Annotated in this window: 57 protein-coding genes and 3 tRNA genes (2 of these 60 cut by a window edge); 21 read left to right on the forward strand and 39 right to left on the reverse strand. The window is 65.0% G+C overall.

The annotated features are described in order from the left end of the window. A protein-coding gene (gene purL, locus NMQ16_RS01325; protein WP_257078683.1) for a phosphoribosylformylglycinamidine synthase crosses the window boundary here: on the reverse strand, window positions 1-685 show its 5' end (the start). 3314 nt of this gene lie to the left of the window's left edge; only the first 685 of its 3999 coding nucleotides appear in the window; its start codon is at window positions 683-685; its stop codon lies off the left edge, out of view. 539 nt (window positions 686-1224) lie between these two features. On the opposite strand from purL, the gene NMQ16_RS01330 reads away from it, so the two are divergent. Genes NMQ16_RS01330 through NMQ16_RS01340 form a run of 3 tightly spaced genes read left to right on the forward strand, consistent with a single transcriptional unit; the run spans window position 1225 to window position 3742 of the window. Continuing rightward, the gene (locus NMQ16_RS01330; RefSeq protein WP_257078684.1) at window positions 1225-2106 is read left to right on the forward strand and encodes a tetratricopeptide repeat protein; all 882 of its coding nucleotides are present in this window, start codon (window positions 1225-1227) and stop codon (window positions 2104-2106) included. Then, on the forward strand, window positions 2106-2630 hold the full coding sequence (locus tag NMQ16_RS01335; protein WP_257078685.1) for a DNA-deoxyinosine glycosylase: 525 nt from the start codon (window positions 2106-2108) through the stop codon (window positions 2628-2630). Before NMQ16_RS01330 ends, NMQ16_RS01335 begins: the two co-directional genes overlap by 1 nt. Window positions 2631-2659: 29 nt before the next feature. Then, entirely contained in the window at window positions 2660-3742 is a 1083-nt protein-coding gene (locus tag NMQ16_RS01340) for a calcium/sodium antiporter (RefSeq protein ID WP_257078686.1), read from the forward strand. 64 nt (window positions 3743-3806) lie between these two features. On the opposite strand, the gene NMQ16_RS01345 is transcribed toward NMQ16_RS01340, so the two are convergent. The 20 genes from NMQ16_RS01345 to rpoE all read right to left on the reverse strand — a co-directional run bounded on the left by NMQ16_RS01345 (window position 3807) and on the right by rpoE (window position 18546). Next, window positions 3807-3882, reverse strand: a tRNA-Gly gene (locus NMQ16_RS01345). Window positions 3883-3920: 38 nt separating this feature from the next. Next, window positions 3921-3994, reverse strand: a tRNA-Cys gene (locus NMQ16_RS01350). Between the two features lie 68 nt (window positions 3995-4062). Further along, a tRNA-Gly gene (locus NMQ16_RS01355) sits at window positions 4063-4138 on the reverse strand. Between the two features lie 82 nt (window positions 4139-4220). Beyond that, window positions 4221-4793 carry a CDP-diacylglycerol--glycerol-3-phosphate 3-phosphatidyltransferase gene (gene pgsA / locus NMQ16_RS01360; protein ID WP_257078687.1) on the reverse strand — a complete coding sequence of 191 codons (573 nt, stop codon included), beginning with the start codon at window positions 4791-4793 and terminating at the stop codon, window positions 4221-4223. A 4-nt stretch (window positions 4794-4797) separates the two neighbouring features. Continuing rightward, window positions 4798-6579 carry an excinuclease ABC subunit UvrC gene (gene uvrC, locus NMQ16_RS01365; protein WP_257078688.1) on the reverse strand — a complete coding sequence of 594 codons (1782 nt, stop codon included), beginning with the start codon at window positions 6577-6579 and terminating at the stop codon, window positions 4798-4800. A 33-nt stretch (window positions 6580-6612) separates the two neighbouring features. Further along, window positions 6613-7647, reverse strand: coding sequence for a beta-N-acetylhexosaminidase (nagZ, locus tag NMQ16_RS01370; RefSeq protein WP_257078689.1), 1035 nt, complete (start codon window positions 7645-7647; stop codon window positions 6613-6615). Continuing rightward, a complete protein-coding gene (acpS, locus tag NMQ16_RS01375) occupies window positions 7644-8033 on the reverse strand; it encodes a holo-ACP synthase (RefSeq protein ID WP_257078690.1) in 390 nt (129 codons plus the stop codon). Before acpS ends, nagZ begins: the two co-directional genes overlap by 4 nt. Beyond that, window positions 8030-8785, reverse strand: coding sequence for a pyridoxine 5'-phosphate synthase (locus NMQ16_RS01380; protein ID WP_257078691.1), 756 nt, complete (start codon window positions 8783-8785; stop codon window positions 8030-8032). Before NMQ16_RS01380 ends, acpS begins: the two co-directional genes overlap by 4 nt. A 3-nt stretch (window positions 8786-8788) precedes the next feature. Next, window positions 8789-9523: a DNA repair protein RecO gene (gene recO, locus NMQ16_RS01385; protein ID WP_257078692.1), complete on the reverse strand. Its 735-nt coding sequence runs from the start codon at window positions 9521-9523 to the stop codon at window positions 8789-8791. Between the two features lie 58 nt (window positions 9524-9581). Next, entirely contained in the window at window positions 9582-10544 is a 963-nt protein-coding gene (gene era, locus NMQ16_RS01390; protein WP_257078693.1) for a GTPase Era, read from the reverse strand. Then, complete coding sequence (rnc, locus tag NMQ16_RS01395; RefSeq protein ID WP_257078694.1) at window positions 10541-11218, reverse strand: ribonuclease III; 678 nt, start codon at window positions 11216-11218, stop codon at window positions 10541-10543. The genes era and rnc overlap by 4 nt, the downstream gene beginning before the upstream one ends. 4 nt (window positions 11219-11222) lie before the next feature. Further along, window positions 11223-11588 carry a DUF4845 domain-containing protein gene (locus NMQ16_RS01400; protein WP_257078695.1) on the reverse strand — a complete coding sequence of 122 codons (366 nt, stop codon included), beginning with the start codon at window positions 11586-11588 and terminating at the stop codon, window positions 11223-11225. A 26-nt stretch (window positions 11589-11614) separates the two neighbouring features. After that, window positions 11615-12427 carry a signal peptidase I gene (gene lepB / locus NMQ16_RS01405; RefSeq protein ID WP_257078696.1) on the reverse strand — a complete coding sequence of 271 codons (813 nt, stop codon included), beginning with the start codon at window positions 12425-12427 and terminating at the stop codon, window positions 11615-11617. Window positions 12428-12445: 18 nt separating this feature from the next. Continuing rightward, window positions 12446-14239, reverse strand: coding sequence for a translation elongation factor 4 (lepA, locus tag NMQ16_RS01410; protein ID WP_257078697.1), 1794 nt, complete (start codon window positions 14237-14239; stop codon window positions 12446-12448). 73 nt (window positions 14240-14312) lie between these two features. After that, window positions 14313-14576 (reverse strand): glutaredoxin family protein, encoded by a 264-nt coding sequence (locus tag NMQ16_RS01415; protein WP_257078698.1) that lies wholly within the window; start codon window positions 14574-14576, stop codon window positions 14313-14315. Then, window positions 14573-16027, reverse strand: coding sequence for a DegQ family serine endoprotease (locus NMQ16_RS01420; protein WP_257078699.1), 1455 nt, complete (start codon window positions 16025-16027; stop codon window positions 14573-14575). The genes NMQ16_RS01415 and NMQ16_RS01420 overlap by 4 nt, the downstream gene beginning before the upstream one ends. After that, window positions 16024-16452, reverse strand: a complete 429-nt coding sequence (locus NMQ16_RS01425; RefSeq protein WP_257078700.1) for a SoxR reducing system RseC family protein — start codon at window positions 16450-16452, stop codon at window positions 16024-16026. The genes NMQ16_RS01420 and NMQ16_RS01425 overlap by 4 nt, the downstream gene beginning before the upstream one ends. Next, window positions 16452-17420: a MucB/RseB C-terminal domain-containing protein gene (locus NMQ16_RS01430; RefSeq protein ID WP_257078701.1), complete on the reverse strand. Its 969-nt coding sequence runs from the start codon at window positions 17418-17420 to the stop codon at window positions 16452-16454. The genes NMQ16_RS01425 and NMQ16_RS01430 overlap by 1 nt, the downstream gene beginning before the upstream one ends. After that, complete coding sequence (locus NMQ16_RS01435) at window positions 17417-17941, reverse strand: sigma-E factor negative regulatory protein (protein ID WP_257078702.1); 525 nt, start codon at window positions 17939-17941, stop codon at window positions 17417-17419. The genes NMQ16_RS01430 and NMQ16_RS01435 overlap by 4 nt, the downstream gene beginning before the upstream one ends. A gap of 5 nt (window positions 17942-17946) precedes the next feature. Continuing rightward, complete coding sequence (rpoE, locus tag NMQ16_RS01440) at window positions 17947-18546, reverse strand: RNA polymerase sigma factor RpoE (protein WP_069040772.1); 600 nt, start codon at window positions 18544-18546, stop codon at window positions 17947-17949. Between the two features lie 252 nt (window positions 18547-18798). Between rpoE and nadB the strand changes: the two genes are divergently transcribed. Continuing rightward, window positions 18799-20415: an L-aspartate oxidase gene (nadB, locus tag NMQ16_RS01445; protein WP_257078703.1), complete on the forward strand. Its 1617-nt coding sequence runs from the start codon at window positions 18799-18801 to the stop codon at window positions 20413-20415. Window positions 20416-20801: 386 nt separating this feature from the next. On the opposite strand, the gene fabF is transcribed toward nadB, so the two are convergent. The 8 genes from fabF to NMQ16_RS01485 all read right to left on the reverse strand — a co-directional run bounded on the left by fabF (window position 20802) and on the right by NMQ16_RS01485 (window position 27065). Next, the gene (gene fabF / locus NMQ16_RS01450; protein ID WP_257078704.1) at window positions 20802-22040 is read right to left on the reverse strand and encodes a beta-ketoacyl-ACP synthase II; all 1239 of its coding nucleotides are present in this window, start codon (window positions 22038-22040) and stop codon (window positions 20802-20804) included. A gap of 23 nt (window positions 22041-22063) precedes the next feature. Next, window positions 22064-22309, reverse strand: a complete 246-nt coding sequence (gene acpP / locus NMQ16_RS01455) for an acyl carrier protein (protein WP_069040177.1) — start codon at window positions 22307-22309, stop codon at window positions 22064-22066. Window positions 22310-22441: 132 nt separating this feature from the next. Then, window positions 22442-23191 (reverse strand): 3-oxoacyl-ACP reductase FabG, encoded by a 750-nt coding sequence (gene fabG, locus NMQ16_RS01460; RefSeq protein WP_373457195.1) that lies wholly within the window; start codon window positions 23189-23191, stop codon window positions 22442-22444. Then, entirely contained in the window at window positions 23188-24126 is a 939-nt protein-coding gene (fabD, locus tag NMQ16_RS01465; RefSeq protein WP_257078706.1) for an ACP S-malonyltransferase, read from the reverse strand. The genes fabG and fabD overlap by 4 nt, the downstream gene beginning before the upstream one ends. A gap of 13 nt (window positions 24127-24139) precedes the next feature. Further along, window positions 24140-25102 carry a beta-ketoacyl-ACP synthase III gene (locus NMQ16_RS01470; protein ID WP_257078707.1) on the reverse strand — a complete coding sequence of 321 codons (963 nt, stop codon included), beginning with the start codon at window positions 25100-25102 and terminating at the stop codon, window positions 24140-24142. Next, on the reverse strand, window positions 25099-26112 hold the full coding sequence (gene plsX, locus NMQ16_RS01475) for a phosphate acyltransferase PlsX (protein WP_069040174.1): 1014 nt from the start codon (window positions 26110-26112) through the stop codon (window positions 25099-25101). The genes NMQ16_RS01470 and plsX overlap by 4 nt, the downstream gene beginning before the upstream one ends. Before the next feature lie 76 nt (window positions 26113-26188). Further along, window positions 26189-26368 (reverse strand): 50S ribosomal protein L32, encoded by a 180-nt coding sequence (gene rpmF / locus NMQ16_RS01480; RefSeq protein ID WP_019917801.1) that lies wholly within the window; start codon window positions 26366-26368, stop codon window positions 26189-26191. Window positions 26369-26525: 157 nt separating this feature from the next. Further along, window positions 26526-27065, reverse strand: a complete 540-nt coding sequence (locus NMQ16_RS01485) for a DUF177 domain-containing protein (RefSeq protein WP_257078708.1) — start codon at window positions 27063-27065, stop codon at window positions 26526-26528. A gap of 159 nt (window positions 27066-27224) precedes the next feature. On the opposite strand from NMQ16_RS01485, the gene NMQ16_RS01490 reads away from it, so the two are divergent. Continuing rightward, complete coding sequence (locus NMQ16_RS01490; RefSeq protein WP_306441604.1) at window positions 27225-27815, forward strand: nucleoside triphosphate pyrophosphatase; 591 nt, start codon at window positions 27225-27227, stop codon at window positions 27813-27815. Then, complete coding sequence (locus tag NMQ16_RS01495) at window positions 27812-28540, forward strand: SAM-dependent methyltransferase (RefSeq protein ID WP_257078709.1); 729 nt, start codon at window positions 27812-27814, stop codon at window positions 28538-28540. Before NMQ16_RS01490 ends, NMQ16_RS01495 begins: the two co-directional genes overlap by 4 nt. A gap of 24 nt (window positions 28541-28564) precedes the next feature. Here the strand turns inward: NMQ16_RS01495 and NMQ16_RS01500 are convergent, their stop codons facing one another. The 4 genes from NMQ16_RS01500 to NMQ16_RS01515 are packed head-to-tail and all read right to left on the reverse strand — an operon-like array spanning window position 28565 to window position 31541. After that, the gene (locus tag NMQ16_RS01500) at window positions 28565-29530 is read right to left on the reverse strand and encodes a S49 family peptidase (RefSeq protein WP_257078710.1); all 966 of its coding nucleotides are present in this window, start codon (window positions 29528-29530) and stop codon (window positions 28565-28567) included. 22 nt (window positions 29531-29552) lie between these two features. Next, complete coding sequence (locus NMQ16_RS01505; RefSeq protein ID WP_257078711.1) at window positions 29553-29891, reverse strand: Rieske 2Fe-2S domain-containing protein; 339 nt, start codon at window positions 29889-29891, stop codon at window positions 29553-29555. Continuing rightward, entirely contained in the window at window positions 29879-30535 is a 657-nt protein-coding gene (locus NMQ16_RS01510) for an HAD family hydrolase (protein WP_257078712.1), read from the reverse strand. The genes NMQ16_RS01505 and NMQ16_RS01510 overlap by 13 nt, the downstream gene beginning before the upstream one ends. A gap of 7 nt (window positions 30536-30542) precedes the next feature. Then, on the reverse strand, window positions 30543-31541 hold the full coding sequence (locus NMQ16_RS01515; RefSeq protein WP_257078713.1) for an RluA family pseudouridine synthase: 999 nt from the start codon (window positions 31539-31541) through the stop codon (window positions 30543-30545). Window positions 31542-31919: 378 nt separating this feature from the next. Here NMQ16_RS01515 and NMQ16_RS01520 point away from each other — a divergent pair, with 378 nt between their 5' ends. Both NMQ16_RS01520 and NMQ16_RS01525 read left to right on the forward strand, forming a co-directional pair. Beyond that, a complete protein-coding gene (locus tag NMQ16_RS01520) occupies window positions 31920-34844 on the forward strand; it encodes an Rne/Rng family ribonuclease (protein WP_257078714.1) in 2925 nt (974 codons plus the stop codon). Window positions 34845-35002: 158 nt separating this feature from the next. After that, a complete protein-coding gene (locus NMQ16_RS01525; RefSeq protein WP_257078715.1) occupies window positions 35003-35518 on the forward strand; it encodes an SRPBCC family protein in 516 nt (171 codons plus the stop codon). Between the two features lie 43 nt (window positions 35519-35561). Here NMQ16_RS01525 and NMQ16_RS01530 read toward each other — a convergent pair whose 3' ends face one another. Together NMQ16_RS01530 and ttcA are read right to left on the reverse strand one after the other, a co-directional pair. Then, window positions 35562-36032 (reverse strand): low molecular weight protein-tyrosine-phosphatase, encoded by a 471-nt coding sequence (locus NMQ16_RS01530; RefSeq protein WP_257078716.1) that lies wholly within the window; start codon window positions 36030-36032, stop codon window positions 35562-35564. Window positions 36033-36075: 43 nt separating this feature from the next. Then, window positions 36076-37026: a tRNA 2-thiocytidine(32) synthetase TtcA gene (ttcA, locus tag NMQ16_RS01535; protein ID WP_257078717.1), complete on the reverse strand. Its 951-nt coding sequence runs from the start codon at window positions 37024-37026 to the stop codon at window positions 36076-36078. A 171-nt stretch (window positions 37027-37197) separates the two neighbouring features. Between ttcA and NMQ16_RS01540 the strand changes: the two genes are divergently transcribed. The 6 genes from NMQ16_RS01540 (at window position 37198) to NMQ16_RS01565 (ending at window position 42646) form a co-directional block, all read left to right on the forward strand. Next, window positions 37198-38130: an exopolyphosphatase gene (locus NMQ16_RS01540; protein WP_257078718.1), complete on the forward strand. Its 933-nt coding sequence runs from the start codon at window positions 37198-37200 to the stop codon at window positions 38128-38130. Between the two features lie 128 nt (window positions 38131-38258). Then, window positions 38259-38705, forward strand: coding sequence for a DUF4864 domain-containing protein (locus NMQ16_RS01545; RefSeq protein ID WP_257078719.1), 447 nt, complete (start codon window positions 38259-38261; stop codon window positions 38703-38705). 74 nt (window positions 38706-38779) lie between these two features. Beyond that, window positions 38780-39505, forward strand: a complete 726-nt coding sequence (locus tag NMQ16_RS01550) for a hypothetical protein (RefSeq protein ID WP_257078720.1) — start codon at window positions 38780-38782, stop codon at window positions 39503-39505. Window position 39506: 1 nt separating this feature from the next. Beyond that, window positions 39507-40676, forward strand: coding sequence for a M48 family metallopeptidase (locus NMQ16_RS01555; RefSeq protein WP_257078721.1), 1170 nt, complete (start codon window positions 39507-39509; stop codon window positions 40674-40676). Then, window positions 40673-41251, forward strand: coding sequence for a hypothetical protein (locus NMQ16_RS01560; RefSeq protein WP_257078722.1), 579 nt, complete (start codon window positions 40673-40675; stop codon window positions 41249-41251). Before NMQ16_RS01555 ends, NMQ16_RS01560 begins: the two co-directional genes overlap by 4 nt. Before the next feature lie 87 nt (window positions 41252-41338). Then, window positions 41339-42646, forward strand: coding sequence for a diguanylate cyclase domain-containing protein (locus NMQ16_RS01565; RefSeq protein ID WP_257078723.1), 1308 nt, complete (start codon window positions 41339-41341; stop codon window positions 42644-42646). Between the two features lie 15 nt (window positions 42647-42661). Here NMQ16_RS01565 and NMQ16_RS01570 read toward each other — a convergent pair whose 3' ends face one another. The 3 genes from NMQ16_RS01570 to NMQ16_RS01580 form a co-directional block, all read right to left on the reverse strand. Next, entirely contained in the window at window positions 42662-43573 is a 912-nt protein-coding gene (locus NMQ16_RS01570) for a sensor domain-containing diguanylate cyclase (RefSeq protein ID WP_257078724.1), read from the reverse strand. Next, window positions 43570-44400 carry an EAL domain-containing protein gene (locus NMQ16_RS01575; protein WP_257078725.1) on the reverse strand — a complete coding sequence of 277 codons (831 nt, stop codon included), beginning with the start codon at window positions 44398-44400 and terminating at the stop codon, window positions 43570-43572. Before NMQ16_RS01575 ends, NMQ16_RS01570 begins: the two co-directional genes overlap by 4 nt. A 92-nt stretch (window positions 44401-44492) precedes the next feature. Next, window positions 44493-45497: a LysR family transcriptional regulator gene (locus NMQ16_RS01580; RefSeq protein WP_257078726.1), complete on the reverse strand. Its 1005-nt coding sequence runs from the start codon at window positions 45495-45497 to the stop codon at window positions 44493-44495. A 151-nt stretch (window positions 45498-45648) separates the two neighbouring features. On the opposite strand from NMQ16_RS01580, the gene NMQ16_RS01585 reads away from it, so the two are divergent. From NMQ16_RS01585 to NMQ16_RS01615, 7 genes are all read left to right on the forward strand, one after another. Then, window positions 45649-46497 (forward strand): alpha/beta hydrolase, encoded by an 849-nt coding sequence (locus NMQ16_RS01585; RefSeq protein ID WP_257078727.1) that lies wholly within the window; start codon window positions 45649-45651, stop codon window positions 46495-46497. Between the two features lie 42 nt (window positions 46498-46539). Beyond that, complete coding sequence (locus NMQ16_RS01590) at window positions 46540-47754, forward strand: efflux RND transporter periplasmic adaptor subunit (protein WP_257078728.1); 1215 nt, start codon at window positions 46540-46542, stop codon at window positions 47752-47754. Between the two features lie 4 nt (window positions 47755-47758). Then, complete coding sequence (locus NMQ16_RS01595; RefSeq protein ID WP_257078729.1) at window positions 47759-50950, forward strand: efflux RND transporter permease subunit; 3192 nt, start codon at window positions 47759-47761, stop codon at window positions 50948-50950. Between the two features lie 18 nt (window positions 50951-50968). After that, a complete protein-coding gene (locus NMQ16_RS01600) occupies window positions 50969-52477 on the forward strand; it encodes an efflux transporter outer membrane subunit (protein ID WP_257078730.1) in 1509 nt (502 codons plus the stop codon). 11 nt (window positions 52478-52488) lie between these two features. Further along, window positions 52489-53226, forward strand: a complete 738-nt coding sequence (locus tag NMQ16_RS01605) for an SDR family oxidoreductase (RefSeq protein WP_257078731.1) — start codon at window positions 52489-52491, stop codon at window positions 53224-53226. A 112-nt stretch (window positions 53227-53338) separates the two neighbouring features. Beyond that, complete coding sequence (locus NMQ16_RS01610) at window positions 53339-53869, forward strand: DUF1993 family protein (RefSeq protein WP_257078732.1); 531 nt, start codon at window positions 53339-53341, stop codon at window positions 53867-53869. 71 nt (window positions 53870-53940) lie between these two features. Further along, window positions 53941-54759, forward strand: coding sequence for a M90 family metallopeptidase (locus tag NMQ16_RS01615; RefSeq protein WP_257078733.1), 819 nt, complete (start codon window positions 53941-53943; stop codon window positions 54757-54759). 15 nt (window positions 54760-54774) lie between these two features. On the opposite strand, the gene NMQ16_RS01620 is transcribed toward NMQ16_RS01615, so the two are convergent. Beyond that, window positions 54775-55267, reverse strand: partial view of a HisA/HisF-related TIM barrel protein gene (locus tag NMQ16_RS01620; RefSeq protein ID WP_257078734.1) — the 3' portion only. 242 nt of this gene lie beyond the right edge of the window; only the last 493 of its 735 coding nucleotides appear in the window; its start codon lies beyond the right edge, outside the window — the gene reads right to left on this strand; it ends in the stop codon at window positions 54775-54777.

Genomic DNA, 55267 nt, shown 5'->3' on the forward strand with positions numbered 1-55267 from the left:
GCCGGCAGTGCTCCGAGTTGGCCTGCGCGAACATTATCAGCTCGACGTCGGTCGGATCGCGGCCGAGCTTCGAATACGCCGAGAACAGATAGTCGATCTCGTCGTCGGACAGCGCCAGACCGAGCGCACTGTTGGCCTGCACCAGCGCGGCGCGGCCCTGCTCCCTGCCACCGTCTCCGAGCGACACGCTGACCAGCGGGCGCGGCGGCACATGGCTGAACAGCGCATCGGCTTCGTCCAGGCTGCCCAGCACCGATTCGGTCATGCGGTCGTGCAGCTTCGACGACAGCGCCGCACGCTCGGCCGCGTCGAGCGACGCCGTGCCCAGCAGGCCTCGCGACAGCTCGATCTCGTACAGTACGCCGCGCTCGATGCGCAGTACGCTCGTCAGCCCGCAATTGTGCGCAATGTCGGTCGCCTTCGACGACCAGGGCGATATCGTGCCCAGCCTTGGCGTCACCAGCAGCGCACCCGCAGCCGGCATGGCTGCCGGTTCGGCCGCCAGCAGCGCGTGCAGCTGCGCCAGTTCGCCGGCACCCGGTGCCGCACTGCATTCGACGAAGAAGTGCTGCGTCGCGCGCACTTCACGCACCTTGCCGACCGTCGAGCGACAGTCATCAGCCAGGCGCGCCAGACGCGCCTCGGAAAATGCAGGGGTACCGCGGAGCTTCAGAATGAGGGTCATGAGGGGAAACTGGAGGAATGGACGCCGGACACCGCCACGCGGATCCGAATTCGCGATTATATATAGGGGGCACCGGTCACCGCAGTCGGATCGTTGCGCGGGCGTTTTGTTCGCAATTCGCCGGTCGCTCATCCAGCGCATGCCCTGACGGACAGACCGCTGGCACCCGCAGCCCTCGTGGCGCGGGATTGCGGCGGAAAATAAGGCGGCGTTGGCCGTGCAAGCGGCGTGAGGCGACGGCATGTGGGAGCTTGGGCTTGTGGGAGCTTGGGCTGTGGGAGCGGCGGCCTCGCCGCGATCCGCACGCTGCAATGTGACCATCGCGGCACGATCGCGGCGAGGCCGCCGCTCCCACAAGGTCCGCTCCCACATAGCCTCTCCCTCAAGGCCTTTCCCGAAGCGTCCGCCCCTCAGCTTACGCATATCCCCGGCGCAACATCGCCCCCCCCGCCCGGGCTTGATGTTTGTATGCTCCATCGCATCTGAAGGTATGGGCTGCAGACTGCAGTCCGGATCGACGATTTTCACGAGGAATGAACATGCATCCCGACGCCCCCGACGCGGCAGGTGGCGACGTAATCGAAGTCACCCTGACCAATTTCCAGCGCGATGTGATCGACACGTCACAGCGCATGCCGGTGCTGGTTGATTTCTGGGCGCCCTGGTGTCAGCCCTGTCAGGCGCTGACGCCGCGGCTCGAAGCGCTGGTCGCCAGTTACGCCGGCCGGGTGCGGCTGGCCAAGATCAACTCGGACGACAACCCGGAGCTGGCGCGCCGCTTCGGCGTGCGCGGTATTCCGAATGTAAAGGCCTTCGTCGGCGGCGTGATGGTCGATGAATTCACTGGCGTGCTGCCGGATCGCGAACTGCGCGAATTCATCGACGCCCTGCTGCCGTCGCCGGCCGAACCGACCTGCGACGAGGCGCGCGCCGCGCTGCTGCGTGGTGATGCAGACACGGCGCTGGCGCTGAACGAGGCCGCGCTCGACCTCGATCCGCTGTTCGAACCGGCCATGCTGGGCCGGGTAGAGGCGCTGATCGCACAGGCAAAGCTGGACGAAGCTCAGGCCGCACTCGATGCGCTTCCGGGCGACATGACAGACCGCGCGCGCGTCGGCACGCTGTACGCGCGCATCGCCGTCGCGCGGCGCCAGCCGGGCGACGCCGACCACGACTACGCGGCGCGCATTGCACGCAACCCGGATGACCTTGCGGCACGCCTCGAATGGTCGGCGCTGCACGCGGCGGAAGAGGACTGGGAGGGCGCGATGAAGCAGGCGCTCGAAGTGGTCAGACGCGACCGGGATTTCGGCGACGATGCCGGCCGGCGCACGCTGATCGATCTGTTCGACCTGCTCGGCAGCGACCACCCGCTGGTGCGCCACTACCGCCGCGAACTGGCGGCCGTGCTGAACAAGTGATGGCGGAGGGCACGCGCATCCGCTGCTTCGCCCCGGTGGCCGATCCGGCGACCGCGCGCGTCCTCATCCTGGGCTCGATGCCCGGTGCGGCATCGCTTGACGCCAACCAGTACTACGCCCATCCGCGCAACCAGTTCTGGTCCATCATGGGTGCCCTGTTTGGCGCCCACCCCGCACTGCCCTACACCGAACGGCTGGCGATGCTGACCGGCGCCGGCCTCGCGCTGTGGGACGTGCTTTCGAGCTGCGAGCGACGCGGCAGCCTGGATTCGGCGATCGATCTGCGCTCGGCCCAGGCAAACGATTTCGCCGCGTTTCTTGGGCGCCACACCGGCATCCGGCGCGTACTGTTCAATGGCGCGCTGGCCGAAGCCTGCTTCCGGCGCGACGTGATGCCGCACGTCCGCCCGCTCGACATGCTGAGACTGCCGTCGACCAGCCCGGCCCACGCCGGCCTGTCGGCAGCCGACAAGCTGCTGGCCTGGCGGACCGCCCTGCAACCCTCAGCCATGGACGTGGTCTGAGCCGCCTTGAATTCTATGGATACGACTACATGACTTTCCTGCTGTTCGGCCTCGGCCTTGTCGCGTTGATCGCAGGCGCCGAGCTGCTGGTGCGCGGCGCCTCGAAACTGGCGCTGTCCTTCGGCCTTTCGCCGCTGGTGGTCGGACTCACCATCGTCGCCTTCGGCACCAGTTCGCCGGAACTGGCGGTGTCGGTGCAGTCGGCCTGGAACGGCAAGACCGACATGGCGGTCGCCAATGTTGTCGGCAGCAACATCTTCAACGTGCTGTTCATCCTCGGTCTGTCGGCGATGATCACGCCGCTGCTGGTCGACAAGCAGCTCATCCGCCAGGAAGTGCCGATCATGATCGGCGTATCACTGTTGTTCGCCGCACTGACGCTGGATGGCGGCGTATCCTTTTCTGACGGCGCGATTTTCGTCGCGCTGATGATCGGCTACACCACATTCCTGATCATCCAGAGCCGCCGGCAGACCAAGGCGCTCAACGACGAGTATGCGGACAGCGTCGGAGAGAAAAGTACCGGCTGGGATGCAACGCTGCCGGTGCAGCTCGTGCTTATCGTGGCAGGACTGGGCCTGCTGGTCCTTGGATCGAACCTGCTGGTCGAAGCAGCCATCGTGTTTGCGCGGCAGCTCGGCCTTAGCGAAGCGGTGATCGGGCTGACCATCATCGCAGCCGGCACTTCGCTACCGGAGGTGGCGGCGTCGGTCACCGCGGCACTGCGTGGTCAGCGCGACATCGCGGTCGGCAATGTCGTCGGCAGCTGCACCTTCAACATCCTGTGCGCGCTGGGCGTGTCGTCACTGGTGGCACCGAGCGCGCTCACATTGCCAGCCTCCATGCTGGCTTTCGACATCCCGGTGATGACCGCTGTCGCCATCGCCTGCCTGCCCATCTTCATGACCGGCAACCTGATCGCCCGCTGGGAAGGCGCGCTGTTCTTCGCCTACTACGTCGCCTACACGCTCTATCTCATCATGGCCGCCAAGGACCACGACGCACTCGGCGACTACGCCTTCGTGATGCAGACCATCGCGCTGCCGCTGACCGCAATCACGCTGGTCATCATCGTGGTGCGGCATCTGCGCGGGCGCAGGACGGGCGTGTAGCAAAGGGGTCGGAACGGAACCAACAAACAAAAACAGGAAGCTCAGCTTCCTGTTTTTGTTTGTCTGGAGCGGGAAACGAGACTCGAACTCGCGACCTCAACCTTGGCAAGGTTGCGCTCTACCAACTGAGCTATTCCCGCGGTGCGGATGACCCGGGCGGGTTATCCGACAGATGTACTGGAGGCGAGGGTCGGAATCGAACCGGCGTCCACGGCTTTGCAGGCCGCTGCATGACCACTCTGCCACCTCGCCGGTGGTGCCGCCATCTGACTGGCTGCAAACAACAAGGGGGAAGCAGGACTTCCCCCATTTGAATATCTTGGAGCGGGAAACGAGACTCGAACTCGCGACCTCAACCTTGGCAAGGTTGCGCTCTACCAACTGAGCTATTCCCGCAAGACAGGCGCGCATTATAGGTCTGGCAGAAAACCTGTCAAGACATGCGGCGAACAATTTCGCCGGCTCGGCAAGACTCGATCTAGAGCGCCTTGCGCGCGCGCAGTTCGGGCCAGGCTCGGCGCATGTAATACACCATCGAATACACCGTAAGCACCGCAGCGATCCAGATCAGCCAGCGGCCGATGGGGGCAATGTCGATGCCGAGCAGTGGTTCGTAATAGAGCAGCATCGGGATGGCCGTCATCTGCGCGGTCGTCTTCACCTTGCCTATCATCGACACTGCGACGCTGCGCGAAGCACCGACCTTGGCCATCCATTCACGCAGCGCCGAGATGGTGATTTCTCGCCCGATGATGACGAACGCAACGATCGTGTCGACACGCTGCAACTGCACCAGCATGATCAATGCCGCGGCCACCATGAGCTTGTCGGCCACCGGATCGAGGAAGGCACCGAAGGCGGAGGTCTGGTTCAGCGTGCGTGCGAGGTAGCCGTCGAGCCAGTCGGTCACCGCGGCGATGATGAACACCAGCGTTGCGGTGAGGTTCTTGTCGGCCATCACCAGCGTGCGCTCGGGCAGGAAGAACACACCGACGAACAGGGGAATCAGCAGGATGCGCGCCCAGGTGAGCGCGGTCGGTACGGTGAACATGGAGTCAGTTTAACTGCCGCTGTATCTGTTCGGCCAGTTTGCGACTGATGCCTTCCACGCGACACAGGTCTTCGACCGTGGCATTGCGCACGCCGCTCAGTCCGCCAAAGGTTGTCAGCAGCCGTTTGCGGCGCGCCGGACCGATGCCCGGAATGTCTTCCAGCGTCGAGGTGAGGCGCTTCTTTTCGCGCCGCGCACGGTGGCCGGCGATGGCAAAACGGTGTGCTTCGTCGCGAATTTCGGCAATCAGGTGCAGCGCCGGATGCTCCGGCCCGAGCACCAGCCCCGCCTCGACGCCAGGACGGATGAGCTCTTCTGCACCCATCTTGCGCTCCACGCCCTTGGCCACGCCGACCAGCGGCAGATCGAGCCCGAGTTCGGCCATCACCTCGACTGCGATGCCCAACTGCCCCTTGCCGCCATCGATCAGCACCAGATCAGGCCGCACACCTTCGCCGGTGACCACCTTCTCGTAGCGGCGCGTCAGCACCTGTCGCATCGCGGCGTAGTCGTCGCCGGGCGTGACGCCTTCGATGTTGTAGCGACGGTATTCGCTGTTGCGCATCGCCCCGTTTGCCCACACAACGCAGGACGCCACCGTGGCTTCGCCCATCGTGTGGCTGATATCGAAGCATTCGATGCGCTCGGGGGCCACGTCCAGCTCCAGCGCCTCGACCAGCGCGCGCACGCGGTGCGTCGCGCGCGCGCCGGCGTCGAGCTTCACGCGCAGCGCGATCTCGGCGTTCTTCAGGGCCATGTCAGCCCAGGCGCGCTCGCGCTCGTTGCGCGCCAGTGCCAGCGCCGTGTCGGGAATGGGCGCTTCGGCATCGTCTTCCGGCAGCACACTCACGATGACGCGACCCGGCGGCGGCTGGGCGGCGAAGTGCTGGGCGAGGAAGGCACAGAGCATGTCGGCTTCGCTGCCCTGCCCGGCGGCCGGGAAATGCGCGTGGTCGCCCAGGTGGCGACCGCCGCGCACCATCGCGTGATTGACGCAGGCGGTGCCGTCACGTTCGACCGCGACCACGATGTCGATATCCTCGTCGCGCGCGCTGTCGGCGTACTGCTTGTGCAGCACACGGCTCAGCGCCTTGATCTGGTCGCGCACCTGGGCCGCCTTTTCGAACGCAAGCGCCTCGGCGGCCGCATTCATCTGGTCGGACAACCGGTCGATCACCTCGCTGTGCCGCCCGCTCAGAAACAGGCTGGTCAGCCGCACATCCTCGTCGTAATCGGCCTTCGACACCTTGCCGACACAGGGTGCGGAGCAACGGTGGATCTGGTGCAGCAGGCAGGGCCGCGAGCGGTTGGCGAACACGCTGTTCTCGCAGGTGCGCAGCAGGAAGGCGCGCTGCACCAGCTGTATCGTTTCGCGCACCGCCCACACGCTGGGCAGCGGCCCGAAGTAGCGCGCATCGCGTCCCACCGTGCCGCGGAAGAAGGCGATGCGCGGGAAGGCATCCTGCGTGAGCTTGATGTAGGGGTAGGACTTGTCGTCCCGGAACAGGATGTTGTACTTCGGCCGCAGGCTCTTGATGAGGTTGTTCTCGAGGATGAGCGCTTCGGCCTCGGAGCGTACGACCGTGGTGTCCACCCGCTGCACCTGCGACACCATCATGCCGATGCGCGGGCTCGACGCGGTGCGCTGGAAATACGACGACACGCGCCGCTTCAGGTTTTTCGCCTTGCCGACGTAGAGCACTTCTTCGTCGGCACCGATCATGCGATACACGCCGGGCGCCTCGCTCAGCGTCTGCAGATAGGTCTTGGCGTCGAACACGCTCATCGGGCCGGCATGCTGGACTGTACGGCCGGCCGGTCAGGCGGTGAGCCGCTGCACCTGATCGAGCGCATCGCGATAGCGTGTGTCCTGCGCGAGCTGCGTACGGTCGCCGAACGGCTGCTTCGGCAGCAGCGACGCCACGCGTGCGCTGCGCTCGGCGTCGGGCGCCGGATGCCAGCCGTCAATGAGCCGGATCGCCTGATCACGCGCATTGCACACCAGCACCATGTCGCAGCCGGCGTCCCACGCCGCTTCCGCGCGCGCGACAACGTCACCGACGACCGATGCACCTTCCATCGACAGGTCATCACTGAACACCACGCCGTCGAATTCGAGCCGGCCGCGCAGGATGTCCTGCACCCACTTGCGCGAGAAGCCCGCCGGCAGCGCATCGACCGCCGGGTAGATGACGTGCGCCGGCATCACGGCATCGATCTGCCGGCCCAGTTGCAGATAGGGCTGGATGTCGGTGCGCCAGATCGTGTCGAATTCGCGTTCGTCGACCGGGATGGCGACATGCGAATCCGCGGCGACGAAGCCGTGACCGGGAAAGTGCTTGCCGACCGACTTCATGCCGGCCGCGCGCAGGCCCTCGGCGAGCGCGCCGGCCAGTGCGGCGACGATGGCCGGATCGCCGTGAAACGCACGGTCGCCGATGACGGCGCTGGCACCGAAATCGAGATCGAGCACCGGCGTGAACGACAGATCGACGCCGAGCGCACGCAGTTCGGCGGCCAGCACGAATCCGGCGGCGCGCGCTTCGCCCAACGCTGCGGTGGCATCGACTTCGTACCGTGTGCCCAGCGTGCGCATCGCCGGCAGATGGGTGAAGCCATCGCTGCGGAAACGCTGTACGCGACCGCCCTCGTGGTCGACCGCGATCAGCAGCGGCGGTGTGCGCACGGCGTGGATGGCTTCGGTCAGCGCCGCGAGCTGGCGCGCATCGGCGAAGTTGCGGGCAAACAGGATCAGCCCGCCGACCGAAGGATGCGCGAGCAGTTCGCGGTCTTCGGCGTCGAGTTCGAAGCCGGCCACGTCGAGCATGACCGGACCGGGTGGCGTATGCCTCATGCCGGGGTCTCCGTGCGCTCGACCACGACGAAGGCCAGCGCGTACGCGACCTCGTCCGACAGCGACAGATGCGGATGCAGGCTGCGCTGGTCCAGCCACTGCGTCAGCAACTCGTCAAACAGGAACACCGGCTTGCCGAGGTCATCATGCGTCACGGCGATGGAGCGCAGCAGCACCGGCGCACGCACCCCGGTCCCGAGCGCCTTGCCGAGAGCTTCCTTGGCCGCGAAACGCTTGGCGAGAAAACGTGCCGGTTCGCGTGCGCGCTCGAACTCGACCATTTCGGACACAGCCAGAATGCGCCGTGCCAGCGCCTCGCCATTGCGCGTGACCAGCCGTTCCAGCCGCGCGATGCTGCACAGATCAGTGCCTACACCGAAAATCATGCCGCCCTCCCCGCCGCCTCTCGCATAAGTTGCTTCATTTCGCGCACCGCCTCGCGCAGGCCGACGAACACCGAACGGCTGACGATGGCATGGCCGATATGCAGTTCGCGCACGCCCGGCAGTTCGGCCACCGGCTGCACATTGGCGTAGTTCAATGCGTGACCGGCGTTGAAACGCATGCCCAGATCGCGGATCGCCTTGCCGGCGGCGCGCACCTTGTCCAGTTCAACCGCCACCGGCTGCGATTCGCGATCGCGGCCGAAACCGTGGAAGGCGTGTGCGTAGGGGCCGGTATGTACCTCGCACACCTGGGCACCGATGCGCGCTGCCGCTTCGATCTGCGGCAGTTCGGCGTCGATGAATACGCTGGTGACGATGCCGGCGTCGCGCAGGCGGCCGACCACGCCATGCAGCCGCTCTTCCTGCGACACGATATCCAGTCCGCCTTCGGTGGTCACCTCGTGCCGCCCTTCCGGCACCAGCATGGCCATTTCCGGCTTCAGCCCGCATGCGATGCCGACCATTTCATCGATGGCCGCCATTTCGAGATTGAGCTTGATGTGCACCAGATCGCGCAGCCGGCGCACGTCGTCGTCCTGGATGTGACGACGGTCTTCGCGCAGATGCACGGTGATGCCGTCGGCACCGCCCAGATGCGCCTCCACTGCAGCCCACACCGGATCCGGCTCGTAGGTGCGGCGCGCCTGGCGCAATGTGGCAACGTGGTCGATATTGACGCCGAGTTCGATCATGAGTCAGAGATCCTGTAATTCGATGAATACACGCCGGGTACGCAGTTCCTGCCCCTGCAGATAGTGGGCGATCAGCGTGCGCATCAATGTTCTGGCCAGACGCGCGACCTGCGGATCGCCGTAATCGTCACCGCTGATCGCCAGCGCCTGCGCGCCCGTGAGGCCGACGACATGCGGCGCTTGCGCGTCGCCTGCCACAAGGCCCTGATCGGGCACGTAATGGTAGGAGGCATCTCCAGCCAGCGCGGTGCCGTGCGCGTCGACGTCAAGCGTCAGACCGTAACCCAGTTCCTGCAGCAGCGACTTCTCGAAGCTGCGCAACAACACCTGATGACCGGCCGTTTCGCCCGGTGCCAGCGCCAGCTTCTGCAACGTGTCGGCATAGCGGTCGAACAGCGCCGGGTGCGCGTCCTCGCGTGCCAGCAGGCGCTGCAGCAATTCGTTCAGATAGTAGCCCAGCAGCAGCCGCGGTCCGGACAGCATCGGCCATGCGCGCTGCCATTCGGCGCGCGCCAGCGTGCGCAACTCGCCCTGACCGAACCAGCCCAGTTCGAGCGGCTGGAATTCCACCAGCACTCCGCGCAGCGCGGCACGCGGTCGCTTGGCGCCACGTGCCACCAGACCGATGCGGCCGAAATCGCGGCTGAACACGTCGACCACCAGGCTGGTTTCGCGGTAGGGATGGGCCTGCAGCAGGAAGGCGGGCTGGCCGTCCACCCGCTGCTTGCCCGAACTCACCTGAACGCCTTCCGGCAGCGCGCGCTGCACCACCGCGCGGAAGGCACCGGCGCTACGCTCACGGCTCGAAACCCAGACTTTTCAGGGCGCGCTCGTCGTCGGCCCAGCCGCTGCGTACCTTCACGTGCAGTTCGAGGAACACCTTGGAGTCGAACACCTTTTCCATGTCATGCCGCGCCGCGCTGCCGACGGTCTTGAGGACCTCGCCACTGCGGCCGATCACGATGCCCTTGTGCGCCTCGCGGCCGACGATGACGGCCGCGGCGATGCGGCGCAGATTGCCTTCCGCCTCGAAGCGTTCGATCTCGACCGCCAGACCGTAAGGCAGTTCGTCGCCCAGTTGCCGGAACAGCTTCTCGCGGATGTACTCGGCGGCGAGAAAGCGTTCGCTGCGATCAGTGAAGTCGTCGGCGTCGAACATGGCCTGGCCTTCAGGCAGCAGTTCGCCGGCCACCTTCATCAGCGCATCGAGCCCGTCGCCACGCTGGGCGCTGACCGGCAGGATGGCGTGGAAGTCGTGCAGCTTCGCAATGCGTTCGACGAAGGGCAGCAGCTTTGCGCGATCACCCGCCTTGTCGGTCTTGTTCAGCAGCAGCAGCACCGGCCGGTCTTTCGGCAGCAGCGCAATCACTTCCTGATCGGCTTCGGTCAGCTTGCCTGCTTCGATGACGAACACGATCACGTCGACGTCGGCCAGCGCCTGTGTCACCGAGCGGTTCATCACGCGGTTGAGCGCATTGCGGTGTTTCGTCTGGAAACCGGGCGTATCGACGAACACGAACTGACGGGCGTCACGGGTCAGCACGCCGTGTATGCGGTGCCGCGTGGTCTGTGCCTTGGCCGAGGTGATACTCACTTTCTGGCCGATCAGACGGTTCATCAGCGTCGATTTGCCGACATTGGGTCGGCCGACAATGGCAATGAAGCCACAGTGGGTGATCGGCGGAGTGGCCGGTTGCGCGGTCGGCAATGCATCGGGCGGCGTGTCCGGCAATTCGCTGTCCGCAATGGAATCGTTCATGTCTGTCCCTGCAGTTGTTCGAGCGCGCGCGATGCGGCGGCCTGTTCGGCGGTGCGCCGGTTGCTGCCTTCGCCTTCGGTCGCGAGGCCCAGCGCCTCGACGCGGCAGCGCGCGCGGAAGGCCTGGGCATGTGCCGCACCCGTCACGGCGCTGATTTCATAGACCGGAAGCGGCTTGTGTCGTGCCTGCAGCCATTCCTGCAGTGCGGTTTTCGGGTCGCGCGAATCGAGGTCAGGGTTCAGACCGGTCAGACGCGCGCCGAACAGCCGCTCGACCGTCTGCCGCGCCGCGCCATACCCGGCTTCGATGAACACTGCGCCGATCAGCGCTTCGAGTGCGTCGGCGAGGATGGATGGCCGGGAGCGGCCACCGGTCTTCACCTCGCCCTCTCCAAGCCTCAGTGCGCTGCCGAGATCGAGTTCGCACGCCATGTCGGCCAGCGTGTCCTGCTTGACCAGATTGGCACGCAGACGGGACAGCACGCCTTCCGGAAGCTCCGGGAAGCGCTCGCACAGCAGATCGGACGCGATGCAGTCGAGCACCGCGTCGCCGAGGAACTCGAACCGTTCGTTGTGCGTAGCGGAAAAACTGCGATGGGTCAGCGCCTGGGTCAGCAAGTGCTTCGATTCGAAGACGTGGCCGAGCCCCTGCTCGATCTGCCCGGCGGAGGTCACGACGTCAGTTCGGCCCGGTGGCCGACCCTTCGAATTCGAACAGGATGCTTACAGGGCCGAACATGTGCACCTTGCGGTCATAGGCAAACGAGACCTCGACGCCGTTCGAGTCCTTGATGATGTCGAGATCCGCCGGCGTGACGCTGGACATCTCGTCCATGATGGATCGCTTGGCGAAGGCGTTGCGGTAGTCAGCCACCGTGCCGTTCTTGATCTCGCCGTTTTTCACGATGGCATTCACGTTCTTCAGGATGGTGTAGTACTCGATGACCGCCGGAATCGTCTTCATGCCGAGCACCAGAACGATGCCGATGACGCCGGCAACGAACAGGAATCCCACCAGACTCAGACCGGATTGCTTGCGCAGCATCTGTTGCTCCTCATGATGCGATCAAACTACCTGAAGCTGCCGATACGGCCGAAATCGATGCCTTTCGGCGGCAGGATGGTGTCCGCGTGGAACCAGATGAAAAAAGCCTTGCCCACGATGTTCTTGTCCGGCACGAAACCCCAGATGCGGCTGTCGGCACTCTGGTCACGATTGTCTCCCAGCACCAGATAGTGGCCAGCCGGCACTTCGCAGCGCACACCCTCGCGATTGTAGACGCAGTTTTCGCGCCCCGGAAAATCGAGTGCGGTCGGAATGTCGGCCCGCGCATCGCGGTCGTTCAGGATGTGGTGCTGCACGTCACCCAGGGTTTCGCTGAAGCGACTGGAGTAGTAGGCGCGCTCGCTGTGGAAATAGTCTTCCGCAGGTTGCAGCGGGACTTCGACACCGTTGATGGTCAGCCGCTTGTTCTGATAGGCCACAGTATCGCCGGGCAGGCCGACCACGCGCTTTATGTAATCGACAGACGGATCAGCCGGGTAGCGGAACACCATCACATCCCCGCGCTGCGGATCATTCATCGGAATGATCTTGTCGTGCAGCACCGGCAGACGCACGCCGTAGGTGAATTTGTTCACCAGGATGAAATCTCCTATCAGCAGCGTCGGAATCATCGATCCGGACGGTATGCGGAACGGCTCGACGACAAAACTTCGCAGCCCGAACACGACGATGATGACGGGGAAGAAGCTTGCGCCGTATTCAACCCACCAGGGGTCCGGCGCACCGGCCGGCCGCTTGCGCGCGAACACCATGCGGTCCAGGCCCCACAGGATGCCGGTCACCACGCAAAGCACGAAAAGGATGAGTGCGAAATTCAAGATTCGGATCCAGTCTTTTTATTTGTCGTCGACGCGCAGTACGGCGAGGAACGCCTCCTGCGGTATTTCGACGTTGCCTACCTGTTTCATGCGTTTCTTGCCGGCCTTCTGCTTTTCGAGCAGCTTCTTCTTGCGTGAAATATCGCCGCCGTAGCACTTGGCCAGCACGTTCTTGCGCAACGCCTTGATCGTTTCGCGCGCAATGATGTGCACCCCGATCGCCGCCTGCACGGGCACGTCGAACATCTGGCGCGGAATCAGCTCGCGCATCTTGGCCGCCACTTCGCGGCCGCGGTATTGCGCGTTGGCCCGGTGCACGATGACTGACAGGGCATCGACCTTTTCGCCGGCGACCATGATGTCGAGCTTCACCACGTCCGCTGCGCGGTATTCCTTGAATTCGTAGTCTAGCGAAGCGTAACCGCGCGACACCGATTTGAGCTTGTCGAAGAAATCGAACACCACCTCGGCCATCGGCAGGTCGTAGGTGAGCTGCACCTGACGGCCGTGATACAGCATGTTCACCTGCTGCCCGCGCTTCTGCTCGCACAGCGTGATCACCGCACCCAGATATTCCTGCGGCAGGAAGATGACCGCCTTGATGATGGGCTCGCGGATCTCCGACATCTTCGATACTTCGGGCAGCTTGGCCGGATTCTCGACCATGACGATGCTGCCGTCGTTCATCAGCACCTCGTACACCACGGTCGGCGCCGTGGTGATGAGATCCATGTCGAATTCGCGTTCCAGCCGCTCCTGCACGATTTCCATGTGCAGCATGCCGAGAAAGCCGCAGCGGAAACCGAAACCCAGTGCCTGCGACACTTCCGGCTCGTACTGCAGAGATGCATCATTCAGCTTGAGCTTCTCGAGCGACTCGCGCAGTTGGTCGTACTCGCTGGCTTCCACCGGGTACAGTCCGGCAAACACCTGCGGCTTGATTTCCTTGAAGCCGGGGAGCGGCTCGGGCGCACGGTGATCCGCCAGCGTGATGGTGTCGCCGACCTTGGCTGCCTTCAGTTCCTTCAGGCCGCAGATGACGAAACCGACCTCACCCGCCGACAGGCTTTCGCGCGACAGGGACTTGGGCGTGAACACGCCGACCTGATCGACCTGGTACTGCGCCCCGGTCGACATGAACAACATCCGGTCCTTGGGTTTCAATGCACCATCGACCACGCGCACCAGCATGACGACGCCGACGTAGTTGTCGAACCAGGAATCGATGATCAGAGCCTTCAGCGGCCCCGCCGGATCACCCTTGGGCGGCGGGATGCGCACGACGATCATTTCGAGGATGTCGTCGATGCCCAGGCCGGTCTTGGCGGAACACTGGATCGCATCGGTTGCATCGATGCCGATGACGTCCTCGATCTCCTGGCGCGCATTCTCAGGATCCGCCTGCGGCAGATCGATCTTGTTCAGCACCGGCACCACTTCCACGCCCAGGTCAAGCGCGGTGTAGCAGTTGGCGACCGTCTGCGCCTCGACGCCCTGCGACGCATCGACCACCAGCAGCGCGCCTTCGCAGGCGGACAGCGAACGGCTCACTTCATAGGAGAAGTCGACATGGCCCGGGGTGTCGATCAGGTTGAACTGATAGATCTGACCGTCGTTGGCCTTGTAACGCAGGGCCGCGGTCTGCGCCTTGATCGTGATGCCGCGTTCGCGCTCCAGATCCATCGAATCAAGGACCTGCGCCTCCATTTCGCGGTCGGACAGGCCGCCGCAGCGCTGGATCAGACGGTCGGCCAGCGTGGACTTGCCGTGGTCGATGTGGGCAATGATGGAAAAGTTTCGGATGTGCTGCATCGTCAGATTGGAAACAGGAATGAAAAAGGGTGCCCTTGGCGGCACCCTTGTCTGGTCAGCCGGACCGACGAGATCAAGCCCGCGATTCTAGCAGATAGGCCTGCACCGCCTGCGGATCAAGCCGGTGACGGCACAGTTCGCGCTCGCCGGCGCACAGCACCGGGATGTGTTCGCCATAGGAGGCTTCGAATTCCGGGTGCTCGTCGATGTCGACTTCGCGCACTTCGACGCCAAGCGGCGCGATCATCGGTGTCAGCTGCTCGAGCAGATCGTCGCACAGATGACACCAGCGACGCAGATAGAGCGTCAGCGCCGGCGCATGTGGCGGCAGATTCACTTCTCCGCGTCCTGACCGTTCGGCACGCGCAGTGTCAGGAAGGTCTGGTTGGTGCCCCGCCGGACCAGAACGGTCAGGCCGATCTTCGGTTCCATGCCGGACAGGATGCTGTTGAACTGGTCCAGCGTGGACACGGGCGTCTGCTTGCCACGCGCAATGACGGCAAGGATGACGTCGCCGATGCGCAGGTCCGACCGGACGCCGCCAGTGATGTTTTCCACCCGCAGGCCACCTTCGATCTGCATGCCGCGCCGCTGCTGCGGCGTCACTTCGGACAGCACCAGACCCAGGCGGTTGGACTGCGGTGCCGCTTCCGGAGCACCGCCGCCACGGCGGCTGCGTCGCGGATCGGCCTGATCGTCGTTCAGTTCGGCTACCGTGACCGCGATGTCGCTCGTGGCGCCATTGCGCCACACCTGGGCGATCGACGATGCGCCCGGCTTGGTACCGCCGACCAGTCGCGGCAGATCTCCCGATCCTTCCACCGGTTTGCCGTCGAAACGCAGGATGACATCCCCCGGCACGATACCGGCGACTTCGGCCGGGCCACGCGGTTCGACAGAACTGACCAGCGCGCCTTCCGGCCGCTTCATGCCGAAGGAATCCGCGAGTTCCTTTGTCACCTCCTGGATCACGACGCCGATGCGCCCGCGCTGCACGCGCCCGTTGGTACGCAGTTGCGACTGGATGTCCATCGCGACGTCGATCGGGATCGCAAACGACAGCCCCATGAAACCACCGTTGCGGCTGTATATCTGGGAGTTGATGCCGACCACTTCGCCGCGCAGGTTGAAAAGCGGACCGCCGGAATTGCCCGGGTTGATCGCCACATCGGTCTGGATGAACGGCACGAAATTTTCCTGCGGCAGCGAGCGCCCCTTGGCCGACACGATGCCGGCCGTGACCGAACTTTCGAAGCCGAACGGCGAACCGATGGCCACCACCCACTCGCCGACGCGCAGCTTGGCTGCGTCGCCGAATTTCACCATTGGCAGACCCGTAGCGTCGATCTTCAGCACCGCAATGTCGGTGCGCTTGTCGGCGCCAACCACACGCGCCTTGAATTCGCGCTTGTCGCTGAGCTTGACGGTGATTTCCTCCGCTTCATCAACGACATGCGCATTGGTCAGCAGGTAGCCGTCGGCCGACACGATGAAGCCCGATCCCAGCGAGCGCGCATCCGGTGATCCCGGGCCGCCAGGTTGCTGCGGCACAAAGCGACGGAAGAAATCGTACATCGGGTCATTTTCGTCCATGCCGGGCGGCATCTGCGGCATGGCGCGCGTGCTGACCTTCTGCGTCGTGCTGATGTTCACGACCGCCTGCCCCTGCCGCTCGACCAGCTCGGAAAAATCCGGCAACTGGCGCGGTGCGGGTGGCTGCGTCGGCGCCGCAGCCGTGACAAACGTCGTGACGAAACTCAGGAACAACGCGGCAATGAATGCTTTCATGATTCCGGACGGGTTCGGGTTTGCGGAACGGCACGGATCGCCGGCAGCAGCTCGGCACGCGGTTGCACACGTCGAAGCCACAACACGGATGCTGCAAGGCCGGTAACGGCACCGGCTGCAACCGCCAGATCCGAACTACCGACGACGACGCGCGCAAGCAGCGCACCGGCGAACATAGCGGCGAGACCGACGCCATAGGTCATCAGCGCGGCGACCAGCGGGGCATTTTGCGGAACCGAAACCTCGACACGGTCGCCTTCTGCAACCGCGTGCGATATCGGAATCACGTAGGTGGTCGGACGGGCTGAACAGGCCTGAGCGCAGCCACCGACATCGTTGCAGCGGCCGCAGCCGCTGCTGCGCACGACGTCCACCCAGGCAAGGCGACCGGCGACGCGTCGCACCCGACCCTGCCGGATGTCCATCAGCGCTTCTGCTCCACGCCCTCGACCATGCGCAGCAAGCTGTGCGGTGGCACTTCGCCGAGTGCGGTGACGATGAAGTTGCCCACCCGGCGCTTGAACACGTTCACCGCGCCGTGCTTCATCGGTCCGATGAAGTTGCCGTCTTCCTTGCGGAACGGTTCGATGAACACCGATATCGCAGCGAGGCCGTCAGAAAACACCATGTGCACCATGTCCGGACGGTCCGGGCCGAGCGAGCGGCGCATGCCGGCAATCTGCCGGAACCCCGGCACCGGTGCGCTGGCCACCCAGCCGACATCCACATTCTGACCTGTGGTCGTGCTGGCGGAATGTACCGCCCAGCCCTCCGACATCGCCGCCATGCGCGATCGGACATCCTCGCGGCTGAGCGGAAGCCCTATTTCAAGTTGTGCGAAAGCAAACTGCTCGATCGCCTCGCCGCGTTCATTGACCATGCGCGCCTTGAGCAGCAGGCCAGTCTGCGCCTCGATCCAGAACACGTATCCAAAACGGAAACCATCCTTGGGTTCAAGCAACACTGAATGCGTCTCGAACCCTGCTACCCGGCCGGGCGCTCCGCGCTTGATTGCGTAAAACTCGCTCAGCGCGTTGATCGATTCCGGAAGCAGCGACGGGAAAGTCTTGCGCGAACCCCGCCGGTCTTCGATGACGATCTTTTCTTTCGGCAGGTAGCAGCGCACCTCGTCGTTGATGCGCACGACCTCCCGCGGACTGCCGTCGAGTACCTCGAGACGTTCGATGGAACTGCCGTCCGCGTCGACATAATGCGCAATGCGGGACGTTTCGACGTTGGCACCGCTTTGGTATACGAAGGTGCCTGCGTAGGACATGTTCTGCGAGGCGGTGACCGCCCGGCTCAACATGGAAAGCGCTTCAGCCTGGCTCTGCGCCCAAGCGACCGGCCCGCCGATCAGGGCAGCCAGCAAGCAGACTGCGCGGAAGATCATCGACGGTCGTCGGCCGAAACATCCGAAACACCGCGTGCGTAGAGCGCAACGCCCTGCATGCTCCCGGTAGGCGAGTAGCCGTGGTGTGCGACAACATAGGCACGCAAAGGTGCGTCATTGCTGACAACGGCAGCCCGTACCTGCGGCGTGTAACCCACCGCCGGGGTGGTGGCCGCCATCTGCACCGGAGCACCGGCCGGCATCAGGTCGAGCCCCAGCCAGGACACGAGTGCGACGCCGGAAACGGCGGCGGCTGCGGACATCCACATGCGCCTGGGGCTGGCCGCCGCCGATCGACGCATGACTGGAGCCAGCACCGTCGGCTCGTCGTCAAGTCTACTCATGACCGACGCCGTGAACGTCGCGCCAAGTCCGATGTCTCCACGCAGGGCGTCTCCGACTGCAACCTGCAACGCAAATTCGTCGCGCAGGTCACCGTCTGCATGCAGGCGATCGAGCACCTGCTGGGCCTGTCGTTCTTCGAGTTCGTTGTCGATCAACGCGCTCAGATTTTCTTTCATGGGTCTTACCACCTCTTGTCAGGTGCCGTGTCGAGCAACGGCCGCAGTTTTTCCGATATCGCCTCGCGAGCGCGGAAAATACGCGAACGCACGGTCCCGATAGGGCAGTCCATCACGGTCGCAATTTCTTCGTATGCCATGCCTTCGAGTTCGCGCAGCATGATCGCGGTGCGCAATTCCTCCGGCAAAGCGTCCATCGCAGCATTCACTGTTTCGCCGATCTGCTTGGTCAGCAGCAGACGTTCCGGTGTGTTGATGTCGCGCAGATTATCGCTGTCGTCAAAGTTTTCAGCTTCTTCCGAATCGAATTCAGTGCTTGTCGGCGCACGTCGCCCCTGCGATACGAGATAGTTCTTCGCAGTATTCACGCCGATCCGGTACAGCCACGTGTAGAACGCGCTTTCGCCGCGAAACGACGGCAGTGCGCGGTAAGCCTTGATGAAGGCTTCCTGCGCGACGTCCTCCACCTCGGCCGGGTCACGTATGAGTCTGGAAAGCAGTCGGCCGAGCTTCCGCTGGTACTTGGTGACAAGCAGGCCGAAGGCCTGCTTGTCACCACGCTGCGCCCGCTCGACCAGCAACTGGTCAACTTCTCGCTCGCTCATCTGTGCGGTTGCTTTGCCCGGATCTTTCACCGGTACGGCATTTGAACTGGCGCGCAGTATATCCGAGCGCTCAGGCCTGAGTACTGCTTGAAGGGGAGTAAGGGTCGCGTCCATGCTGCAACAGACCGGGGCGTCCCCACAAAGTTCATCCGGTCAATGACGGGCAATGCAAAAGTTTGCGGTCGAGCGCAGAAAAGCTTGCCGGGCGGCGCGCTGCGATATAGTGCGCGCTTTATCGAACGGCTCTTTCCCGTGTTGAATTTCGACGCGCTGGTACTTGGAAGCGGACTCGCCGGGCAGGCGCTTGCACTCCGCCTTGCCGAGGCAGGGCAGCGCGTTGCGCTGATCACGAAGAAACAGGTCGAGGACTCGGCTTCGAGCTGGGCCCAGGGCGGCATCGCGGCCGTGTTGGACAGCGCCGATTCGGTCGATCACCACCTGCGCGATACGCTGGTCGCCGGCGCCGGCCTGTGTGACGAGGAGGCCACCCGCTTCGTCGTCGAGCACGGCCGTGAAGCGATCGAATGGCTGATCGCGCGCGGCGTGCCATTCACGCGTGATGCGCAGGGCGAACTGGGTTATCACCTCACACGCGAGGGCGGTCACAGTCACCGCCGCATCGTGCACGTCGATGACGCAACGGGGTCGGCGATCCAGACCACGCTGACCGGCCAGGTGCGCAGTCACCCCAACATCCACATCTTCGAACGCCATCTTGCCGTCGATCTGATCGTCGGATGGAAGATCGGTCGCCCTGAAATCGGCTGCGCCGGCGCCTACATCCTCGACATCGAAACCGGTGACGTCATCACCTTCGCGGCGCCGGTCGTCGTGCTCGCCACGGGCGGCGCAGGCAAGGTCTATCTCTACACGACCAATCCGGACACTGCGACCGGCGACGGCATTGCGATGGCGTGGCGCGCGGGTTGCCGCGTCGGCAACATGGAATTCATCCAGTTCCACCCGACCTGCCTCTATCACCCGCATGCAAAATCCTTCCTGATCACCGAAGCGATGCGTGGCGAAGGCGGCCTGCTGCGCCTGCCGGATGGCGAGCGCTTCATGCCGGCGCACGACGAGCGTGCCGAACTGGCACCGCGCGACGTCGTGGCACGGGCCATAGACTACGAAATGAAGAAGCGCGGCCTGGACTGCGTGTATCTCGACGTGTCGCACAAGCCGGCCGATTTCCTGGTCAGTCACTTTCCGAACATTCACGCCCGCTGTCTCGAACTGGGCATCGACATTACACGGCAGCCGATTCCGGTCGTGCCGGCAGCTCACTACACCTGCGGCGGGGTGAAGGTCGACCAGCGCGCCCGCACCGACGTCGATGGCCTGTACGCAATCGGTGAAACCACATACACCGGACTGCATGGTGCCAACCGGCTGGCCAGCAATTCGCTGCTCGAATGCCTGGTGTACGCCACCGCAGCGACGCGGGACATCCTTTCGCGCAAACGGGTCGCGCCGGCGATACTGCCGCCATGGGACGAAAGCCGCGTGACTGACGCCGACGAGCAGGTGGTGATCGCTCACAACTGGGACGAGCTGCGTCGCTTCATGTGGGACTACGTGGGCATCGTGCGCACCAACAAGCGGCTCGAACGCGCGCTGCACCGAATCCGCCTGCTTGAGCGTGAAATCGACGAGTACTACGCCCATTTCCGGATCAGCAACGACCTGATCGAGCTGCGCAACCTCGTGCTCACCGCGCATCTGATCGTGCGCAGTGCCATCCAGCGGCACGAAAGCCGCGGACTGCATTTCAGTCTCGATTACCCGGAAACCAGCGCGATCGCCAGCCCGACCATCCTGCGTCCGCGTCGTGTGCGTCATCAGGAAGTGTTGCACGCAGCCAGCGCCTGAGGCACCGGAAGTCGTCCGAAGCGGCGAACTGGTCGCCGAACAGCATCAGCGTGCAGCCTGCGCCCTCATCCGCGCGCAGGCGCAGCGATACCCACCGGCAGCCCATTCGCCCTGTCACGGGGCGACCTGTTGCGATCAATCCGTCGGCTCGGCAGACCGACATCTGTCCCGCTTCGCTCAACCGGATGACTGTCCAGGCGGCGCGCCGACGCGCGAACAAGGTCAGCGCGAGTGCAGCTGCGGCGACCGGTGCATGCGCTGGCTGCAGCAAAACCGACACGATCAGCGCAACGGCGCAAACGAAAAGGGCCGCGTTGCAGCAACGCGACCCCTGAAGTTCGATGCGGGCAAAAGCGGCTGGACCGTCGTTGCCCACAACGATGGCCCTACAGCTGCCTGAACACCAGCGTGGCGTTGGTCCCGCCGAAGCCGAACGCGTTCGACATCGCAGCGCGGATGCGCAAGTCGCGCGGCACCAGCGGCACATAATCGAGATCGCACAGCGGATCCTGATCCCGCAGGTTCGCGGTGGGCGGCGCAATCTGGTGATGCAGCGCCAGCACCGTCACCACCGCCTCGATGCCGGCCGCTGCGCCGAGCGCATGACCGGTCATCGACTTGGTCGAACTGACGCACAGCTTCTTCGCGTGCTCGCCGAAGCAGCGCTTCACGGCTACCGTCTCGGCAATATCGCCGAGCGGCGTCGAGGTGCCATGAGCGTTGATGTAATCGATGCCGTCGACTTCGATGCCGGCGTTGCGCAGCGAATTGTGCATGCTGCGCGATGCGCCTTCACCGTCCTCGCGCGGTGCCGTGATGTGGTGGGCGTCCGCGCTCATGCCGTAACCGGCGAGTTCGCAATAGATACGCGCACCGCGCGCCCTTGCATGCTCGTATTCCTCAAGCACGAGCACCCCGGCACCTTCGCCGAGCACAAAACCGTCGCGTCCGGTGTCCCACGGCCGGCTGGCGGCTTCGGGGTCGTCGTTGCGACCCGACAAGGCCTTGGCCGCCGCGAAACCTGCGACGCCGAGCGGGCAGATGGTCGATTCGGCGCCACCGGCAATCATCACGTCCGCATCGCCATACTCGATGATGCGCATGGCTTCACCGATGGAATGGTTGGCGGTCGCACAGGCGCTGACGGTTGCAAAGTTCGGGCCCTTGAAACCGTAGTTGATCGAAATGATGCCGGAGATCATGTTGATGATCGAACCCGGCACAAAAAACGGCGACACCTTGCGCGCCCCGCCTGCCAGCATGACGTTGTGCGTTTCCTCGATCATCGGCAGGCCGCCGATGCCCGAACCCACGCATACGCCGATACGTTCGGCGTTGTCGGGTGATGCCGTCAGCCCGGCGTCGCGGATCGCATCCATCGAGGCAGCGATGCCGTAATGGATGAAGGTGTCGAAGCGACGCGCTTCCTTCGGGGACAGATAGTTGGCGACGTCGAAATCGCGAACTTCACCTGCGATCTGTACCGGCAGTGCGGACGGATCGAAGCGCGTGATGCGCCTGATGCCGGACTTTGCTGCCAGGATGTTCTCCCAGGCTTGCCCTACGGTGTTGCCGACCGGGGAAATGATTCCCAAGCCGGTCACGACAATTCTTTTACGTGCCAAAACGTGCTCCGTCCGATGAACGATCAGGCCTTGCCGGCGAGATGGCCATTCACGTAGTCGATGGCCTGCTGCACCGAAGTGATCTTTTCCGCTTCTTCGTCCGGGATTTCGCACTCGAATTCTTCTTCGAGGGCCATCACCAGTTCGACCGTATCGAGCGAATCGGCGCCCAGATCATCGACGAACGACGATTCGTTCTTGATTTCGGCTTCGTTCACGCCAAGTTGTTCGGCGACGATCTTCTTGACGCGTTGTTCGATGTTTTCCATTGCGAAACTCCTTCCCTGTGTAAGCCCTGACGAGTCCGTCAGGGCACTAAAAAAAGTGGCGCGAGTGTAACAGAAAGCCTGCCCCGCTTCGCCGGCAACGACCGGCCGGCAACACCGCCGACCGCGTTGGCGTCAATGCATGAACATGCCGCCGTTGACGTGCAGTGTGCTGCCGGTCACGTAAGCGGCCTGCGGTGAAGCGAGAAACACGACGGCGCCCGCGACTTCATCCGTCGTACCCAAGCGGCCGAGCGGTATCTGCCCAAGCAGGGCATCGCGTGCCGTATCGCCCAGTGCATGGGTCATGTCGGTCGCGATGAAGCCAGGCGCCACGCAATTGACGGTTATGTTGCGCGAACCCAGCTCGCGTGCCAGCGCCATGCTCATACCGGCCACGCCGGCCTTGGCAGCGGCGTAATTGGCTTGACCGGGATTGCCGGTTTCGCCCACCACTGACGTGATGTTGATGATGCGGCCATTGCGTGCCTTCATCATGCCGCGCATCACGGCGCGCGACATCGTGAATACCGCTTTCAGATTGGTGTCGATGACGGCCTGCCATTCGTCGTCCTTCATCCGCATCGCGAGGTTGTCGCGCGTGATGCCGGCGTTGTTGACGAGCACCGTGACGGCACCGAACGCCTGTTCGATACCGGACATCGCGGTAGCGATGTCCTCGCTGCGGGTGACGTCGAGCACGATGCCGCGCCCCTTGATGCCGGCACCATCAAGCGCCTGCTGGATCCCTGCCGCACCGGCTTCGGTGGTGGCCGTACCGATCACGGTTGCACCTGCGGCGCCGAGTGCCAGCGCGATCGCGCGACCGATGCCGCGGCTGGCTCCGGTGACCAGCGCTATCTGTCCGTCAAGTACGCCCATCATCGTGCTCCGATCTGTTGTGCCAGCTGTTCCAGCGACGCCGCGTCAGCCAGCGCCACACCGGTGAGTTCGCGGTTGATGCGCTTGGTCAGTCCGGCAAGCACCTTGCCCGGCCCGCATTCCGCCACGGTGACTGCGCCGAGCTCGGCCATGCGCTGGATGACCTCGACCCAGCGCACCGGCGCAGCAGCCTGACGCACCAGTGCATCGCGGATGGCATCAGGGTCATCAGGCGAAGCAACGTCGACGTTGTTGATCAGGGTGATCGCCGGGCGGGCGAACACCACCTCCGGCAGCGCTTCGGCAAGGCGTGCTGCAGCCGGCTGCATCAGGGCGCAATGGAATGGCGCGCTGACGGGAAGCGCCACGGTGCGCTTGGCTCCACGCTCCGACAGCAGCGCCATGGCGCGCGTCACCGCCTCGGCATGACCCGCAATCACTGTCTGCTCAGGCGAATTGAAATTCACGGCGCTGACGATCTGCCCCTGCGCGGCATCGTCGCAGCAGGCCTGTACCGCCGCTGCGTCCAGTCCGAGTACAGCGGCCATGGCGCCGGTTCCTGCCGGCACGGCGTCCTGCATCGCCTGAGCGCGCAGACGGACCAGCGGCACCGCGTCAGCCAGCTCAAGCACTCCGGCCGCCACCAGCGCGGCATATTCGCCCAGACTGTGGCCCGCAACCATGTCGGGACGACGACCGGTACGTGCCATCCAGCTGCGATACACGGCAACGCCGGCGGTCAGCATCAAGGGCTGGGTGTTGGTCGTGAGCGCAAGGCGTTCCGCCGGACCTTCGCACACCATCGACCACAGATCTTCGCCCAGCGCGGCGGACGCCTCGTCGAAAGTGAGTCGGAGCACGGGGTCGTCGCCGTAGGCGGCCATCATGCCGACCGACTGCGAACCCTGCCCGGGAAATACGAATGCGAGTTTCTGCATGTTCGAAAGACCTTCAGAAGCGAAGCAGCGCGCCGCCCCAGGTGAAACCACCGCCGACGCCTTCCAGCATCACGAGCTGACCACGCCGGATGCGACCGTCGCGCACCGCCAGATCGAGCGCGAGCGGAACCGACGCGGCCGAGGTGTTGCCGTGGTCGGCAACGGTGACCACCACCTTGTCCATCGGCAGATCGAGCCGGCGCGCGGTGGATTGCAGAATGCGCACGTTCGCCTGGTGCGGCACCAGCCAGTCGAGGGCAGTCATCGGCAGTTTCGCTGCGTCCATCAGCTCGATTGCCGTGTCCCCGAGCACGCGTACTGCAAACTTGAACACGGCCTGTCCATCCATCTGCAGCAGAGGCGTACCGGACACCTTGCCGCCGCACACCGTCCCCGGCACCGACAGGATGTCGTGGTAGTGGCCATCGGCATGCAGCACCGACGACAGGATGCCCGGCTCGTCCGATGCCTCGAGCACAACCGCGCCGGCGCCGTCGCCGAACAGCACGCAGGTACCGCGGTCGTCCCAGTTCAGAATGCGCGAAAAGACTTCCGAACCCACCACCAGAGCGCACTTGTGCGAGCCGGAGCGGATGAATTTTTCGGCAATCGTCAGCGCGTAGACGAATCCTGCGCAGACGGCCTGGACGTCGAAAGCAACTGCGGTGCGGTTCTCGAGTCGGTTCTGCAGCAGGCAGGCAGTACTCGGAAAGACCTGATCCGGCGTCGAGGTCGCGACGATGATCAGGTCGATGTCCTGCGCCAGACGACCCGCCGCCTCGAGCGCCCGGCGACAGGCATGCAGTGCAAGATCGCTGGATTTTTCGTCGTCGGCGGCAAAGTGGCGGCGCCGGATGCCGGTGCGTTCGGCAATCCATTCGTCCGACGTCTCGATGCCACGCGCAACGAGATCGTCGTTGGACACCGGCGATCCCGGCAGATACGAGCCGGTGCCGGTGATACGGCAGAAGGTCATGCAGCCACCTCGGTACGTGTCATGCAAAGGGTAATGCGGGCGATCAGATCGTTGCGCACGGCATCCGCCGCACGCGCCACCGCCTCTTCGAATCCGTAGGCATCGCTCGACCCATGACTCTTGACGACGACGCCACGCAGTCCGAGCAACGTGGCGCCATTGTAACGACGATGATCAACCCGGTTGCGGAACGCCTGGATCACCGGCCGGGCAGCCAGATACATGAGCTTGCGCAACGGTCCCCGACTGAATTCCTCGCGCAGGAAGGTCGCAATCATCTGCGCCAGACCTTCCGACGTCTTCAGCGCCACGTTGCCGACAAAGCCATCGCACACAACGACGTCCGTCGTGCCCTTGTAGATGTCGTTGCCTTCCACGTTGCCATAGAAATTCAGATCGCTGGCGCGCAACAACTCGGCCGCGCCCTTGACCGCATCGTTGCCCTTTATGGCCTCTTCGCCGATGTTGAGCAGGCCGACGCTGGGCCGCTCACGCGACTCGAGTGCCGACACCAGCATGGCGCCCATCAGCCCGAACTGGAAAAGGTGCTCGGACGTGCAATCGACGTTGGCACCCAGATCAAGGACATAGGTATGTCCCTTCATCGTCGGGAGAATGGACGCGATCGCAGGACGGTCTATGCCGGGAAGCGTTTTCAGAACGAACTTCGCAATCGCCATCAGCGCGCCGGTATTGCCGGCGGAGACGGCGGCCTGCACGCGCCCGGACTTGACCAGGTCTATCGCGACCCGCATCGACGAATCCTTCTTGCCGCGCATCGCTTGCGCCGGCGGCTCGTCCATGCCGATCACTTCGGTGGCGTGCACGACAGAAAGCCTGGGTTCGTTCTCAGCCCCCAGGCGTTTCAACTCCGCGTTCAGAACGTCCTGCAGCCCGACCAGCAGCACGCTGCAGGCGGGATCACGCCGGATGTAGGAAACGGCCGCCGGCACGGTGACCGACGGGCCGTGGTCCCCGCCCATGCAATCAATGGCGAGGGTGTAGCTCATGCGATGCATCCAGTCCAGTCACGATGGCCGAAACTTGCCGACATCGGGCTGTGTGCCGGAAAGTCGGAACAGGGGATCACTCGCCCTTGGTCTTGAGCACCTTCTTGCCGCGGTAGAAACCGCTCGGGGAAATGTGGTGGCGCAGGTGCACCTCGCCGGTCGTCGATTCGACTGCCGTTGCCGGTGCCGTCAGGAAATCGTGCGCGCGATGCATGCCGCGCTTCGACGGGGACTTCTTGTTTTGCTGGACTGCCATGGAACCACTCCTACCGGCGAACCGGATGAATAAAACGTGATGGATCGCCGCTGCTTTCCCGGCCGGTCGGCGGCTGCCGAACGGTCGGGGTTCGCATGCGCGCCGACCCTGCTTGTTGCACACCACCGGTGCCATCGAGCGCCGGCACCTACGACTTTTACTGCTTTCCCTGCTTCAATCTGCCCAACTCGGCGAACGGCGAGGGCTTGGCGGCATCGGCATCAGCGCCCGCTCCGGGCGGGCTGCACTGATCATGCAGCGCGATGGCGGGCAGCGACAGCAAGACTTCGTCCTCGATCAGCGTTCGCACGTCCAGCAAACCTTCCAGCTCCAGCGCCTCGTAAGTGTCGTCATCGAGGTCCTGATCGCCCCACTCTTCACCCGCCTGAACAAGTCGGAAGCGCGAACGGCTGCGCACACCCACTGCGACATCTTCGAGGCAACGCTGGCATTGCAACATCAATGATCCGGCAAGTGCCAGCTCAAGCCAGCACGCACCTTCGGCATCAACCTGCCCGGCAATCGACCAGTCTATCCGCGCCGGAACCGCCGAGCACTCCTGCGCTACACGTTCAAGCAATGCAACATCCGTACTGCCATCGAGGACACCGGACGTCCGTGCAAACTGAATTGCGTCAAGCTGCCGAGGCATGCCGCCACCCTTCCCGGGTGCCTGCTGACGGTCGCTTTCTTCCATGCCAGTCACCGGTACCTTTACCGCACCCTGCTTTGAGGCAAACCACCTGTCGGTGGGCTCGCAGGGCGCATCCGGGCGAAGAATCAAACCCAAAATGATACTATCCGGCACGCAATACTGTCAAAGCGTTCCGCAACAACGCGCCGACCCGCCCCGCCCATGTCCGACATCCTGCCCCCGCTTGTTCTGGGTTCCTCCTCGCGCTATCGACGCGAATTGCTGGAACGCCTGCGCCTGCCCTTCACGACGGCCTCGCCGGACATCGACGAATCCTGCCTCGGTGATGAAACGCCGCGTGCGCAGGCGATCCGGCTTGCGCGCCGCAAGGCACAGGCGATCGCCCTCCGCCATCCGGACAGCTGCATCATCGGCTCCGACCAGGTCGCCTGGAGCGGCACCCGTCGCTACGGCAAGCCCGGTACGCGCGATGCGGCGATCGCCCAGTTGCTCGAACTGAGCGGCGCAAAAGTGACCTTCGACACTGCGCTCTGCGTCATCGACCCGCGCAGTGGAACGCTGCATGAAGCGGTCGTCCCGACGGACGTCGTCTTCCGGACGCTGTCGGAAACGGAAATCGAACGCTATGTCGATCTTGATGACCCGGTCGACTGTGCCGGCGCCGCAAAATCCGAATCCTTGGGCATCGCGCTGCTGGAAAGACTCAGCGGAGACGATCCGACCGCGCTGGTCGGCCTCCCGCTGATCGAGTTGAGCCGCATGCTGCGCCGCCTCGGATATCCGCTGCCATGAACGCACCGCCGCAGGGTGTGCTCTACATGTTGCCCAGCGCACTCGACAGCCGCGCCTTGTGGCACGCCGATACACCTGCTGCAGTGCGCGAGTGCGCGCACCGCCTCGACTACTTTCTGGTCGAAAGCGCCAAATCGGCGCGGGCGACCTTGAAGCGACTCGAGCACCCGACGCCGCTGCGCGAGCTGGACATCGTCGAATTGCCACCCGAGCGCGGTGGCGCTCCGCTGCGTGCGCTGCTTGAACCGGTACGCGCGGGACGCAGCGCGGGTGTCATTTCGGATGCCGGCTGTCCGGGCGTCGCCGACCCGGGCGCACTGGCGGCACGCGCCGCACACGCCATGGGTATCGAAGTGGTGCCGCTGGTCGGCCCGTCGTCCATCCTTCTCGGACTGATGGCCTCAGGGTTGAACGGCCAGTCGTTTGCGTTTCACGGCTATCTGCCGGTGGATGATGCAGAGCGGGCGCGGGCGCTGACCGCCCTCGAAAAGACGTCGGCGCAACTGCGCCAGACCCAGCTGTTCATTGAAACGCCCTACCGCAACCTGAAAATGTTCGAAACCCTGCGCGCGCATTGTCGCGGCGACACCTTGCTGTGCATCGCCAGCGCGTTGACGGCACCTGATCAATACGTACGCACACTCACGGTGGCGCAGTGGAAGACGGCAGATGTGGCGCGCATCGACCGCCGCCCCACCCTGTTCCTGATGCTGGCCGGCGCTTGACCCGCTGACCGGTCGCCGCGAACCTCAGCGCAGACCGATGCGCGAAAAGGCGCCCGCTACACTTTCCCCGACATCGGCGCCGAACTGCTTGGCGAAACGTTCCGCCAGATTCTGCCGCTGCGTGAAATCGACGATGTCTGCCGCCTTGACGACCTCGCGCGCGACAAATTCAACGCTGCCAAGATCATCCGCAAGCCCGAGTTCGATGCTGCGGGTACCGCTCCACATCAGGCCGGAGAACATGTCCGGCGATTCCTTCAACCGATCGCCGCGTCCCTTGCGCACGACATCGATGAACTGCTGATGCACGTCGCCGAGCAGTTCCCGGGCGTGCACGCGATGCCCTTCGTCCTGTGGCGAAAACGGATCGAGGAAGCCCTTGTTCTCGCCCGCGGTCAGCAGGCGACGCTCGACGCCGAGCTTGTCCATCAGACCGGTAAAGCCGAAGCCTTCCATCAGCACGCCGATGGAGCCGACGATGCTCGCCTTGTCTACATAGATACGGTCAGCCGCAACGGCAACGTAGTAGCCGCCGGAGGCGCAGATGTCCTCGACCACCGCATACAGCGGCACATTCGGGTACATGGCCCGCAGGCGATTCATTTCGTCGTTGATGATGCCGCTCTGCACCGGGCTGCCGCCCGGGCTGTTGATGCGCAGGATGACACCCTGGGTGTTCTTGTCCTCGAATGCCGACTGCAGCGATGCCATCACGCTCTCGGCGCTGGCTTCGGCCCCGGGTGCGATGACCCCGCTCAGTTCGACCAGCGCGGTGTGCTTGCGGTGTTCCGCCTGACTGAAAAGGGAACTCCAGTCGACCAGGGCGAAAAGCAGCACGCCCAGGTAGGCGAAGCCGACCAGCTTGAAGAAGATCCCCCAGCGACGCTTGCGCCGCTGCTCGACCACCGATTCAAGCGCCAGACGCTCGATCAGTTTTCGTTCCCAGACAGGTTCTGCACTGGGGTCACGCTGCTTTTCCGGTTCGGACATTTTTAGCCAATAAAACAGATATTTACGCGGGTCGCCATATCATTCCGCCAGATTCTTCCAGCGTTACCGGCTCGAGACGGCTGCCGCGACAGGGTCCGCCGACGCAGTGCCCGGATTCAGGTGCATAGATCGCGCCGTGAGTGGAACACATCAAGTATAACTTTGTGTCGTCGAAGAACTCGCCGTGATTCCAGTCAAGCTCTATCGGCACATGGGCGCAGCGATTGATGTAGCCATGCACCTGCCCGCGAAATCTGACCGCGAATGCGGCTACGGCCTTGCCGCGCTGCTCGACCTCGAAGCGCACGCCGGGCCCGCCATCGACCAGTTCGGCCGACTCGCACACCGCTATGCGTGACATGCCAGCCACGCCGTCAGTTCATCGACGCTCGCACAATGTGCCTTCGGACGCACCGCCAGCAGTTCGTGCAGCGGATGAGCACCATAGGTCACCGCAACCGACTCGCAACCGGCGTGCCGCGCCATCAGCAGGTCGTGCGTCGTGTCGCCGATCACCAGCGTACGCGCCGGATCGAAGGACAGTTCATCCATCAGCTCGAGCACCATGTCCGGCGCCGGCTTGGATACCGATTCGTCGGCGCAGCGCGTCGCGGCAAACCGGCTGCCCAGTCCGGTGTGTCCGAGCGCACGGTCCAGCCCCGCCCGGCTCTTGCCGGTGGCGACCGCCAGGGTATGTCCGCGCATACCCAGACCGTCCAGCAGCGCGGGCACGCCATCGAACAGCGTCAATTCATGGTCGCGAGAAAGGTAGTGATGGCGGTAGCGCCCCGCCAGTTCCTGGTGGCGCGACGACGGCAATTCGGGCACCACTCGGGCAAGTGCGTCGACCAGGCCGAGCCCGATCACCGAACGCGCGGTGCGGTCGTCCGGCATATCCAGCCCGAGATCTTCGCAGGCACGCTGTATGGCGTGGACGATGGCGGCGGCGGAATCGAGCAGCGTGCCGTCCCAGTCGAAAACGATGAGGTCAAACTGTGCGGGCATGAGGATGTCAGTCGGGGTTTTCGGTCTGTTGAGTCGGATCGGCGTCTTTCCGTTCGAATTCGCGCATCTGCTGCTGATCGATGCGGCGAACGAAGCCGGCCAGATCGGCCGGCAGTGGCGCCGCAAGTTCCACCGGGTCGCCGGTCAGCGGATGTTTGAGCGCCAGACTGTGGGCATGCAGGAACATGCGCGGCAGGCCTTCCTTGCGCAAGGCCTTGTTCAGGGCGAAATCACCGTACTTTTCGTCGCCGACGATGGGAAAGCCACTGGCCGACAGGTGTACGCGTATCTGGTGCGTACGACCGGTCTTGATCCTGACGTCGAGCAGGCTGTAGCCCGGCCAGCGCACTTCGAGCCGGACGATGGAGTGGGCCGCCTTGCCTTCGCTGTCCACCGACACCCTACGCTCGCCGGATTCGGTCAGGTATTTGGTCAGTGCGAGCTTGATGTGCTGCTGCGGATTCATCCAGCGTCCGCTGACCAGGGCGAAATAGTGCTTTTCCATGCCGCCATCGCGGAACGCATCGTGCAGCGCCGTGAGCGCCGACCGCTTCTTCGCGATCAGCAGGATGCCGGACGTCTCGCGATCCAGCCGGTGCGCCAGTTCGAGCAGCCGTGCCTCAGGTCGGGCACGGCGCAGGCTCTCGATGACACCGAAACTGACGCCACTGCCGCCGTGCACTGCCATGCCTGCCGGCTTGTTCAGCGCAAGGAAGGCATCGTCTTCGTAGAGGATGTCGAAATCGCGCGACGGCACCGGCGCGGGTGCGCCCGGCTCGGCCAGACGCATCGGCGGGATACGCACCTCGTCACTTTCCGCCAGACGGTAGGTCTGATCGACCCGCTTGCTGTTGACCCGCACTTCGCCCGAACGCAGCACGCGATAGACGTGACTTTTCGGTACGCCCTTGCAGATGCGGATCAGGAAATTGTCGATGCGCTGGCCCGCTTCCTCGATGTCCACGACATGCCGCACTACTTTCGGAGCTTTACCCAACTCCTTCATTTCAAATATACTGCGTTGCGTTTTCGGTCTGATTGCGAGTTAGGCGCAGTCCGGAGCACATCCAGCCCGAAGTGGTGGACGCCGGTAACAATGTGTTCGGTGAAGTGCTTCATGCGGTCTTTCTTGGACAGACGAAAACCGGATCACGGGTTAATCCCGCTCACCCCAAGTAGCGAGTGTACTGAGTAGCGCGAGTACCGTACAGGCAGAATCCCCCAGGCAGCTGCGAGACCGCGGCTGCATTGAGAGTTGGCAAACCCCTCCACGTCCCCGTCCCGTCCTCATCGAGATAGAACCCGATTGCCGCCGAAACGATAGACGTTATTCATTTGACGAGCGGTTTGTCCTGCCCGTGTGCGGTGCGCGCGGGAGAAGTTGATGAAACGAATGCTCTTCAACGCGACGCAGGCAGAAGAACTGCGCGTTGCGATTGTTGATGGACAGAAACTTGTAGACCTCGACATCGAGTCATCCAGCAAGGAACAGCGAAAAAGCAATATATACAAGGCGGTCATCACCCGGATCGAACCCAGTCTCGAAGCCTGCTTCGTTGACTATGGTGCGGATCGCCATGGCTTCCTGCCGTTCAAGGAAGTCTCCAAGGTCTATTTCAAGGCTGATCTGGAGCCAGGCCGTGCCCGCATCCAAGACGCGCTGCACGTCGGCCAGGAACTGATCGTCCAGATCGACAAGGATGAACGCGGCAGCAAGGGCGCCGCGCTGACCACCTTCATTTCGCTGGCTGGCCGCTACCTGGTGCTGATGCCGAACAATCCGCGTGGCGGCGGCGTGTCGCGCCGGGTCGAGGGTGACGATCGCGCCGAGCTGCGCGAAACGATGGATCAGCTCGAAGTGCCCGCCGGCATGAGCCTGATCGCTCGCACCGCCGGCATCGGCCGCAACGCCGAAGAGCTGCAGTGGGACCTGAACTACCTGCTGCAGTTGTGGACCGCGATCGAAGGCGCAGCGCAATCGCAGACCGGCGCCTTCCTGATCTACCAGGAAGGCAGTCTCGTGATTCGCGCGATCCGCGATTACTTCCAGCCCGACATCGGCGAAATCCTGATCGACACCGACGAGGTGTACGACCAGGCCTACACCTTCATGGAACACGTGATGCCCGGCAACGTGGCGCGCGTGAAGCGCTACCGCGACGACGTGCCGCTGTTCTCGCGCTTCCAGATCGAGCACCAGATCGAATCCGCCTACTCGCGCCAGGTCACCCTGCCGTCGGGCGGTGCCATCGTGATCGACCACACCGAAGCGCTGGTGGCGGTGGACGTGAACTCCGGCCGCTCGACCAAGGGCAGCGACATCGAAGAAACCGCACTGCGCACCAACTGCGAAGCGGCCGACGAAATCGCCCGCCAGCTGCGCCTGCGCGATCTGGGCGGCCTGATCGTCATCGACTTCATCGACATGGAAAACCCGCGCGCCCAGCGCGAGGTGGAAACCCGTCTGCGCGACGCGCTGCATCACGACCGCGCCCGCGTACAGATGGGCAAGATCAGCCGCTTCGGCCTGCTCGAACTGTCACGCCAGCGGCTGCGTCCGGCGCTGGCCGAAACCAGCTACATCCCTTGCCCGCGCTGCAGCGGCACCGGCCACATCCGGTCCACCGAATCCGCCGCACTGCACATCCTGCGCATCCTCGAAGAAGAGGCGATGAAGGAAAACACCGGCGCCGTGCATACCCAGGTCCCGGTCGATGTCGCCACCTTCCTGCTGAACGAAAAGCGCGCCGACATCAACGCCATCGAGCTGCGTCACAAGGTCAACATCGTGTTGATCCCGAACAAGCACCTCGAAACGCCGGCGCACGAAATCATCCGTCTGCGCCACGACCAGCTGAATCTCGAAGGCATCGTCGCACCGTCCTACCAGATGGCCGTGAATCCGCTGGCCGAAAGCTATCAGCCGCCGTCGACCATTCCGGCCGACGAACGCCCGAAGCGCATGGAAGCGGCGATCAAGCACCTCACGCCGGACCAGCCGGCGCCGATGGTGGCCGACCCGGTACCGACCGCGCCGGTCGCCGCTGCGCCTGTTGCGCCACCGGCAGCCGCACCGCGTGGCCTGTTCGGCATGATCGCGTCGTGGTTCCGCGGTGCCGATCCGGCGCCTGCGCCCGTCGCAGTGCCGGTAGCCGAGCCGAAGCCGGCCGGAAATCGCGAGCGCAGTCCGCGCTCCGGCGATTCGGGCGGCCGCAGCCGCGGCCGACGGGAAGGTCGTGAGGGCCGCGAACCGCGCGAAGGTCGCGAGCCGTCGAATCGCGCAGAGGGCCGCAGCGACGGTCGCGGAGAAGCACGTCCGGAAGGCAGCCGCAGTGAGGGTCAGCGCAAGCCCCGTGAGCCGCGCACGCAGGATCAGGACAGCAACGTCGCCCAGGCCGAACGCGCCCCGCGCGAGCCGAAGCCGCCGCGCGAACCGCGCGAGCCGCGTGAACCGCGCGCCCAGCGTGAGCGGGCCGCCAACGATGCGCGCGAGCAGCAGCAGGTCGATCTGCCGCTGGGAGCCGATTCGACACAGCCGGAAAACGGCGTCCCCACTGATGGCGTCGAGGGTGCAGCACCGCGCAGCCGCCGCCGCCGCGGTGGTCGCCGCGAACGTGGAGAACGCCGTCCCGAAGGCGCTGAAGCCGGTGCCATCGGTGATGTCGCCGCCGTCGAGGGAGAGATCGAGGGCGTGACGACCGCTGCCAACGAAGCACCGGTCGATCTGACGGAGGCGCAGGCACCGCTGGCGCTGGCGGCCACCGAGCCCGTCGTCGAAGCACCCGTGTCCGAGCCGGCTGCCGCGCAGGATGCACCGGTCGACATCGTGGTCAGTGCCGAACCGGTGGTTGCGGTGATCGAGGAAGTGCCCGTGCAGGTCGAGGCGCCGGTGCAGGCCGAAGTCCCGGCCCCGGCCGTGATGACGGTTGCCGAAGCGGATGCGGTGGAGCAGATCAGCCCCGAGCCCGTTCAGGCTGCACCGGTCATCGACACACCGGCCGTGGCCGATGTGCCGGTTGTGCGTGCTGCGCCGCCGGTGGTGACCGACAGCGCCGAATCAACGCTGGTGCGTGCCATGGAAAGCATGGGTTCGTCACCAACCCAGGTTGCGCCGGCCCCCGTGGCCGCGCCGGTTGACCTGCAGACCTCGCTTGATGCCAGCGGCCTCGTCATGGTCGAAACACAGCCCGGCAGCAGCGCAGGTCAGGCGCCGATCGAGCCCGAACCGGTCCTGCTGGGGCGTCGGCGTCGCCAGGCTCCGGTGATCGCCAACGAGCCGATGCAACAGGTGGAAACGCGCGGCGAGTAATTTCGCGCGTCAAATCGTCCGCAAGGAATGGGGCCCGGTGCAAACCGGGCCCTTTTCATGGCGCCTGCAACGCGTTGCCGGGGCGGTTTTCCCGGGTCATGCAAACCGTTATCACCGACACTCGTCGCCTTTACAACATTCACAGAGGAGAGATTCACATGCGTTTCCTTGCTGCACTGATTGCCCTGATCGCCAGCACGCTGGTGTTCGCCCACGGCCCGTCGCGACTCAAGGCCAACGAAACCATCCTGCTGAAGGCCAGCCCGGACGTGGTGTGGGCCAAGGTGAAGGACTTCACCCAGTTGCAGGCCTGGCATCCGGCCATCGAGAGCAGTACCGCCACCGCCGGCAGCGAAGTGGGTTCTGTGCGCACGCTCAAGGTGAAGGGCGGCGGTGAAGTGATCGAAAAGCTGGAAAAGATTTCCGATGAAGAGCGCAGCCTGATCTACACCGCACAGGACGGCGGTGCGCTTCCGGTCACCAAGTACAAGTCCTGGCTGACGGTGAAGCCGGCTGCCGATGGCGGAAGCGAAGTGGAATGGCGTTCGGTGTTTTTCCGCGTCGACCAGGGAGACTACCCGGCTGCCGGCAAGGACGATGACACGGCAACCAGCACGATCAGGAAGGTCTATACGGACGGTCTGACGAACCTGAAGGCGCTGCTGGACAAGTAAGACTGTCAGGCATGGCGATGCGGGCGGCTTCGGCCGCCCGTTTTCATTTCAGTTGCTGCGCCAGATCACGGATCAATCCGTCGGCCGCATCCTCGATCAGGTCGAGCACGCGTTCGAAGCCGGCCGGCCCGCCGTAGTAGGGGTCGGGTACTTCGTCCTCGTCGAAGGATTCTGCGTGCTGCAGGAACAGTGCGAGCTTGTGCTGCACGGCCTCGGGGCAGTTGCGCTGCAGATTGCGCAGATTGTCGCGGTCCATCGCGTAGATGCGGTCGTAGCGGACGAAATCCTCCTCGGTGACACGCCGGGCACGGATGCGCGACAGGTCGACACCGCGCGCTGCCGCCGCCGCTTGTGCGCGCGGGTCGGTGCGGCTGCCGACATGATTCGCATGGGTGCCGGCGGAATCCAGTTCGACACGATCCGCGAGCCCCGCACTTTCGAGCCGCGCCCGCACGACGCCCTCGGCCGTCGGCGAGCGACAGATATTGCCCATGCAGCAGAACAGGATGCGCACTTCGGCAGTGTCCGGGCCCTCAGGGCTGCGCCGCAGCCAGCGCTCAAGCACAGCCGCCGCTCGCCGCAATATCCAGCCTGACAGGAATGCCGCCGACCGCTTCGTCGTCTACCCAGCTGCGCGCCGGCAGGTCGACAGGGTCGAAGGCGGTGTCGCCCTCGCCTACGTCGGTGCCCGGCTGCAGGCCGGCGAAATCGAACAGCTTCGAATCGGCCAGATGCGAAGGTACGACATTGCGCATCGCGGTCGCCATCGATTCGATGCGCCCGGGGTAGACCCGCGCCCACTCCTGCAGCATCGCCTTTACCTGCTTGCGCTGCGCGTTCTCCTGCGAGCCGCAGAGGTTGCACGGAATGATCGGGTAGGCCATCACGCGAGCAAAGCGCTCGATGTCGCGCTCGGTGCAGTAGGCCAGCGGCCGGATGACGATGTGACGACCGTCGTCGCTGACCAGCTTGGGCGGCATCGACTTGATCTTGCCGCCGAAGAACATGTTCAGGAACAGTGTTTCCAGCAGGTCGTCGCGGTGGTGGCCGAGCGCAATCTTGGTCGCGCCCATCTCGCCTGCGACGCGGTAGATGATGCCGCGGCGCAGTCGCGAGCACAGACCGCAGGTCGTCTTGCCCTCGGGAATCTTGTCCTTGACGATGCTGTAGGTGTCTTCGGTTTCGATCCGGTACTCGACGCCGATCGATTCGAAATAGGCCGGAAGGATGTGGTCCGGAAAGCCCGGCTGTTTCTGGTCGAGATTGAACGCGATCAGGCGGAAGCGCACTGGCGCGCGCTGCTGCAGGCCGCGCAGCAGTTCCAGCATCGTGTATGAATCCTTGCCGCCGGACATGCACACCATGATCACGTCGCCGTCCTCGATCATCGAATAATCGGCGATCGCCTGCCCGGTCGCGCGTTCGAGCCGCTTGCGGAACTTGAGGAAGGTGCTGGACGGCGGCGCCGCGTCTGGTGACGGCGGCACAGCGGAAAGAACTTGCGACATGGACACCCCGACTGCCGGTCTGGCACGCCGAGGCGTGCCGTCCGGCAACCCGATGTCGCCGGAACTGGCGCAGATTATATCGTGCGGGCCCGGCTGACCGCGTTCAAGACCCGTCAAAGGGCGCCGTAGAAGCTCGGTATCGAAACCTGATCCCGCACCGGAGACTCCCCCATGAGCACACAGAAATTCCGCCTTGTCACCCGCAGCGATTTTGACGGACTGGTCTGCGCCGTACTGCTGAACGAGCTGGACCTGATCGACGAAATCAAGTTCGTACACCCGAAGGACATGCAGGACGGAAAGATCGACATCACCGACCGCGACATCACGACCAACCTGCCCTATGTGGCCGGTGCCCACCTCGCGTTCGATCATCACCTGTCGGAAACGCTGCGCAACACCGGCGAGCGATCCAATCACATCATTCACGCCGATGCGCCGTCCGCTGCGCGCGTCGTGTACGACTACTACGGCGGCCCGACGGCGTTCCCGACCATCGCGATGGACATGATGGAGGCCGTGGACAAGGCCGATGCGGCGCAGTTTTCGCGCGACGAGATTCTCGACCCGAAAGGCTGGGTGCTGCTGAACTACCTGATGGACGCCCGCACCGGGCTGGGCCGCTTCCGCGATTTCCGCATCAGCAATTACGCGCTGATGATGGATCTGATCCAGTACTGCCGGAACCATACGATCACCGACATCCTGCAACTGCCCGACGTGCAGGAACGCGTCGAGCTTTACTTCGACCAGGCCGAAAAGGCGAAGGCGCAGATCCTGCGCTGCACCCGCCAGCACGGCAATCTCGCCGTGCTCGACCTGCGCAACGAGGAAACGATCTGGGCCACCAACCGCTTCATGATCTACGCGCTGTTCCCGGACACCAACATATCCATCCACATCATGTGGGGCGTGCAGAAGCAGAACACGGTGTTCGCCACCGGCAAATCCATCCTCGACCGGTCCAGCCGCACCAATGTCGGCGAACTGATGCTGACCTACGGCGGCGGCGGCCACCTGGCTGCCGGCACCTGCCAGGTCGACAATGCGCAAGCCGACAACACGCTGCGCGCGCTGATCGCGCGCATCAACGCCGACGGCTGACAGCGGCGCCTGGCTGGGCTAGGCTGATCATCGGGCGCGGTGGACCCGGACGGATGCATCCGCCGGAGGCCGCTGCACGTAGTAGCTGAATCACCCACCCGATCGCGTCGCCCGCTCCGGAGTCCACCATGAAGCGCCTGTCCCACCGTCTGACGCATGTCCTGTTCGTCGTCCTGCTGATGCTTTCACTGCCCGCGCAGGCGGGCGGCACGGGCAAATTCGATGCGGCCGAGGCGAAAGCGGTGCGCGCCGTTATCGAGGCGCAACTGGCGGCCTTCGCAGCCGACGACGGGCCGCGCGCCCTGTCCTACGCCTTCCCGGATATCCGCAAGCGCTTCCCGGCGCCGGAAGGTTTCCTTGAAATGGTTCGCAAGAGCTATCCGGTCGTGTACCGGCCGCGTTCGGTCGGCTTTCTCGAACCGGAGCTGGAGGACGACGAAGTGTTCCAGGCGGTCGAAATGTCCGATGCCGACGGCGTACTGTGGGTCGCGATCTACCGCATGGGACGTGTGGAAGATGGCAGCTGGCGCATCATGGGCTGTCGCGTCGTGCCGGGTGGCGGCAGCGCAATCTGAATCGACGGGACCGGCGCTGGCACATTTTTTTCGCATAGAATCGCGGCTCCGCTCTTCGCTTCCGGCATGTCGTGATGTCGCGTTTTTCAGTTCGCTCCGTTCCGCCCGCTTTACTGTCGGTTTTTTTCACGGTATTTGTCATTGTCCTGCTGTGCCTGCTGGGCGCCCGGCCCGCCTGGTCGCAGGCGGCCACGGCGCCTGAATTCGGGCGTCTGCCGGACAGTGCGCGCATCGTGCTGATGCCACTCGACGTCGAGTTGTTTTCGGTTGGCGCCGGTGGCGTCGCCGAGCCGCAGGCGCAATGGACCGATCAGGCCACGAAGCATCTGCGTGATTCGGTCCGGCGTCGTGAAGCATCGCTGGGCGTCACCCTGCACGAAGCCGACCTGAGCGACGATGACGCGGTCGCGCTGAATCACCTGCACGGTACGGTCGCCACGGCGATCGCACTGCATCACTACATCGTGCCCTATGCGTTGCCGACCAAGGAAAAGCGCCTTGATTGGCATATCGGCGCAGACACCGCGCGTCTGCGCGACGCCAGCGGCGCCGACTACGCCCTCTTCCTCTACATCCGCGACAGTTACGCCACCGCCGAACGCAAGGCGGCCATCGTGCTGGCTGCCATGCTGGGCGTGGCCATGCCGGGCGGCATCCAGACCGGCTACGCCTCGCTGGTCGATCTCCGGAGCGGCGACATCGTGTGGTTCAACCGCCTGCTGCGCGGCACCGGCGACCTGCGCGAAGCCGAACCTGCGGAAGAGTCGATCAGCGCCCTGCTCGACAAGTTTCCGCGCTGACATGCGACGTCGTGACCTGCTCTGCGGCGGCTGCGGCGGCGGCCTGCTGACGCTCTGGCCCGGCCGCATCGCAGCCGGCCCCAGCGGCACACCGCGCTTTGCGCGGCCGGATCTGGCGAGCGACGAAGGTGGCCTGTGGGCGCTGATGGACCGCGAGGAGGAACGGCTGCGCCGCTCGCGCTTCCTGCTCGGCGACGACGCGCTGCAGCGCTATGTGTCCGACATCGCCTGCCGGCTCGCAGGCGATCACTGTCCCGACATGCGGGTCTATCTGGTGCGCACGCCCTTCTTCAATGCCAGCATGGCACCCAACGGCATGATGCAGGTATGGAGCGGCCTGCTGCTGCGCGCCGCCAACGAAGCGCAGCTGGCGGCTGTGCTCGCGCACGAGGTCGGTCACTATCTCAAGCGGCACAGCCTGGAGCGTCTGCGCGACGCGCGCGCCAAGTCCGGTTTCGCACAGTTCCTGGGTCTTGCGCTCGGGGCGGCCGGTGCCGGCAGCATCGGTCAGGTGGCGCAGCTGGGTGTGCTGGCCAGTGTCTATTCGTTTTCGCGCGACCACGAGCGCGAAGCGGATGCGATAGGGCTGGAACTGATGCATCGAGCCGGTTACGACGCCGGCGAAGCGGCCAGTGTCTGGGCGCAGTTGATCGAGGAAAACGCCGGCGAAGACGGCGGCGGCACGCTGCTGTTCGCCACCCATCCGTCCGCCGACGAACGTCGCGACACGCTGAAGGCGGCTGCGATGGCACTCACCAGCGACGGCGCGCCCGGCGAGGTGCACGCCGAACGCTACCGTGCACACATCGCGCCGCTGCGGCTGCAGATGCTGCAGGACGAGTTGCGCCGGCGGGTGCCGGACAGTTCCCTGCGCCTGTTCGACCGCCTGATGACGCACCACGGACGCGACGGACAGCTGCTGTATGCGCGGGCCGAAGCACTGCGTACGCGCGCGCGAGATGACGATCTCGATCGGGCGCTCGCCGCGCTTGGCGAGGCCGACGGTCTGCCCGAGCTGCCGGCGGAAGCCGTGCGATTGCGTGGCCAGATACTGCGCAGCCGCAACGATGCCGACGGTGCGCGCAACGCGTTCCGGAATTACCTTGAACTTCGGCCCGACGCACCCGATGCGCCGATGATCCGCAGCTATATCGAGACCTCCGTACCATGAAACTGCGCTGTCTGCTTTGCCTCACCCTTCTGCTGACCGGCTGCGGCGGCCAGTTCAAGCGGGTCGAATCGGCCCCGGTACTGGTGCGCGGCAGCATGGAAGTGCAGGCCGGCGGTGACTGGAACCACTACACGCCCTACGGTTCAAGACATCGCGAAATGTGGACCCAGCACGGTGTGCCGATCGATCTGCTGACGTTCTTCAGCGGTGTGGCCGATGGTGTGGCGCTGGACGACCTCGCGCCGCGCAACGCCAAACCACCGCTGTTCCGCAGCAGCATGTCGCCGGAAGACATGGTGGGTCTGGTGGAAACCATGCTGGCCGGCAATGGTGGCCAGTTCCAGTTGCAGTCGCTGGCGCCCGACACGGTGTCGGACAGTCCCGGTTTCCGCTTCGAGTATCTCTACACGGCGCGCAGCGAAGAGGTGGAACGCGCGGGTGTCGGCCGTGGTGCCGTCGTCAGCGACCGACTTTACCTGATGCTTTTCCACGCGCCGCGCGGTCGCTATTTTGATCGGGGCCGCCCGGGGGCAGAGCGCCTGATGGACAGCCTGCGCGTCGTGCCGCAGCGTTGATCGCTCGGTGAGCGTCAGACGGGCGACGCCACCGCGCGCAATCAAAATTCACCCGCCGGGCCGGACATGCGTAGTATTTTCCGGGACATGCCATTACCGCCGATACTCGCCAAACGGGCCTTCCTCGACCTGCTCCCCGACGCCATATGCGTCGTTGATGAACACGGCTGCTTCGTGTTCGTCAGCGCGTCCTGCGAACGCATATTCGGCTACACGCCGGAGGAAATGGTCGGCCGTGCGATGATTGATCTGGTGGCACCCGAAGATCGCGCGCGCACGCTGCAGGCGGCCGCCGACATCATGGCGGGCGAGCACATGCTGAATTTCGAGAACAGCTATGTGCGCAAGGACGGCCGGCGCGTGCATATCCTGTGGTCGGCCCGCTGGTGGGAATCCGACCGGCTTCGCATTGCGGTTGCGCGCGACATCACGGAGCGCAAGCGTGCCGACGCCACCCAGGCCGCGCTGTATGCGCTGTCCGAAGCAGCGCACGCAGCAAGCGACCTGCCGGCGTTGTGCGCGCGGATCCGACTGATCATCGACAGCCTGGTGCCGGCCAACAACTTCTTCGTCGCCACCATCGATAGCGACGGCGTGCTCAGCTTTCCCTGCAGTCTCGACGAACATCAAGCGGCTCCGCCGCATGCGCTGTGCAGCGAAGTGGTGCGGACCGGGCAGTCGCAGCTGCGTACGGCCGCCACACCCGACGCCTGCTGCTGGCTGGCCGTGCCGCTGAAGACCGAGCAGCGTACGACCGGTGCGCTGGTGCTCAAGAGCATGCCGGGCGAGGCCGGCTACACCGACCGCGACATGGCGCTGCTGCACTTTGTATCTACCCAGGTGGCGACCGCCATCGAACGCATGCAGTTGCTGGCACAGCTCAAGCGCATGGCCCAGTTCGATGAACTGACCGGCCTGCCCAACCGCGCGCTGCTGCGCGACCGCCTCGACACCGCGCTGTCGGCCGCGCGCCGCGAGCACGCTCACGTTGGCCTGCTCTATCTTGATCTCGACCGGTTCAAGGAAGTGAACGACACGCTGGGACACGCGACGGGCGATCAGCTGCTGCAGGAAACTGCGCAGCGGCTCAAGCGCTGTGTGCGCGATGCCGATACGGTGGCGCGCGTTGGCGGCGACGAATTCGTCGTGCTGCTGCCCGGCATTCCGCAGCCGGAAGACGCCCACGTGGTCGCTCTCAAGATTCGCAGCGCGCTCGGCCAGCCCGTTACGCTCGGCGGTCGTCACCTCACGGTGTTGCCCAGCATCGGCATCGCGGTCTATCCGGATCACGGCGAAGATGCGCTCGCCCTGCTGGAAGCCGCCGATCAGGCGATGTATCGCGCCAAGCACAGCGGCGACGACTGTCGCTGGGCAGGAACGGCAGGCGAGTACTAGTACGCGCCGTATTGGTCAGACGATGACGTAGCGGTTGCGACCGCGGTTCTTCGCCGTGTAGAGCGCCCTGTCGGTGCGCCGGAACAAGGCCTCAGGACAGTCGTCGGGCCGCACCGCCGTCACACCCGCGGGAAAGGTGTATGCCGGAAGCATCGTTGACGTGGATTCAGGTGCCTGCAGCCGGGTCAACAGCATGGCGACGCCCGAAATGGGCATATCGGGCATGATCAGCAGGAATTCCTCACCACCGATGCGTGCCGCCACATCGCTGGCGCGGATGCCGCTGCGCAGGCGCTCGGCGAAGTCGCGCAGCACCTGGTCGCCGACATCGTGACCGTACAGGTCATTGCAGGCCTTGAAATGATCGATATCGATCATGACCAGAATAAGCATCGTGTTCCCGGTGAGCGATGCCGCGACCGCCGCCTGCAGATGTTCGAACGCGTAACGCCTGTTGTACAGGCCGGTCAGCGCGTCGCGCTGGGATACATGCAGTGCGTGGTCGTAGTTCTGCTGCAGCACGACTTCGCGCTGTTTCAGGTCCGAAATGTCGCTGGCCAGCGTCAGCACGCCACCGCCCGCGTCAATGGTTTCGACCACCCACACCCAGCGCCCGTCGGTCAGATCGGATTCGAAGCTGCGTGTCGGCCGGCTTCGCCGGCGCAACTGCACTGCGGCCAGCCAGCCCTCGATGTCGTCCGTATTGATCAGCACGCCCTGCCGCGTCGCGTGGCAGTTGCGCATCATGTCTTCCCACCTCGGGTGGTCCGCCGCACGGACGTTGTAGCTCGACTCGAACCAGCGGTTCGCATAGCGCAGCACATCGTCGGCATCGAACCACGCGATGCCGGCTGCAGCATGCTCGAACAAGCCGCCCGGGTCGAGCGCGGCCGGCGCAGCGGCGGGTCTGGCGACTGAGCGGTTCATGAAGGCGGGAGGTGATCGGACGCACGCCTGCGCGGGGGCCGGACGCGTGACGGATCGGGCCAGGCGAGCGGGTCCACGATGGCAATCGAATCGAAAGCCGCCTTCGCGAACAACCAGCCCTGCATCAGCCGCACACCTGAATCGATCAGCACATCGCGCTCCGCCGCGGTTTCAACGCCTTCGGCGATGACCGTGATGCCCAGTTCCTCGCAGGTGCGCAACACGCCCCGCACGATGGCGCGGCTGGCGCGGCGCTGGTCGATGTTGCGGATCAGTTCCATGTCGATCTTGATGTAGTCCGGCTGGAACAGTGCAAGCAGGTTAAGCCCTGAATAGCCGGCCCCGAAATCATCGATCGCGGTCTTGAATCCGAAGCGCTGGTACTCAGTGAAGATCTCGCTCAGCCAGCGCGCATCGCCGACCCGCTCGCCTTCGGTTGCTTCGAACAGTATCTGTTCGACCGGAAAGTTGAAGTCGCGCGCCGCGTCGAGCGTCGCCCGGATGCACACTTCGGGCCGATAGATCGCATTGGGCAGAAAATTGATCGACAGCAGTTCGGACACGCCAAGGCGCGCTGCGCCTTCGATCGCCTTGCGGCGGCAGATCTGGTCAAACCAGTAGCGGTTCCTGTCATCCACCTTGTCGAGCACCGACGCCGCACCTTCGCCAGCCTGACCGCGGACCAGCGCCTCGTGCGCGAAGATGCTGCGATCACGTACATCCACGATCGGCTGATAGGCGAAGGCGATACTGAAGGAATGTTCAGCAGGCGTGCGGCAGCCCTCGCAGCCGGCGCCTTCCTGCCGGACCGGAAGTGAAAGGGTCATGGTCAGTCGATGGTTGCGGATTCAGACCTGTTCTAACGGCCCGGCCACCCCGAACTTGACCGGTGCAACCCGCGCAACAACCCCGCCAGCGCTCAGGACTGAACGGCCATTTCCGGCTGATCCATCAAGGCCTGCAGCGTGTGCCCGTCCTGCGTGCCGACAAAGCTGCATTCGGTACTGTGGCCATCGCAGCGACCGAGAATGGGGCAGCGACTGAACAGTTCAGCGGCCCAATCCACGAAAGCGCGCACCTTGGGCGACAGATGCCGGTTCTGCAGATAAACAACCGAAATCGGCATCGGTGAAGGCTGCCACTGCGGCAGCACCTCGCGCAGCGCACCTGACTGAAGGTGCGCATGCACCATGAAGCGGGGCGGCTGGATCACGCCGAAACCCTGCAGACCGCAGGCGACGTAGGCGTCGGCGTCGTTCACCGACACCTTGCCCGGCACTTTGACCTCGACCACCTTGCCATCGACGACGAAATCGAGATCGATTACGCGCCCGGTGCGACTGGAAAAGTAATGCACTGCGCGGTGGTCCTGCAGGTCGTCGAGCGAGCCCGGTGCGCCATGGTGCTCCAGATAGCCGGGCGCTGCGCAGGTGACCGTTTCCATCGTGCCGATGCGTCGCGCAACCAGCGTCGAGTCCTGCAGTTCGCCCACCCGGATGACGCAATCGACGCTTTCGCGCACCAGGTCGACCGGGCGGTCGCCCATGCCGATCACCAGTTCGATGTCCGGATAGCGGGTGTGGAACTCGCACAGGCGGGGGATCAGGAACAGCCGCCCGACCGGCGCCGGCACGTCGATGCGCAACCGGCCCTTCGGACCGCGCGACACCTCGCGGAACGACGCCTCGGTTTCTTCGATGTCGGCCAGGATGCGCGCACAGCGCTCGTAATAGGCCGCACCGTCGGGCGTCAGGCTGATCCGGCGCGTGGTGCGGTTGAGCAGCCGCACATGCAGCAGGTTCTCCAGGTTCTGCACCGCGGTGGTGACGGTGGCACGCGGCAGGCCGAGGCTGTCGGCGGCACGGGTGAAGCTGTTGGAATCCACAACGCGGGTGAATACCTGCATGGCCTGCAAGCGATCCATGACGCAACTCCGTCGGAAAAGGTCGTCGCCGACGACCAATTGTTCGTGACTGGCGAATAGTGTTAACGAATTATCGCTATTTATCCAGATAGCGCCAACACAGACAATCCGGTCACGCCTCGATTCCGGCCCCGCCGACAGGACTGACCGCATGCCCCCGCCGCACCACGACACCGCAAACGATCGTTCGCCCGCCCTGCCCTGGCGCAGCCTGGACATCGCCGGCCCGAATGGCCGCATCCCGCTGCGGCTCTACCGGCCCGCCCCCGACGTGCGGTTGCCGCTGGTGATCTACCTGCACGGCGGCGGCTTCGTCGCGGGTTCGCTCGACGACGCCGATGGCGCAGCCCGTTTCATCGCAGCCGGACTGCCCGCTGCGGTGCTGTCGGTCGGCTATGCGCTGGCCCCGGCCCATCCCTTTCCGGCAGCGCCGGAAGACGCGTACGCCGCAACCCTGTGGGCGGTGGAACACGCGGCCACCCTCGGTGCGGACCCGGAGCGCCTCGTTGCCGCGGGCGATGACGCCGGCGGCAATCTGGCCGCCAGCCTTGCATTGATGGCGCGCGACCGGCAGGACTTCCGCATCGCGGTGCAGGTGCTGATCGGGCCCATGCTCGACCCGAGCATGACGCGCGCGGGCGACGCGCAGCGGCTGCAGTCCGACCTCAGCGTCGCCGACTGCACCGACTGCTACCGCCAGTACCTGCCGCGGCTGTCGCAGCGCCTGCATCCCTATGCCGCGCCGCTTGAATCGTGCCGCCAGGCCGGTTTGCCGCCCGCCTACATCGCCACGGCTGAACACGACCTGCTGCACTGCGAAGCCGAAAAATATGGCGCGGCGCTGATATCCGCAGGTGTGCACACCCAGGTCGAACGCTTTGCCGGCGTGACACACGCCGGCCTGCTTGCCCATCCACCGGTACTCGCCGGCGCGATCCAGTTCATGCGCTGCCGGCTCGGCCGGTGCACGGACGTCTCGCCGGGTTCGAAAGATGACTGAATCCCCCTTGCATCCCGCTTCCATCCTTCCATGAGGTCAGCCATGTCCATCCTGAACCGCCGTCATACGCTCACCTTTCTCGCGGCCTCGCTGATCCTGATCGGCGGTGGCGCGGCCGTGCTGCACGCCCGGGCCGACGCGCCGGACGCCACGGCGACCGCCGCACCGCCCGCCACCGTGGTCGAGGTGGCTGAAGTGACCAGCCAGACCATCATCGACTGGCAGGACTATTCCGGGCGCCTCGAAGCGGTCGATCGCGTCGACATCCGGCCGCTGGTGTCGGGCACGCTGACCGCGGTGCACTTCCGCGACGGCGCTCGGGTGAACAAGGGTGACCTGCTGTTCACCATCGACCCGCGCCCTTATGCTGCCGAAGTCGAACGCGCGCAGGCCCAGCTTGCGGCGGCCGAAACGCGCGCGGCCTACACCGCCACCGACATGGCGCGCGGCCAGCGCCTGGCCGCCGACAACGCGATCGCGCAGCGCGACCTCGACGAAAAGCAGAATGCCGCGCGCGAAGCGGCCGCCCAGGTGCAGGCGGCGCAGGCGGCGCTGACCTCGGCCCGGCTCAATCTCGAATACACGCGCATCACGGCACCGGTGTCGGGCCGCATTTCGCGCGCCGAAGTGACGGTTGGCAACATCGTCGCCGCCGGCGCCGGCACCGTGCCGCTGACCACGCTGGTGTCGATGGACAAGGTCTATGCCGCATTCGACGTCGACGAAAAGAGCTTCCTGAAGTACGTCAATCCGGCGCGTGCCGCCGGCGGCGAGCCGGTCGCCGTGTTTCTCGGCCTGGCCGACGAAGACGGCCATTCGCGTCGCGGCCGCGTGTCGTCGGTGGATAACCGGCTCGACACCTCGTCCGGCACGATCCGCGTGCGCGCCGTGTTCGACAACGCCGACGGCCTGCTGCTGCCGGGGCTGTACGCACGCATCCGGCTCGGCGGCGGTGCGCCGCGCGAGGCGCTGCTGATCGACGAACGCGCCATCGGCACCGACCAGGACAAGCGCTTCGTGCTGGTGCTCGACCAGACCGACCGTACCGCCTACCGCGAAGTGCGGCTGGGCGCGCGCCAGAGCGGCCTGCGAATCGTCGAGAGCGGCCTGAGTGCCGGCGAACGCATCGTCGTCAATGGCCTGCAGCGCACCCGGCCGGGCGACACGGTGAGCCCGAAGACCGTGCCGATGAACCGCGAAGTGCTGGTCGGCACGCCCGCGCAGCCGTCCCCGCGCGCCCCGAACGTGAAGGCCTGAAACCATGAACATTTCCAGATTCTTCATCGACCGCCCGATCTTCGCCGGCGTGCTGTCGATGCTCATCCTGCTGGCCGGTGCGCTGTCGCTGTTCCAGCTGCCCATTTCCGAATACCCGGAAGTTGTGCCGCCGTCGGTCGTCGTGCGCGCGCAGTTCCCGGGCGCCAACCCCAAGGTGATCGCGGAAACCGTCGCCTCGCCGCTCGAAGAATCGATCAACGGCGTCGAACAGATGCTGTACATGCAGTCGCAGGCGAACAGCGACGGCAACCTGACGCTGACGGTCTATTTCCGTCTGGGCATGGACCCGGACAAGGCGCAGCAACTGGTGCAGAACCGCGTGTCGCAGGCACTGCCGCGACTGCCGGAAGACGTGCAGCGGCTGGGTGTAACGACGATCAAGAGCTCACCGACCATGACCATGGTGGTGCACCTGACGTCGCCGGACGACCGCTACGACATGACCTATCTGCGCAATTACGCGGTCATCAACGTGAAGGACCGGCTGGCGCGGCTTGAAGGTGTCGGCGAGGTCGGCCTGTTCGGCTCCGGCAACTACGCCATGCGCGTGTGGCTCGATCCGCAGAAGATTGCGCAGCGCGGCCTGACCGCCAGCGACGCGGTGCGCGCGATCCGCGAACAGAATGTGCAGGTCGCGGCCGGCGTCATCGGCGGTTCGCCCAGCGCACGCGACGTGCCGCTGCAACTGTCGATCAATGCGCAGGGCCGGCTGAAGACCGAAGCCGAATTCGCCGACATCATCCTGAAGTCGTCGCCCGACGGCGGCATCACGCGCCTGGGCGACGTGGCGCGCATCGAACTGGCGGCGTCAGAGTACGGGCTGCGTTCGCTGCTCGACAACAAGCCGGCGGTCGCCATCCCGATCTTCCAGTCGCCCGGCGCCAACGCGCTGGCCGTGTCGGACCGCGTGCGCGCAACCATGGAAGAACTGGCGGCCGACTTCCCGGCCTCGGTCGAATACCGCATCGTGTATGACCCCACGCAGTTCGTGCGAGCGTCGATCAAGGCGGTCATCGTCACGCTGCTCGAAGCGGTGGCGCTGGTCGTGCTCGTGGTCATCCTGTTCCTGCAGACCTGGCGCGCCTCCATCATTCCGCTGCTCGCGGTGCCGGTGTCCATCGTCGGCACCTTTGCGCTGATGCTGGGCTTCGGCTACTCGATCAACGCGCTGTCGCTGTTCGGCATGGTGCTGGTCATCGGCATCGTCGTTGACGACGCCATCGTCGTGGTCGAGAACGTCGAGCGCAACATCAGCGAAGGCCTGAGCCCGCGCGACGCGACCTACCGCGCGATGCAGGAAGTCAGCGGACCCATCATCGCCATCGCGCTCACGCTGGTCGCGGTATTCGTGCCACTGGCCTTCATGACCGGCCTGACCGGCCAGTTCTACAAGCAGTTCGCGATGACCATCGCCATTTCGACGGTGATTTCCGCCTTCAACTCGCTGACGCTGTCGCCAGCGCTGGCCGCGCTGCTGCTCAAGGGTCACGACGCGAAACCGGACGCGCTCACGCGCATCATGAACCGCCTGTTCGGTCGCTTCTTCGCTGCCTTCAACCGCGTGTTCAGCCGTGCGTCGGACCGCTATTCACGCGGCGTTTCGGGCGTGATCTCGCGCAAGGCATCGGCGATGGGTGTATATGGCGTGCTGCTCGCGGCCACGGTCGGCCTGTCGTATCTGGTACCCGGCGGCTTCGTGCCGGCGCAGGACAAGCAGTACCTGATCAGCTTCGCGCAGCTGCCGTCAGGCGCCTCGCTCGACCGCACCGAAGACGTGATCCGCCGCATGGGCGACATCGCACTGGCGCAGCCCGGCGTGGAAAACGCGGTCGCCTTCCCCGGCCTGTCGATCAACGGCTTCACCAACAGTTCGAGCGCCGGCATCGTGTTCGCCACGCTCAAACCGTTCGACGAGCGGAGAAGCGAGGACTTGTCGGCCGGCGCCATCGCCGCCTCGCTGAACCAGAAGTTCGCCGCGATCCAGGACGCCTACATCGCTGTGTTCCCGCCGCCACCGGTCATGGGGCTGGGCACGCTGGGCGGCTTCAAGCTGCAGCTGCAGGACCGCGGATCGCTCGGCTACGCCGAACTGGACGCTGCCGCGCAGGCTTTCGTCGCCGCGGCGGCGAAGGCACCCGAACTGGGTCCGACCTTCTCCAGCTACCAGATCAACGTGCCGCAGCTCGACGTCGATCTCGACCGGGCGCGCGCCAAGCAACTCGGTGTGCCGATCACCGACGTGTTCGACACCATGCAGATCTATCTCGGCTCGCTGTACGTGAACGACTTCAACCGATTCGGCCGCGTGTATCAGGTCAGGGCGCAGGCCGACGCGCCGTTCCGCGCCCAGGCCGAGGACATCCTGCAGCTCAAGACGCGCAATGCCAACGGCGACATGGTGCCGCTGTCATCGCTGGTCACCGTCAGGCCGTCGTTCGGCCCGGAAATGGTGGTGCGCTACAACGGCTACACCGCGGCCGACATCAACGGCGGGCCGGCGCCCGGCTATTCGTCGGACCAGGCGCAGGCGGCGGCCGAGCGCATCGCGGCCGAAACACTGCCGCGCGGCGTCAAGTTCGAATGGACCGACCTGACCTATCAGAAGATTCTGGCCGGCAACGCCGGCGTATGGATCTTCCCGATCAGCGTGCTGCTGGTGTTCCTGGTGCTCGCCGCGCAGTACGAAAGCCTGACGCTGCCGCTGGCCGTCATCCTGATCGTGCCGATGAGCATTCTGGCGGCGCTGACCGGCGTCTGGCTGACCGCGGGCGACAACAACATCTTCACGCAGATCGGACTGATGGTGCTGGTCGGGTTGTCGGCGAAGAACGCCATCCTGATCGTCGAATTCGCGCGCGAACTGGAACTGCGCGGCCACGGCATCGTGCAGGCGGCGATCGACGCCAGCCGCATGCGCCTGCGCCCGATCCTGATGACCTCGATCGCCTTCATCATGGGTGTCGTGCCGCTGGTCACCTCGACCGGCGCCGGCTCGGAAATGCGTCATGCCATGGGCGTGGCGGTGTTCTCCGGCATGCTCGGCGTGACACTGTTCGGCCTGTTCCTGACGCCGGTGTTCTACGTGCTGCTGCGCTCGCTGAGCGGACGCCGGCTGACGCACGCCGGCCACACCCCTGGCACCGCTGCCGCGCTTGCGCCGCAGGCTGCCCACTGATCAACGGGAGATCTACGCATGAACTTCATTCCCCGAACCCGCGCGCCGGCGTTGCTGCTGGCCAGCCTGCTGCTGCTCGCCGGCTGCTCGGTCGTGCAACCCTACGAGCGCCCGACGGTCGACACACCGGCCGCATTCAAGGAAGCGGCACTGGGCAACGCCGACTGGAAACCGGCGCAGCCGTCCGAACAGAGTGCCCGCGGCGAGTGGTGGACGGTGTTCGGCGACGACACGCTGAACACCCTCCAGGCACAGGCGCTGGCCACGAATCAGGACCTGAAGGCCGCCGCTGCCCGGCTGGCGCAGTCTCGGGCGTTGCTGAAGGACGCCCGCTCGCTGCGCGCGCCGCAGGTGAGCGCGGGCTTCGGCCCGACCCGGCAGCGCGCCTCCCCCGCCTCGCGTGGCCTCCCGGATGACGGCGACGCCAGTTCGCTGACGCTGTGGCGCGCCCAGGCCACGGTGGGCTACGAGGTCGATCTGTTCGGCCGCGTCGCCGCCGGTATCGATGCCGCATCGGCCACGGCGCAGCAGCGCGAGGCACTGTTCCGCTCGGTGCAGCTCGCGCTGCAGGCCGACGTCGCCCAGGGCTATTTCCTGCTGCGCGAACTCGATGCCGAACAGGCGCTGTACGCCGGCACCGTGCAGTTGCGCAGCGACGCGCTGCGTCTGGTGCAGCGACGCTTCGACGAGGGCGACATCAGCGAACTGGATCTGGCGCGCGCCAAGACCGAACTGGCGTCGGCGCAGTCGGAATCGTTCGGCGTCGCCCGCCGACGCGCCAACGCCGAACATGCGCTGGCGCTGCTGCTCGGTCGCGCACCGGCCGATTTCAGCCTGCCGCCGAGCCCGCTGCAGCAGGTCAGCATCCAGGTGCCCGCCGGCCTGCCGTCGGCGCTGCTGGAACGCCGACCCGACATCGCCGCCGCCGAGCGCGCCATGGCGGCGGCCAATGCGCGGGTCGGCGTGGCGCAGACGGCGTGGTTCCCGCGGCTGAACCTGACCGGCGCGCTGGGTTACGAATCGTCCGACCTTGGCAACCTGTTCCAGTGGTCGAGCCGCAGCTTCCTGCTCGGTCCGCTGGTCGGCACGATGCTGTCGCTGCCCATTTTCGACGGCGGTGCGCGCGACGCCGGTCTGGAGCGCGCCCGTGCCGCCTGGCAGGAAGATGTCGCCAACTATCGGCAGACCGTGCTGAACGCCTTCCGGGAAGTCGAGGACAATCTGGCCGGACTGCGCATACTGGCGGACCAGACGCGCACCCAGGACGAAGCGGTGCGGGCGGCGACGCGCGCGGCGCAGCTCTCGCAGATCCAGTACCGCGAAGGGTCGGTCAGCTTTCTCGACGTGATCGACGCCGACCGCAGCGTGCTGCTGCAGCGGCGCGTCGCGTCGCAGCTCGAAGGCGAACGCGCGCGCGCCGCCGTCGGTCTCATCCGTGCGCTCGGCGGCGGCTGGGACCACCCGGCCGAAGCCATCAACACATCCGACGCAGGGCCGGTTCAGCCCCTGCAAGCTCGACATCATTGAGGAGATCCATCATGACCGTTACCCGCAAAGTCGCCTTCATCACCGGCGCCAACCGCGGCCTGGGCCTGGAAACTGCACGCGGCCTGGGCCAGCTCGGCATCGAAGTGGTGCTCGGCGTGCGCAATGCCGAACGCGCGGAAGAAGCCATCGCCGCGCTGCGCGCCGACGGCATCACCGCCAGCGCGATCGCGTTCGACGCGAAGAAGCCGGCCACCTACCAGAATGCCTATGACCACATCGCGCACCACTACGGCCAGCTCGACATCCTGGTGAACAACGCCGGCATCGCGCTGGAAGACCTGTTCGCACCGAACGCGAGCAGCGTGACGCCGGCCGTGCTGCGCGAAACCTTCGACGTCAATTTCTTCGCCGTGGTCGAACTGACGCAGTTGCTGCTGCCGCTGATCCGGCTGTCGCCGGAAGGCCGCATCGTCAACCTGTCGAGCATTCTCGGCTCCCTCACGCTGCAGAGCGACCCGAAGTCGCCGATCGCAGCCGCCAAGGCCTTTGCCTACAACGCCTCGAAAACCGCGCTGAACGCCTTCACCGTCCACCTGGCGGACGAACTGCGCGCCACGCCGATCAAGGTCAATTCGGCACATCCGGGCTGGGTGAAGACCGACATGGGCGGCGAGAACGCGCCGATTGAAGTGTCCGAAGGCGGCCGCACCAGCGTGCTGCTGGCCACCCTGCCCGCCGACGGTCCGACCGGCACCTTCACGCACGTCGGCGAAACGCTGCCTTGGTGAGGCAGATGCAAGATGCAAGACGCAAGATTCAAGGGCAAGGCTCAACGCTCGATGGATCCAACTGCTTGCATCTTGAATCTTGCATCTTGAATCTCGATCGAAGGGAGTGATGATGACGATTTCCATGTATGAAACTTCGATACCCGTTTTCGTGCGGGTGCTCCGGAACATGTCCGACGTGCTCGCGAAGGGGGCGGCAGATGCCGCGACCCGGAAGATCGACGAGTCGGTCTTCGTCAACGCGCGACTCGCACCCGACATGTTCGCGCTGGCGCGTCAGGTGCAGATCGCGACCGACATCGTGAAAGGGGGCGCGGCGCGTCTGGCCGGTGCCGAGGTGCCGCGCTGGGAAGACAATGAAGCGAGCTTCGCCGAACTGCAGGCACGCATCGCCAAGGCCGTCGACTTCGTGCAGGGCTTCGGCGCCGCGCAGATCGACGGCAGCGAGGAACGCGACATCACGTTCCGGCTGGCCGGTCAGGATGCGCACTTCAAGGGCCTGCGCTATCTGCTCGATTTCGTGCTGCCCAATCTGTATTTTCACGCCACGACCACCTACGCCATCCTGCGCCACAACGGCGTCGCGGTCGGCAAGATGGACTTTCTCGGCGCTGCGGCGCTGGGCGATGCGCCGCGCGCCTGAGACTGCAGCGTTGAAATGACGGCGGCGCGTCCCCAGCTTCTGCGAACCCCAACCGGCGAAACGGGCCAGACGTGCCGCTGCTCCTCTTCATCCTGCTGACGCTGATTCCGGCGGTCTGGCTGCTCGCCGAACCGCTGCGCATCGAATCGCGCCGCCGCTGGCAGCGCGGCCGGCCGTTCCCGCCGGCCTGGCGGGCCATCCTGCGCCAGCGCGTGCCGCAGGTCCGGCTGCTGCCGGCCGACCTGCAGATTCAGCTCAAGAAGCACATCCAGGTATTCGTCGCCGAAAAGACCTTCGTCGGCTGCGACGGACTGGACGTGACCGACGACATGCGGGTGACCATCGCCGCCCAGGCCTGCCTGCTGCTGCTGAACCGGCGCAGCGGCTACTTTCCGGCGCTGCGCGAAATCCTCATCTATCCGTCGGCGTTCGCCGTTCGGCGCCTGACCACCGACGCCGCCGGCGTCGTGCATGACGGGCGCGCGGTCCATCTGGGCGAGTCATCGGCGCGCGGGCATGTCGTGCTGTCGTGGGACGACGTCGTGCGCGGCGCGGCCGATGCGGCCGACGGCCACAACGTCGTCATCCATGAATTCGCGCATCAACTGGATCAGGAGAACGGCGACGCCAACGGTGCCCCGCCGATGGTCGGCCGCCACCGCGTCGAGCGCTGGACGCGCGTGTTCGACGCTGCCTACGGCCAGCTGCACCATCAGCTGCGGGGCCAAACTGCGCCTGCGCTCGATCCGTATGGCGCGAGCAGTCCAGCCGAATTCTTTGCCGTGGCGTCGGAATCGTTTTTCGAGCGGCCGCAGCACCTCGCCGAAGCCTTTCCGGAGCTGTTCGGCGAGCTGAGCCGCTACTACCGGGTCAATCCGCTCAGCTGGTGATGATGGCGTTGCGGCCTACAGCAGCCGCCCGTCATGCAGCGCGCTGGCCACCAGCACGGCGGTGACGCCGATGCCGTCGAGCGCGCGCAGGTCCTCGCGGTTGCGCACACCGCCGGCGGCGATGACGTCCACGTCCGTACGCATCGACTGCAGCGTGCGGATCAGCTGCAACGCCGGGCCGTCTTCGGCACCGACCCGCCCGAGTTCCATCGCGAGCACCCGGGCCGGCCATTCGACCGGGTCGTAGGACCAGTCCGGGCCGAGCGGCACGCCGCGCCGGTAGTCGAGCGACAGCACGGTGTCGATGCGCGCGTTGCGGAATTTGCGCAATGCGCCATAGCTGCGCATCGATTCGGTGCCGAACACCGGCGTCACGCCGGCCGCACGATGCAGCGCAAGCGCAGGCGTGGCATCGACATAACCGCCGTCCACCCACCACTCGACATCGGGGTAACGCGCTGCCAGTTCGGCGATCAGCGTCGTGTGGTCAGCCCTGGCAGCGGTTTCG

The sequence above is a fragment of the Methyloversatilis sp. XJ19-49 genome, assembly GCF_024580145.1.
GTDB lineage: Bacteria > Pseudomonadota > Gammaproteobacteria > Burkholderiales > Rhodocyclaceae > Methyloversatilis.

Excerpts from the sequence above, each read along its gene's own strand:
- nagZ (WP_257078689.1), bottom strand. The coding sequence starts at position 7,647 with ATGAGGCATACGCCACCCGGTCCGGTCATGCTCGACGTGGCCGGCTTC.
- NMQ16_RS01605 (WP_257078731.1), top strand. The coding sequence starts at position 52,489 with ATGACCGTTACCCGCAAAGTCGCCTTCATCACCGGCGCCAACCGCGGC.
- acpS (WP_257078690.1), bottom strand. The coding sequence starts at position 8,033 with ATGATTTTCGGTGTAGGCACTGATCTGTGCAGCATCGCGCGGCTGGAA.
- NMQ16_RS01495 (WP_257078709.1), top strand. The coding sequence starts at position 27,812 with ATGAACGCACCGCCGCAGGGTGTGCTCTACATGTTGCCCAGCGCACTC.
- rpmF (WP_019917801.1), bottom strand. The coding sequence starts at position 26,368 with ATGGCAGTCCAGCAAAACAAGAAGTCCCCGTCGAAGCGCGGCATGCAT.
- NMQ16_RS01490 (WP_306441604.1), top strand. The coding sequence starts at position 27,225 with ATGTCCGACATCCTGCCCCCGCTTGTTCTGGGTTCCTCCTCGCGCTAT.
- rpoE (WP_069040772.1), bottom strand. The coding sequence starts at position 18,546 with ATGAGCGAGCGAGAAGTTGACCAGTTGCTGGTCGAGCGGGCGCAGCGT.
- NMQ16_RS01515 (WP_257078713.1), bottom strand. The coding sequence starts at position 31,541 with ATGAAGGAGTTGGGTAAAGCTCCGAAAGTAGTGCGGCATGTCGTGGAC.
- lepA (WP_257078697.1), bottom strand. The coding sequence starts at position 14,239 with ATGCAGCACATCCGAAACTTTTCCATCATTGCCCACATCGACCACGGC.
- NMQ16_RS01470 (WP_257078707.1), bottom strand. The coding sequence starts at position 25,102 with ATGACCTTCTGCCGTATCACCGGCACCGGCTCGTATCTGCCGGGATCG.
- NMQ16_RS01550 (WP_257078720.1), top strand. The coding sequence starts at position 38,780 with ATGTCGCGTTTTTCAGTTCGCTCCGTTCCGCCCGCTTTACTGTCGGTT.
- NMQ16_RS01540 (WP_257078718.1), top strand. The coding sequence starts at position 37,198 with ATGAGCACACAGAAATTCCGCCTTGTCACCCGCAGCGATTTTGACGGA.
- NMQ16_RS01575 (WP_257078725.1), bottom strand. The coding sequence starts at position 44,400 with ATGACCCTTTCACTTCCGGTCCGGCAGGAAGGCGCCGGCTGCGAGGGC.
- NMQ16_RS01505 (WP_257078711.1), bottom strand. The coding sequence starts at position 29,891 with ATGTCACGCATAGCGGTGTGCGAGTCGGCCGAACTGGTCGATGGCGGG.
- NMQ16_RS01565 (WP_257078723.1), top strand. The coding sequence starts at position 41,339 with ATGCCATTACCGCCGATACTCGCCAAACGGGCCTTCCTCGACCTGCTC.
- NMQ16_RS01610 (WP_257078732.1), top strand. The coding sequence starts at position 53,339 with ATGACGATTTCCATGTATGAAACTTCGATACCCGTTTTCGTGCGGGTG.
- NMQ16_RS01580 (WP_257078726.1), bottom strand. The coding sequence starts at position 45,497 with ATGGATCGCTTGCAGGCCATGCAGGTATTCACCCGCGTTGTGGATTCC.
- plsX (WP_069040174.1), bottom strand. The coding sequence starts at position 26,112 with ATGAGCTACACCCTCGCCATTGATTGCATGGGCGGGGACCACGGCCCG.
- fabD (WP_257078706.1), bottom strand. The coding sequence starts at position 24,126 with ATGCAGAAACTCGCATTCGTATTTCCCGGGCAGGGTTCGCAGTCGGTC.
- NMQ16_RS01600 (WP_257078730.1), top strand. The coding sequence starts at position 50,969 with ATGAACTTCATTCCCCGAACCCGCGCGCCGGCGTTGCTGCTGGCCAGC.
- NMQ16_RS01570 (WP_257078724.1), bottom strand. The coding sequence starts at position 43,573 with ATGAACCGCTCAGTCGCCAGACCCGCCGCTGCGCCGGCCGCGCTCGAC.
- NMQ16_RS01425 (WP_257078700.1), bottom strand. The coding sequence starts at position 16,452 with ATGGACATCCGGCAGGGTCGGGTGCGACGCGTCGCCGGTCGCCTTGCC.
- NMQ16_RS01555 (WP_257078721.1), top strand. The coding sequence starts at position 39,507 with ATGCGACGTCGTGACCTGCTCTGCGGCGGCTGCGGCGGCGGCCTGCTG.
- NMQ16_RS01330 (WP_257078684.1), top strand. The coding sequence starts at position 1,225 with ATGCATCCCGACGCCCCCGACGCGGCAGGTGGCGACGTAATCGAAGTC.
- era (WP_257078693.1), bottom strand. The coding sequence starts at position 10,544 with ATGAACGATTCCATTGCGGACAGCGAATTGCCGGACACGCCGCCCGAT.
- NMQ16_RS01585 (WP_257078727.1), top strand. The coding sequence starts at position 45,649 with ATGCCCCCGCCGCACCACGACACCGCAAACGATCGTTCGCCCGCCCTG.
- fabG (WP_373457195.1), bottom strand. The coding sequence starts at position 23,191 with ATGATGGGCGTACTTGACGGACAGATAGCGCTGGTCACCGGAGCCAGC.
- pgsA (WP_257078687.1), bottom strand. The coding sequence starts at position 4,793 with ATGTTCACCGTACCGACCGCGCTCACCTGGGCGCGCATCCTGCTGATT.
- NMQ16_RS01590 (WP_257078728.1), top strand. The coding sequence starts at position 46,540 with ATGTCCATCCTGAACCGCCGTCATACGCTCACCTTTCTCGCGGCCTCG.
- NMQ16_RS01430 (WP_257078701.1), bottom strand. The coding sequence starts at position 17,420 with ATGATCTTCCGCGCAGTCTGCTTGCTGGCTGCCCTGATCGGCGGGCCG.
- NMQ16_RS01545 (WP_257078719.1), top strand. The coding sequence starts at position 38,259 with ATGAAGCGCCTGTCCCACCGTCTGACGCATGTCCTGTTCGTCGTCCTG.
- NMQ16_RS01500 (WP_257078710.1), bottom strand. The coding sequence starts at position 29,530 with ATGTCCGAACCGGAAAAGCAGCGTGACCCCAGTGCAGAACCTGTCTGG.
- NMQ16_RS01340 (WP_257078686.1), top strand. The coding sequence starts at position 2,660 with ATGACTTTCCTGCTGTTCGGCCTCGGCCTTGTCGCGTTGATCGCAGGC.
- NMQ16_RS01420 (WP_257078699.1), bottom strand. The coding sequence starts at position 16,027 with ATGAAAGCATTCATTGCCGCGTTGTTCCTGAGTTTCGTCACGACGTTT.
- ttcA (WP_257078717.1), bottom strand. The coding sequence starts at position 37,026 with ATGTCGCAAGTTCTTTCCGCTGTGCCGCCGTCACCAGACGCGGCGCCG.
- NMQ16_RS01520 (WP_257078714.1), top strand. The coding sequence starts at position 31,920 with ATGAAACGAATGCTCTTCAACGCGACGCAGGCAGAAGAACTGCGCGTT.
- NMQ16_RS01485 (WP_257078708.1), bottom strand. The coding sequence starts at position 27,065 with ATGGAAGAAAGCGACCGTCAGCAGGCACCCGGGAAGGGTGGCGGCATG.
- NMQ16_RS01560 (WP_257078722.1), top strand. The coding sequence starts at position 40,673 with ATGAAACTGCGCTGTCTGCTTTGCCTCACCCTTCTGCTGACCGGCTGC.
- NMQ16_RS01595 (WP_257078729.1), top strand. The coding sequence starts at position 47,759 with ATGAACATTTCCAGATTCTTCATCGACCGCCCGATCTTCGCCGGCGTG.
- acpP (WP_069040177.1), bottom strand. The coding sequence starts at position 22,309 with ATGGAAAACATCGAACAACGCGTCAAGAAGATCGTCGCCGAACAACTT.
- NMQ16_RS01525 (WP_257078715.1), top strand. The coding sequence starts at position 35,003 with ATGCGTTTCCTTGCTGCACTGATTGCCCTGATCGCCAGCACGCTGGTG.
- NMQ16_RS01435 (WP_257078702.1), bottom strand. The coding sequence starts at position 17,941 with ATGAAAGAAAATCTGAGCGCGTTGATCGACAACGAACTCGAAGAACGA.
- NMQ16_RS01400 (WP_257078695.1), bottom strand. The coding sequence starts at position 11,588 with ATGCTGCGCAAGCAATCCGGTCTGAGTCTGGTGGGATTCCTGTTCGTT.
- uvrC (WP_257078688.1), bottom strand. The coding sequence starts at position 6,579 with ATGAGCGTGTTCGACGCCAAGACCTATCTGCAGACGCTGAGCGAGGCG.
- NMQ16_RS01510 (WP_257078712.1), bottom strand. The coding sequence starts at position 30,535 with ATGCCCGCACAGTTTGACCTCATCGTTTTCGACTGGGACGGCACGCTG.
- NMQ16_RS01335 (WP_257078685.1), top strand. The coding sequence starts at position 2,106 with ATGGCGGAGGGCACGCGCATCCGCTGCTTCGCCCCGGTGGCCGATCCG.
- NMQ16_RS01380 (WP_257078691.1), bottom strand. The coding sequence starts at position 8,785 with ATGATCGAACTCGGCGTCAATATCGACCACGTTGCCACATTGCGCCAG.